Annotated in this window: 51 protein-coding genes, 1 tRNA gene and 1 pseudogene (1 of these 53 running past the window's edge); 32 read left to right on the top strand and 21 right to left on the bottom strand. The window is 45.3% G+C overall.

Going from position 1 to position 57,671, the window contains the following annotated elements:
• A protein-coding gene (locus tag AC5JL3_RS25425) for an LCIB family protein (protein WP_496077128.1) crosses the window boundary here: on the bottom strand, positions 1-313 show its 5' end (the start). It extends 491 nt beyond the left edge of the window; only the first 313 of its 804 coding nucleotides appear in the window; the start codon lies at positions 311-313; the stop codon falls past the left edge of the window.
• Between the two features lie 37 nt (positions 314-350).
• On the opposite strand from AC5JL3_RS25425, the gene AC5JL3_RS25420 reads away from it, so the two are divergent.
• Positions 351-536 (top strand): hypothetical protein, encoded by a 186-nt coding sequence (locus AC5JL3_RS25420; protein ID WP_496077127.1) that lies wholly within the window; start codon positions 351-353, stop codon positions 534-536.
• On the opposite strand, the gene AC5JL3_RS25415 is transcribed toward AC5JL3_RS25420, so the two are convergent.
• Positions 516-1,064, bottom strand: a complete 549-nt coding sequence (locus AC5JL3_RS25415; RefSeq protein WP_496077126.1) for a GAF domain-containing protein — start codon at positions 1,062-1,064, stop codon at positions 516-518. The genes AC5JL3_RS25420 and AC5JL3_RS25415 overlap by 21 nt on opposite strands.
• 438 nt (positions 1,065-1,502) lie before the next feature.
• Here AC5JL3_RS25415 and AC5JL3_RS25410 point away from each other — a divergent pair, with 438 nt between their 5' ends.
• Together AC5JL3_RS25410 and AC5JL3_RS25405 are read left to right on the top strand one after the other, a co-directional pair.
• Positions 1,503-3,038, top strand: coding sequence for a glycosyltransferase (locus AC5JL3_RS25410; RefSeq protein ID WP_496077125.1), 1,536 nt, complete (start codon positions 1,503-1,505; stop codon positions 3,036-3,038).
• Positions 3,039-3,758: 720 nt separating this feature from the next.
• Positions 3,759-4,691: a phytanoyl-CoA dioxygenase family protein gene (locus AC5JL3_RS25405; RefSeq protein ID WP_496077124.1), complete on the top strand. Its 933-nt coding sequence runs from the start codon at positions 3,759-3,761 to the stop codon at positions 4,689-4,691.
• A 208-nt stretch (positions 4,692-4,899) separates the two neighbouring features.
• On the opposite strand, the gene AC5JL3_RS25400 is transcribed toward AC5JL3_RS25405, so the two are convergent.
• The 5 genes from AC5JL3_RS25400 to AC5JL3_RS25380 form a co-directional block, all read right to left on the bottom strand.
• The gene (locus AC5JL3_RS25400; protein WP_496077123.1) at positions 4,900-5,844 is read right to left on the bottom strand and encodes an NAD(+) kinase; all 945 of its coding nucleotides are present in this window, start codon (positions 5,842-5,844) and stop codon (positions 4,900-4,902) included.
• 33 nt (positions 5,845-5,877) lie between these two features.
• Positions 5,878-6,546: a hypothetical protein gene (locus AC5JL3_RS25395; protein WP_496077122.1), complete on the bottom strand. Its 669-nt coding sequence runs from the start codon at positions 6,544-6,546 to the stop codon at positions 5,878-5,880.
• 86 nt (positions 6,547-6,632) lie between these two features.
• Complete coding sequence (locus tag AC5JL3_RS25390) at positions 6,633-6,758, bottom strand: hypothetical protein (protein ID WP_496077121.1); 126 nt, start codon at positions 6,756-6,758, stop codon at positions 6,633-6,635.
• 43 nt (positions 6,759-6,801) lie between these two features.
• Complete coding sequence (locus AC5JL3_RS25385) at positions 6,802-8,004, bottom strand: DUF3095 domain-containing protein (protein ID WP_496077120.1); 1,203 nt, start codon at positions 8,002-8,004, stop codon at positions 6,802-6,804.
• Positions 8,005-8,378: 374 nt separating this feature from the next.
• Positions 8,379-12,398, bottom strand: a complete 4,020-nt coding sequence (locus AC5JL3_RS25380) for a PAS domain-containing protein (protein WP_496077119.1) — start codon at positions 12,396-12,398, stop codon at positions 8,379-8,381.
• Between the two features lie 449 nt (positions 12,399-12,847).
• Between AC5JL3_RS25380 and murJ the strand changes: the two genes are divergently transcribed.
• Together murJ and AC5JL3_RS25370 are read left to right on the top strand one after the other, a co-directional pair.
• Entirely contained in the window at positions 12,848-14,446 is a 1,599-nt protein-coding gene (gene murJ, locus AC5JL3_RS25375; protein WP_496077118.1) for a murein biosynthesis integral membrane protein MurJ, read from the top strand.
• A 214-nt stretch (positions 14,447-14,660) separates the two neighbouring features.
• Positions 14,661-19,157, top strand: coding sequence for a response regulator (locus tag AC5JL3_RS25370; protein ID WP_496077117.1), 4,497 nt, complete (start codon positions 14,661-14,663; stop codon positions 19,155-19,157).
• A 188-nt stretch (positions 19,158-19,345) separates the two neighbouring features.
• Here AC5JL3_RS25370 and AC5JL3_RS25365 read toward each other — a convergent pair whose 3' ends face one another.
• The 4 genes from AC5JL3_RS25365 to moaC all read right to left on the bottom strand — a co-directional run bounded on the left by AC5JL3_RS25365 (position 19,346) and on the right by moaC (position 22,240).
• Positions 19,346-20,662, bottom strand: a complete 1,317-nt coding sequence (locus AC5JL3_RS25365) for a DnaJ domain-containing protein (RefSeq protein ID WP_496077116.1) — start codon at positions 20,660-20,662, stop codon at positions 19,346-19,348.
• Between the two features lie 354 nt (positions 20,663-21,016).
• A complete protein-coding gene (locus AC5JL3_RS25360; protein ID WP_192219180.1) occupies positions 21,017-21,325 on the bottom strand; it encodes a DUF3181 family protein in 309 nt (102 codons plus the stop codon).
• A 55-nt stretch (positions 21,326-21,380) separates the two neighbouring features.
• Positions 21,381-21,653, bottom strand: a complete 273-nt coding sequence (locus AC5JL3_RS25355) for a 2TM domain-containing protein (protein WP_192219179.1) — start codon at positions 21,651-21,653, stop codon at positions 21,381-21,383.
• Between the two features lie 80 nt (positions 21,654-21,733).
• Positions 21,734-22,240 (bottom strand): cyclic pyranopterin monophosphate synthase MoaC, encoded by a 507-nt coding sequence (moaC, locus tag AC5JL3_RS25350; RefSeq protein ID WP_496077115.1) that lies wholly within the window; start codon positions 22,238-22,240, stop codon positions 21,734-21,736.
• 62 nt (positions 22,241-22,302) lie between these two features.
• Here moaC and AC5JL3_RS25345 point away from each other — a divergent pair.
• Positions 22,303-22,376: transfer RNA gene (locus AC5JL3_RS25345), tRNA-Arg, on the top strand.
• A gap of 86 nt (positions 22,377-22,462) precedes the next feature.
• Here the strand turns inward: AC5JL3_RS25345 and AC5JL3_RS25340 are convergent.
• A complete protein-coding gene (locus AC5JL3_RS25340; RefSeq protein WP_496077114.1) occupies positions 22,463-23,095 on the bottom strand; it encodes a Uma2 family endonuclease in 633 nt (210 codons plus the stop codon).
• A gap of 96 nt (positions 23,096-23,191) precedes the next feature.
• Here AC5JL3_RS25340 and AC5JL3_RS25335 point away from each other — a divergent pair, with 96 nt between their 5' ends.
• Both AC5JL3_RS25335 and AC5JL3_RS25330 read left to right on the top strand, forming a co-directional pair.
• Positions 23,192-24,031 (top strand): helix-turn-helix domain-containing protein, encoded by an 840-nt coding sequence (locus AC5JL3_RS25335; RefSeq protein ID WP_496077113.1) that lies wholly within the window; start codon positions 23,192-23,194, stop codon positions 24,029-24,031.
• 52 nt (positions 24,032-24,083) lie between these two features.
• Positions 24,084-24,593, top strand: a complete 510-nt coding sequence (locus tag AC5JL3_RS25330; protein ID WP_496077112.1) for a DUF3291 domain-containing protein — start codon at positions 24,084-24,086, stop codon at positions 24,591-24,593.
• Between the two features lie 36 nt (positions 24,594-24,629).
• Here AC5JL3_RS25330 and AC5JL3_RS25325 read toward each other — a convergent pair whose 3' ends face one another.
• The 3 genes from AC5JL3_RS25325 to AC5JL3_RS25315 all read right to left on the bottom strand — a co-directional run bounded on the left by AC5JL3_RS25325 (position 24,630) and on the right by AC5JL3_RS25315 (position 27,801).
• Positions 24,630-25,880, bottom strand: a complete 1,251-nt coding sequence (locus AC5JL3_RS25325; protein WP_496077111.1) for an MFS transporter — start codon at positions 25,878-25,880, stop codon at positions 24,630-24,632.
• A 24-nt stretch (positions 25,881-25,904) separates the two neighbouring features.
• Positions 25,905-26,936, bottom strand: a complete 1,032-nt coding sequence (locus tag AC5JL3_RS25320) for a glycosyltransferase family 2 protein (RefSeq protein WP_496077110.1) — start codon at positions 26,934-26,936, stop codon at positions 25,905-25,907.
• Positions 26,937-27,096: 160 nt separating this feature from the next.
• Positions 27,097-27,801, bottom strand: a complete 705-nt coding sequence (locus AC5JL3_RS25315; protein ID WP_496077109.1) for a C40 family peptidase — start codon at positions 27,799-27,801, stop codon at positions 27,097-27,099.
• 22 nt (positions 27,802-27,823) lie between these two features.
• On the opposite strand from AC5JL3_RS25315, the gene AC5JL3_RS25310 reads away from it, so the two are divergent.
• The 3 genes from AC5JL3_RS25310 (at position 27,824) to AC5JL3_RS25300 (ending at position 31,028) form a co-directional block, all read left to right on the top strand.
• The gene (locus AC5JL3_RS25310) at positions 27,824-28,762 is read left to right on the top strand and encodes a serine hydrolase (protein ID WP_496077108.1); all 939 of its coding nucleotides are present in this window, start codon (positions 27,824-27,826) and stop codon (positions 28,760-28,762) included.
• Between the two features lie 345 nt (positions 28,763-29,107).
• Entirely contained in the window at positions 29,108-30,130 is a 1,023-nt protein-coding gene (locus AC5JL3_RS25305; protein WP_496077107.1) for an outer membrane protein, read from the top strand.
• Positions 30,131-30,320: 190 nt separating this feature from the next.
• Complete coding sequence (locus AC5JL3_RS25300) at positions 30,321-31,028, top strand: potassium channel family protein (protein ID WP_496077106.1); 708 nt, start codon at positions 30,321-30,323, stop codon at positions 31,026-31,028.
• Here AC5JL3_RS25300 and AC5JL3_RS25295 read toward each other — a convergent pair.
• Complete coding sequence (locus tag AC5JL3_RS25295) at positions 30,994-32,607, bottom strand: Na+/H+ antiporter (protein WP_496077105.1); 1,614 nt, start codon at positions 32,605-32,607, stop codon at positions 30,994-30,996. The genes AC5JL3_RS25300 and AC5JL3_RS25295 overlap by 35 nt on opposite strands.
• A gap of 54 nt (positions 32,608-32,661) precedes the next feature.
• Between AC5JL3_RS25295 and AC5JL3_RS25290 the strand changes: the two genes are divergently transcribed.
• The gene (locus tag AC5JL3_RS25290; RefSeq protein WP_496077104.1) at positions 32,662-33,747 is read left to right on the top strand and encodes a class I SAM-dependent methyltransferase; all 1,086 of its coding nucleotides are present in this window, start codon (positions 32,662-32,664) and stop codon (positions 33,745-33,747) included.
• 76 nt (positions 33,748-33,823) lie between these two features.
• On the top strand, positions 33,824-34,477 hold the full coding sequence (msrA, locus tag AC5JL3_RS25285; RefSeq protein WP_496077103.1) for a peptide-methionine (S)-S-oxide reductase MsrA: 654 nt from the start codon (positions 33,824-33,826) through the stop codon (positions 34,475-34,477).
• 157 nt (positions 34,478-34,634) lie between these two features.
• Here msrA and AC5JL3_RS25280 read toward each other — a convergent pair whose 3' ends face one another.
• Positions 34,635-35,672, bottom strand: coding sequence for a hemerythrin domain-containing protein (locus AC5JL3_RS25280; protein WP_496077102.1), 1,038 nt, complete (start codon positions 35,670-35,672; stop codon positions 34,635-34,637).
• Positions 35,673-36,105: 433 nt separating this feature from the next.
• Between AC5JL3_RS25280 and AC5JL3_RS25275 the strand changes: the two genes are divergently transcribed.
• The 5 genes from AC5JL3_RS25275 (at position 36,106) to ftsE (ending at position 40,051) form a co-directional block, all read left to right on the top strand.
• On the top strand, positions 36,106-36,639 hold the full coding sequence (locus tag AC5JL3_RS25275; RefSeq protein WP_496077101.1) for a vitamin K epoxide reductase family protein: 534 nt from the start codon (positions 36,106-36,108) through the stop codon (positions 36,637-36,639).
• Positions 36,640-36,839: 200 nt separating this feature from the next.
• Complete coding sequence (locus AC5JL3_RS25270) at positions 36,840-37,790, top strand: pentapeptide repeat-containing protein (RefSeq protein ID WP_496077100.1); 951 nt, start codon at positions 36,840-36,842, stop codon at positions 37,788-37,790.
• A 190-nt stretch (positions 37,791-37,980) separates the two neighbouring features.
• Positions 37,981-38,112: a hypothetical protein gene (locus AC5JL3_RS25265; protein ID WP_277927539.1), complete on the top strand. Its 132-nt coding sequence runs from the start codon at positions 37,981-37,983 to the stop codon at positions 38,110-38,112.
• A gap of 367 nt (positions 38,113-38,479) precedes the next feature.
• Positions 38,480-39,214, top strand: a complete 735-nt coding sequence (locus tag AC5JL3_RS25260) for a WecB/TagA/CpsF family glycosyltransferase (RefSeq protein WP_496077099.1) — start codon at positions 38,480-38,482, stop codon at positions 39,212-39,214.
• Between the two features lie 93 nt (positions 39,215-39,307).
• A complete protein-coding gene (gene ftsE / locus AC5JL3_RS25255; RefSeq protein ID WP_496077098.1) occupies positions 39,308-40,051 on the top strand; it encodes a cell division ATP-binding protein FtsE in 744 nt (247 codons plus the stop codon).
• Between the two features lie 137 nt (positions 40,052-40,188).
• On the opposite strand, the gene AC5JL3_RS25250 is transcribed toward ftsE, so the two are convergent.
• The gene (locus tag AC5JL3_RS25250) at positions 40,189-40,395 is read right to left on the bottom strand and encodes a hypothetical protein (protein ID WP_496077097.1); all 207 of its coding nucleotides are present in this window, start codon (positions 40,393-40,395) and stop codon (positions 40,189-40,191) included.
• Between the two features lie 228 nt (positions 40,396-40,623).
• Complete coding sequence (locus AC5JL3_RS25245) at positions 40,624-41,130, bottom strand: peptidoglycan-binding domain-containing protein (protein ID WP_496077096.1); 507 nt, start codon at positions 41,128-41,130, stop codon at positions 40,624-40,626.
• A gap of 574 nt (positions 41,131-41,704) precedes the next feature.
• Here AC5JL3_RS25245 and AC5JL3_RS25240 point away from each other — a divergent pair.
• Both AC5JL3_RS25240 and AC5JL3_RS25235 read left to right on the top strand, forming a co-directional pair.
• A complete protein-coding gene (locus AC5JL3_RS25240) occupies positions 41,705-42,322 on the top strand; it encodes an RNA polymerase sigma factor (protein WP_192219530.1) in 618 nt (205 codons plus the stop codon).
• A gap of 610 nt (positions 42,323-42,932) precedes the next feature.
• Complete coding sequence (locus AC5JL3_RS25235) at positions 42,933-43,637, top strand: hypothetical protein (RefSeq protein WP_496077095.1); 705 nt, start codon at positions 42,933-42,935, stop codon at positions 43,635-43,637.
• Between the two features lie 768 nt (positions 43,638-44,405).
• Here AC5JL3_RS25235 and AC5JL3_RS25230 read toward each other — a convergent pair.
• Positions 44,406-44,558 carry a hypothetical protein gene (locus tag AC5JL3_RS25230; RefSeq protein ID WP_192219528.1) on the bottom strand — a complete coding sequence of 51 codons (153 nt, stop codon included), beginning with the start codon at positions 44,556-44,558 and terminating at the stop codon, positions 44,406-44,408.
• 273 nt (positions 44,559-44,831) lie between these two features.
• Here AC5JL3_RS25230 and AC5JL3_RS25225 point away from each other — a divergent pair, with 273 nt between their 5' ends.
• The 9 genes and pseudogenes from AC5JL3_RS25225 (at position 44,832) to AC5JL3_RS25185 (ending at position 52,315) form a co-directional block, all read left to right on the top strand.
• On the top strand, positions 44,832-44,987 hold the full coding sequence (locus AC5JL3_RS25225; protein ID WP_496077094.1) for a hypothetical protein: 156 nt from the start codon (positions 44,832-44,834) through the stop codon (positions 44,985-44,987).
• A gap of 324 nt (positions 44,988-45,311) precedes the next feature.
• Complete coding sequence (locus AC5JL3_RS25220; RefSeq protein ID WP_496077293.1) at positions 45,312-46,691, top strand: nicotinate phosphoribosyltransferase; 1,380 nt, start codon at positions 45,312-45,314, stop codon at positions 46,689-46,691.
• Between the two features lie 61 nt (positions 46,692-46,752).
• The gene (locus AC5JL3_RS25215; RefSeq protein ID WP_496077093.1) at positions 46,753-47,343 is read left to right on the top strand and encodes a nicotinate-nucleotide adenylyltransferase; all 591 of its coding nucleotides are present in this window, start codon (positions 46,753-46,755) and stop codon (positions 47,341-47,343) included.
• Positions 47,316-48,050: an NUDIX hydrolase gene (locus tag AC5JL3_RS25210; protein WP_496077092.1), complete on the top strand. Its 735-nt coding sequence runs from the start codon at positions 47,316-47,318 to the stop codon at positions 48,048-48,050. The genes AC5JL3_RS25215 and AC5JL3_RS25210 overlap by 28 nt, the downstream gene beginning before the upstream one ends.
• A gap of 217 nt (positions 48,051-48,267) precedes the next feature.
• Entirely contained in the window at positions 48,268-50,013 is a 1,746-nt protein-coding gene (locus AC5JL3_RS25205) for an ABC transporter ATP-binding protein (RefSeq protein WP_496077091.1), read from the top strand.
• Positions 50,014-50,043: 30 nt separating this feature from the next.
• Positions 50,044-50,475, top strand: a complete 432-nt coding sequence (ccmS, locus tag AC5JL3_RS25200) for a beta-carboxysome assembly chaperone CcmS (RefSeq protein ID WP_496077090.1) — start codon at positions 50,044-50,046, stop codon at positions 50,473-50,475.
• 286 nt (positions 50,476-50,761) lie between these two features.
• Entirely contained in the window at positions 50,762-51,127 is a 366-nt protein-coding gene (locus AC5JL3_RS25195) for a response regulator (RefSeq protein ID WP_496077089.1), read from the top strand.
• A 21-nt stretch (positions 51,128-51,148) separates the two neighbouring features.
• A pseudogene (locus tag AC5JL3_RS25190) lies at positions 51,149-51,400 on the top strand (rhomboid family intramembrane serine protease); the annotation flags it as partial.
• Between the two features lie 57 nt (positions 51,401-51,457).
• On the top strand, positions 51,458-52,315 hold the full coding sequence (locus tag AC5JL3_RS25185) for a sulfurtransferase (RefSeq protein ID WP_496077088.1): 858 nt from the start codon (positions 51,458-51,460) through the stop codon (positions 52,313-52,315).
• A gap of 131 nt (positions 52,316-52,446) precedes the next feature.
• On the opposite strand, the gene AC5JL3_RS25180 is transcribed toward AC5JL3_RS25185, so the two are convergent.
• Positions 52,447-53,193 carry a CHAP domain-containing protein gene (locus AC5JL3_RS25180; RefSeq protein ID WP_496077087.1) on the bottom strand — a complete coding sequence of 249 codons (747 nt, stop codon included), beginning with the start codon at positions 53,191-53,193 and terminating at the stop codon, positions 52,447-52,449.
• 95 nt (positions 53,194-53,288) lie between these two features.
• Here AC5JL3_RS25180 and AC5JL3_RS25175 point away from each other — a divergent pair, with 95 nt between their 5' ends.
• From AC5JL3_RS25175 to AC5JL3_RS25165, 3 genes are all read left to right on the top strand, one after another.
• Positions 53,289-54,650, top strand: coding sequence for a DUF2157 domain-containing protein (locus AC5JL3_RS25175; protein WP_496077086.1), 1,362 nt, complete (start codon positions 53,289-53,291; stop codon positions 54,648-54,650).
• Positions 54,651-54,746: 96 nt separating this feature from the next.
• Positions 54,747-55,451, top strand: coding sequence for a GDYXXLXY domain-containing protein (locus tag AC5JL3_RS25170; protein ID WP_496077085.1), 705 nt, complete (start codon positions 54,747-54,749; stop codon positions 55,449-55,451).
• Positions 55,452-55,826: 375 nt separating this feature from the next.
• Positions 55,827-57,470, top strand: coding sequence for an NADP-dependent glyceraldehyde-3-phosphate dehydrogenase (locus tag AC5JL3_RS25165; protein WP_496077084.1), 1,644 nt, complete (start codon positions 55,827-55,829; stop codon positions 57,468-57,470).
• The last annotated feature ends 201 nt before the right edge of the window (positions 57,471-57,671 follow it).

The raw sequence follows: 57,671 nt of genomic DNA, 5'->3' as shown, positions 1-57,671 counted from the left end.
CGGTTTTTCCCATCATGACAAACCCAGCTAAGCTGCAACAATTAAAAGTTTTCCCCCAATATCGAATGACTTCAATGAATAGCGGTTCAGCGATTTCATCCCGACAGATTGCGATCATTCCCATCGTGTTTTCGTCACAAAAACCGTAGGTACTCAAGCTTTGGAAAGTTTTTCTCATGTACTTACTCATCGGTATTGCCCCTGGAAAGTGTGTTTGCAGCGTTTGATGAAATTCTGGAAACACATTGGGAGCATATGCGTTGAGCGTTTGAGGGATAATTTCGCCAAGCTGATTGACGGAACCCTGAGTCATCTCCTAAATCCTCCTAACTAGCTTGCGAAATCCGTTGATGAGTAGTCTAACGTCACACCCGTCCTTGCGGATTAGGGTAATATCATCGGTTTTAACATACTCGATTAGTCAGAATGACCTCCATATTGTCGTAGCGGTTGGTACCAAAGCGATTGGCGATCGCATTCCTTACGCTTTTAAAAACGTTCTACATTTCGTTGCTTCAGTTCAGACTTGGCAGTAATGGTTTAAGTTGCTCGGCGAAAGCCTCGGTGGAGGCAATCACTTGCTTGTTCTCATCCCAAATCTTTGACATGAAAAAAACGAGAACAATTTGTAGGTGTCCCTCAACTACAGGCACACCCAAGGCTGATTTAACCCCAAACGCTTTGGCAATCTGATTCCGTAAAAAGTAGAATTCTGACTGAATCGAGACATCAGCAATCCATTCTGGTTGTTGAGCTGAAAAAACTCGTCCCGGTAATCCCTCACCTGGATATAAGACAAACTCCTCACTACAGCACCGAAACTGCTTCCAGGCAAGGTGGCGATCGCTGTCTACCCGTGTAGTGATATACCAGGCTGGACTCAGTTGTAGGATTGTGTTGTCCGCTTCGGGAATCCAGACTTCACCATATTCCCATTCAGTCTCTTCGCAAACGTGTTTGATCGCATTCGTAAGGATGGCATCAGCCTCCGATGTGTTAGTAACCAATGGAGGGGTAGACAGGGATAGAGAGCTATTTTCTGGAGTTTGTTTGTATTCAGTCATGGGATTGTCTGTGTATAGGTTGAGCGTGTTGAGTTAGTTGTACTTTGCGCTTGCTCAATCCTAATAGCGACTATTGAGCGAACGCCATCCTTGCCAACATGACAACGATTACTGAGGATACTAAGCTGATGTGCATTTTAATCGCTTAATCGTGGTGTAATCATTCAGGAACCTAAGGATTAGCGATCGCTTTATGTCATCCGGTATATGTGAGGACTCTCTAGTAGCGATTAACCTAAGCAATAGGAAAATGCTTGAATCCGGCTGGGTCTCAACCGAAGGGAACCCATAAAAGCTCTCTATCTTAAACTTTTAATGGCACTCATGAAAGCCTTACTGCCAGTACTAATTCTGGATATGTTCGCTTTCATTGTTCCTGTGCGTCTTCAGGCAGAATTCTCTAGCTCACTCACATGAAGCTTTCTTAGGAATCAGACGATGCACATTGGATTTCTTAACCCTCAGGGCAATTTTGATTCAAGTAATAGTCATCTAACGGGACATCCGGATTTTGGTGGTCAGCTAATCTATGTTAGGGAAGTTGCCCTAGCGATGGCTCAAAAGGGTCACAAAGTTGATATTCTCACCCGCCAAATCATCGATCCGGAGTGGCCAGAATTTGCTGATCCGTTTGACGCTTATCCCGGCGTGGACAACGTCCGCATCATCCGCTTGCCAGCAGGACCAAAAGAATTCCTCCCAAAAGAGTTGCTTTGGTCGCATCTAGTCACCGATTGGGTGCCTAACATCCTGAAATTTTATCGAGAGGAGGGTGGTTTACCCGATGCCATGACCGCCCACTATGCCGATGGCGGACTATCCGCTGTTCTAATTGAGGACGAGACAGGCATACCCTTCACATTTACGGGTCATTCTCTCGGCGCACAAAAGCTGGACAAATTGGAACCCACTCCAGAGAATTTGGCTGAAATAGACGAGCAATTTCACTTCAAATACCGCATCGTAGCTGAACGCTTGAGCATGAATCGCTCGGCTGTCAATATCACCAGTACACAACAGGAACGCTTTGAGCAATACTCTCATCCTGTCTATCATGGCGCAGTGGATGTCAATAACGACAACTGCTTTACTGTGATTCCGCCAGGAGCAGACTCTTCCCTCTTCAGTTCAGAAACCCGCTCCGAAGATGAAGAAGCTACCTACCAACTCATTGAGGAGCGATTGGCACGAGATATTGCTGAGGAACGGCGAGATTTACCAGCTATCCTGGCTGCCAGCCGATTAGCTCCCAAGAAAAACATCTTGGGGTTAGTGCAAGCCTATGCAATGAGCCAGACGCTTCAAGAACGAGCCAACTTAGTAATACTTACAGGTGGACTAGACGATCCACTACGCGAGGAGGCTGATAATGAGCTAGCCGAACAAGGCGTCTTAGTCCCCATCCGCGAAGTGGTGCAAGAAAATAACTTATGGGGCAAGATCAGTGCTTTTGGCTTATCTGATCAAGGGCAAGAGGGACTGGCGGCGACCTATCGGTTTATGCGTCAACGCCGCTCGGTATTTGCGCTAACTGCACTCTATGAACCCTTTGGTCTGGCTCCCTTAGAAGCGGCAGCAACGGGTTTACCTGTGGTCGCAACTCAGAATGGTGGCCCCAGCGAGAGCCTGCGAGAGGGAGATGAGGAATATGGTGTACTGGTTGACCCACAAGACCCTGCTGATATTGCACAGGGCTTGGAGCGGTTGATCTGTGATGGTCAGGAATGGGATTATTTTGCCGAAGCTGGAAGGGAGAGGGTGTTGACCTCTTACACCTGGGAGAGTACTGCTGAGAATTACTTGACCCTGATCGAGGAGATTGTGTCCTCGCCGACAGAACGCCGTCCGGCTTCTCTCCTGCCAATCCATCCCTACTTCCGTAATCCGCAAGCCAATAATGATATTTCCCTTGAAGAATTAAGCTGCCTTTACTTTGGTTCTAACCAGGAGGTACTAGCTACGCCTTCTGTTTGAACGAGGTTGAAAATCCTGAACCCTTGAGTCAGCTTGTTAATCCACGTTTTGCAGGGTGAAAGCGATCGCACTTACAAGGGTAGGAATGCTGTTGTTACTCGAAAAGACACACCTTTAAGACCAGCCAGTCATCGTACATAATTTAAGTGATTTTGCGGAGCCAGCAGGGTCAGAAAAAAAGGAAAATTAAAGAGAAGTTTAGATGAGGTTTTATCCAAAATAGGAGAAAAGTCTAGGAATTATAATAAGCCTTACGGCCCTTTTGAGTCTTAGCAAGATGTGGGTACCATGCTTGCCGTATCAAGAACTCAATTTGCTCTTATAAGGCTGGGGTGCTATGGCTGGACTATCCAACCACTTATTCAGCTTTTTTTAATCTTTGATAATAATCAAGCTTCAAAACTTTATCATTTCCTCAAAGAAATAAGATAGCTATAAAGAATAAGTAAAACAAATGCCTATCTATTGGCAGATGCTTCTACATCTAGATTATGATGTACAAGAGGTTCAAAGAGCTTAACAACTAACACGTAAGCCCTACCCGTTTCTTGTCAACGATTGTTTGCACTTGAGTCTAAAAGTATGTAGTAGTCAGTACGGAAAATTAAGGCTTATCGAAAGCAATATTTAGCTATGTAGCAGAAGCGGTTCAAGCGCTTCTGCTGAATTGTGATGAGTTGCTTGCTAACACGTGAATAAATGGAAGAAAGTTCAAAACAAATGACGACTGTAGTTCAAACATATCCCAATTTATTATCGAAGCTCTCTGATTACTGCAAGAAAAATTATCAGTGTCTTGTAGAAAAGCCGGGATTGTTTTGGCTGCGTAAAATTGGTCGGTTTGAGCTAATTCGCAATGCCATTAGTTTACTTTTCCAACGAACAGAGAATACCTATCAACTGAGTCAGGAACAGCCTACCGTATTTCAAAATGTCGATGTGGATGCGGTAGTATCTGGCATCAAAACGGATAGTTATGGTATTGGAGTAAATCTTCCTCCCAGCGTTGTGAAGGAAATTCGGGATTTTGCTGACTCAACACTTTGCTTTGCTAATAGAGACTCAAAACTCGGCTTTTATTACCCTGAGAAAGAAAAAGCCCAAGCAGAGTTGGGTCAACAAATTCGTTTAGGAAGCTATTTGCACAACTTGAAAAAGTGTGAGGTGGTTAAGCGTCTGGAAACTGACCCAACACTATTAGCGATCGCAGCGAAGTTTTTAGGTGCGCCTCCGGTACACATGGCGACAGAGTTGTGGTGGAGTTTTCCGGTAGAAGCCACATTCAATGACCAGCTAAAGGCGGCGCAGGTGTATCACTATGACCTGGATGACTATCGGTTCATCAAGTTTTTCTTTTATTTAACAGATGTCGATCTTTCAGCAGGTCCTCATATCTTGATTCGGGGCACTCACAAGAATAAGAAGTTTTTCCACCAACTGCTAGGTATGCGCTGTGCGAGCAAGGATGACCAAGAGATTGTTTCTTGCTATGGTGCAGATAAGGTGGTAGCGATTTGTGGAGAAGCCGGTTTAGGTTTTGCTGAGGATTCGACCTGCTTCCACAAGGGGACGTTGCCAACGAGTAAAGAACGCTTGCTGTTGCAGATTGAGTATTCCATCAACAGCTATGGCGCAATTAGAGCACTTGATTAGAACGTTCTCAGCTGATGTGCCTTTTGGTTGCATCTTGAATATATAGCAGTTAGCCCTCAGCTATCAGCCATCAGCTTTTTTGTTTTCCTGACTAGTAGTGCTGTTTCACAGCTTTTAACTGTACCTCATTTAACTGGGAACTGCTACAGACGTAGGTTGGGTTGAGGCACGAAACCCAATCTTAAAAAGCGCTGAACTCCTGAACTCCTTAGTTGCGATGATTGTTGCTGTAATGGATTCTTGCACCAGCCCATTGCAGCTTTTCCCGTAATGTTTGGTAATAGGAATAACTTTCTCGCAAGATAATAAACTTTGCGTAGCAATTCGCCATCCGAACATCTACTCGTTGTCCGGGCCAGATGGAGGTTGCCAGGACACCATCCATCCAGAGTTTTGTATTCAACTCATAGTCAGCCAACGGCCAGACACTAACGACGGAACCAGCAGGTAGGACAATTGGACGGCTAGAGAGGCTCAAGGGGCAAATCGGCGTTACGATGAGGGCTTCCATCCCATCGTGCAAAATTGGTCCGTTGGCAGAAATGGTGTAGCACGTTGATCCAGTAGGGGTAGCGATAATTAGCCCATCTCCCTGATACTGATCGACAACTTCCCCATCGATTTCCATCTCAAGAAAAGAGGTAATCATGCGATCAGCGGAGGCGGGTTTGATGCACATTTCATTGAGTGCGAGGAAGCGATCGCTTACAGGTTCCAGATTGGTGGGTGAAGTAGATCTTGCACTACGTGGATCGCCCTCAAATACAGTTGCTTGCACCATCATCCGCCGTTGGAGTGCATAACGGTCTTCCTGGAGTCGATCCCAAACAAGTTCAGTGTCTGTAAATTTCTCTAGCGGTTCTGTCAAAAATCCCAGATGTCCCCCGACATTCACGGCTAAGATTGGGATTCTTTCTGGCGCAAGATGTCTTGCGGCAGCTAGTGCCGTGCCGTCACCACCCAGAACAATCGCCAAATCAATCTGATCCATGGCGGAGGCTAAAAAAACTGGGTAAGGATTATCCTTTGCGCCACTCGGTCCGATTAAAACGTGGCAATGACGTTTTTCTAGTTGCCGAGCGCATTTTTCTGCCCAAGCGCGACCTTGGGAATCTCCGGCTTTGTGAACAATGATGACCTGCTTTAGCTGCACGTTGACCTCATCCCTAACCCCCTGTTTTCTATCCTATTGAGAAACTTTAAAGGTACGAATGCTTTGTTCAAAATTGGGCAAACGCTGGTCAAATTCAGCGCTAGTGGTGGAATACATTACCAACCAAAACTTCTTATCATTTTTTACAGCATAGAATAGCTGTTTAATGGTTATTTCTCCAGCCTTTGCTTCTGCCGTAATTCGTCCAGCTTGATACTGATCGAGAGGCACGACCTTTTGCTCTAGAACCTTATACTGATTAGCAATCTGTTGGCTAGCCGCTTTCAGGTATTGTTCAACCGTCACGTCCTGAGGAACGTCTTCCTTGGTAATGTTGACGTTCGTCAGAAATCCCGATTTACCACTTTGCGGGTCAAAGGCGAGTAACGCGATCGCCTCCGGGTTTTGTTTAATCACCTCCATACTCTGAGCATAACTAGGTGCGATCGCTTTTAACTTTTGAGTAATTTCATCAATGTCAGTACTAGGGTTGCCGCCCTCATAGTTAGCGGGTAGCGACAACGTAACTCCTTGTCCAGCAATTTCTTTCCAGCCGTCTTGAGGGGCTGTCTGTGATTGAGATGTTGTCCTCCCTTGATTGCTTTGAGGTGTTGTGGTCGCCTCAGGCGTTGTCTTCCCGCAGCCAACAATGGTACTCAACAGTAACAGACAGACAAACATTCCCCGGATTTGCTGGGTCATTAGTAAGGAGTCCTTTTGGTTTAAGCCCTTTTAGGCTATCTGGGTTATATCACACCCAAATTTTTAAGGTTTTCGTCCTTGTGACACTATCGTTGAAGCAAATTGGCTAACTCAGGAAATCGCTTTTGCTCCAAGGCTAACTTGATAATTCGATTTGGAAGCGCGGTGTTGATACCAACCCAAAGGGGTTCCGGGTTATTGACCTGAATCATCTCTCAGGTGTAAGGTAGCTTAAACGATAAATCTAATTCTCAATCACAAGAATACACCCGTAGATGGTTGCTTGCTGTTAATGCGTTGCTTCATCGACTTAGCCGCTGTGGCATAGCCACCATCTGCACCATCAACAAAATGTACTTGGCGTCCATTACGCTCAAATACGAGACAGGTCATTAGTACCCGATCTGAAGAGTGTAGCCCATACACCAAATTGCCATTTCTGTATTTTTTCTCCAAATAGCTGACCAATTTTTCTCGTTGCTCCTGGTTTCCAGAAATAATCATTCGTAACATATCATCAAACTTTTTATAATCCGTTGCAGCAAGAACACCTTCCTTATAAAATCCCCAATCAACATCTTGTAACTGAACTTTAAACGTCATCAAAATCCAACCCAAGATGTTCTCTAATCTTATTTTTTGAAAGTAAATTAGTTGATGCCAGAAATTATTACTTTTCGCCCTTAGTCTAGTTTCTGCTTGTAAGGAATTATAACTAAAAGCAAGCTTAAGGTATTTTTTTGCAATTGGATGTAAAGTCTCTTCTCTGCCATATATGGCTTGAATTTTTTTGATAACTTCTCGATAAACTTTATTGTTGACTTCGTTATCTTCAGATATGGCTTTAACAATTAAACTCACAGTTTCTGCGTGTTTGCTGGGAATATCCTGCCAACGACATTCTAAACCAGAGAAATCTACTTTTATATTCGGATTGGGAGGTTCATAGTAGTTGTAAAGACTAGCTGTTTCTGGGTGTTTGATCAATTGAGTAGCGTAGCTCAAACCGTCGCCCGTAAAAGCAGCTTGGTAATAGTTTTCAGAAACTCTCAGTTTAGCGACTTTGATTTCATAGTTTGCTTTGAGCAAATCTACAACAGGAACTGCTCCTACCCGCAAATCCATATTAAATTCTAGTTTTGCCCGATGACGTGTTGCTAAAAGAGCATATTTGCTTTTAATAAATAGGGAAGGTGGAATCAAGATTGCTGCACCATCACCACCGAATACAAAGGGGATTTTTAGGTTTTCAGCTATATTTAAGACCGCAACGATAGAACAAGCTCCAATCAGGTTGACAGCTTTATATTTCCCTGATTCTATTGCTTTAGTAGAACCAATAATGTCAGTAATTATTACATACCAATCGTTGGGTACAGATTTAAAGTTTTTGGAAGTAGTAATATCCAGGAAGTTATCTAAAACAGGTAGCTCTGCGTAGAAAGATTCAGTATCCATTCTTTTAGGGATAATTCTACGTGAATAGCTTTTATCATTACTGGACACCCTTTGATAAATAGAAACAGGAATAAGCAATAAACCCATTCAACTTGTAGATTTAGGCTAACTGTTTTTCGCCTAAGATTCCCTTTGAAGCGCTCAATTGATAATTCTCACAGCCATTACCCTAGCGTTTGTCACAACGAAGTGTCTACTCTAGTTTTCGACAAGGGCTAGGCTAGCGCTACGCTATAGCGCCTTCAAGGTGAAGCACTCTTACTGAAATGAATTTAGCATCACTACCAACTATCTAATGTTAAGTTACCTTATCCGGAGAAGTCACTAATTTTCTTTTACTAAGTTTTAATTCAGAAAACAACATATATTGATGTTTAGTGATTTAAAGGTAGTCTTACCGTGAATGTAGTACCTTGATTCACTTCACTCTCAACAGTGATTTCTCCTCCGTGCAAGTTCACGCACTGTTTGACAATCGCTAAACCTAACCCTGTACCTTGAATTGTTCCAACATTGGTAGCCCGATGGAACGATTCAAATAAGCGAGATAGGTCTTCCTGCGGAATCCCAATCCCTTGGTCTTCAATTCGGAAGATTGCTTTGTTGTGCAGGAATGAAAGATTAAACTGAACAGTGCTATCAGCAGGAGAATATTTCAGGGCATTTGAAAGTAGATTGCTAAGAATCTGTCGTAGCAATTTTTCATCTAGTCGATATTCACGAGAAGGCAGAGGAAGGGAGGCAGAGGGCTTTATGTTCTGTTCAGAAGGGCATTGAACCCCTTGGCTACAATCCGTCGCTCCTATGCTCGTGAAGAATGCATTGGGATAAATCCCTTCTGCCGTTTGCCCTCTGCCTTCTGCCTTTTCGTGTTGAACGTTATCCAAGTCTTTACTTTCTGGAGAAGCTGCGTCTTGTTCTTGACAGTCGCCTTGATGAGTGAAGATGATTAGCTGTTGTTTTTTGGCTGAAAGTTGTAGGTCTTCTACCAGATCACGACAAAATTTTACTAAGTTCAGCGGTTGTGGGTTGAATTCCAGTTTCCCCGCTTCGACCTCTGAGATGATCAGAATGTCATTCAACATCTGAGTCATGCGTTCAACACCCATTTGAATACGTTTGAGATGTATTACTTGTTTGTCTGCTGACAACTTTTGTTGATAGCGTTCTAATAGTTCAGCCGAGGATTGAATGGTTGCTAGAGGAGTACGAAACTCATGACTTGTCATTGCAACAAAGCTTGATTTGAGTTCACTGAGTTCCCGTTCTTTTTGGAGGGCGTTGTTAATTTCTACTGCCCTCTGTTTTTGCTCTGTAATGTCTTCGGCAATGCCAGCTAAGCGGTACACTAACCCTTGTTCGTCACGGATAGAAGTTACGCGATCGCGTATCCATCGAATTGACCCATCAGACCTTATAATTCGATACTCAATGTCATAATTTCCTTCAGCCTGTTTCTGAACAGCCGCAAAAACGTAATCGTAATCCTGTGGATGAACAGCATCTAACCAAGACGTTGGATTTTGATACAAGCTTTCGCAAGTACGCTCCCAAATTACTTCGTAAGCTGGGCTGACGTAAACGATTTTCAACGGTTGAAGAGAACCCATCCAGAAGACTTGATTAATATTTTCTGCTAGTTGACGGAACCGCTGTTCACTCTCTCGCAAAGCATCATCTGCCTGTTTACGCTCTGTAATATCTCGCCAGACAGCGGCAAAACCGTCACCAAGTTTAGCAATCCGGACATCGTAAGCTCTACTTAGTTTCGCTTCTCCATAAGTGTCTTCATAAATTAGGTCTTCCTTGATTAACGGGTTGCCTGTTTCTACCACTGTTGCGTACTCGTCAAACAATCCTGATTCGCGGTGATTGGGAAGCAACTCACAAAGCCTTTTGCCAATTACCTCTTCCATCACTACCCTGTCACTTTCACAAGCAGCGGGATTGAGATATTCGGTTCGGAAATCTTGGATTTGTCCTGATTCGTCACGAATGCTTGTATAAATCCCAAAACAATCAAGCATCGTCTCGACGGCAGTACGAAAGCGTTCTTCGCTAATCGAGAGAGCTTCATCAACTTGCTTACGCTCAGTGATATCCTCAGCAAACCCGACAAGTCGTTGAATTTTCCCTGTCTCATCCCAAACTGGAAAACCGCGATCGCGTACCCAACGAATTGCACCATTCGGTTGTACAATTCGATACTGGATGTCGTATGCTTCCCGAAGTTGTCTACTAAGACTATTTCTTAAATACTCCCGATCCTCTGGATAGACGCTGGCTGTCCAATCTCTAGGATTTTCATACAGCGAAGCGCAGCTTTTACCCCAAATTTTTTCATAAGCAGGACTCACGTAGAGTGTCTGGCTCAAATCTGGAGTAATGATCCAGAAAACTTGATTAATATTTTCTGTAATCTGGTGGAAGCGCTCCTCACTCTGACGTAACGCCGCTTCAATGTGCTTGCGCTCAGTAATATCCATCAGCAAGCCATCCCAAAGAATATCTCCGTTCGCTTGTTGCTGGGGACGAGAAGCACCAGATAGCCAGATGACTTTTCCTGAAGCTGTAAGAAACCGTCCTTCCCACTTCCAAGGCTGCAAGGTTGTAATGGATGTAACAACAGATTCCTCAAAACTTACACTGTCATCTGGGTGAATCAATTTAATTAGAGCCATTGCATCGTCCTGAATCAATTCCGGCTCTAATTCAAAAATTTCACGGCATCCAGAACTGATGTATGGGAAAGACATGGAGCCATCAGTTTGCCGGAGGAATTGGTAGATTATTCCTGGCACATTAGCGACAAGTTGTGAGAACCGTTGTTTACTCTGCCCTAATGCCTCAAGGGTTTGTTGATGTTCAGCAATCTTACTTAGAAGTTGCTGATTTCTCTGTTCTAGAGATTCAGTTCGTTCTTTGACTCGCTCTTCTAGCTCTTGATTGAGTTGTTGTAGAGCTTGTTCTGCTTTTTTGCGATCGCTAATATCAGTGGACATCCCACAAATTGCATAAGGAACACCAGCCGTATCAAGCAGTGGAAATTTCACACTGATAAAGGTTTGGATGCCATCCCCCCCAGGTAGTATTTCCTCTCGTGTTAGAGGGGTTAGGGTTCTAAGTACCTCTTGATCATTAGTGACTAAAGGCTGAGCGATCGCTTCTGGTAAAAATTCGTAGTCCGTTTTGCCAATTACCTGCTCTCGCTTGAGGCGTAGTGTTTTTTCGCATTCCTGGTTAAACAGCAGGTATTTTCCTTGCAAATCTTTTAAATAAACGTTGGTGGGTGAGCTATCTAAAATCGTTAGAAGGCGCTGTTCACTCTCACGTAGTAATAGTTCTGAATGTTTTCGCTCTGTAATATCGAGTGTTACGCCATCTGCAACCACATCACCATTCTCTCGTTGGAAATAGCAAGCACTATCTTGAATCCATTTCACTTCACCCGATGTCGTGATGAGGCGAAACTCATGCTGAACTGACTGAAGCGTTTCGTAACCCAATTTCATGACTTGATCGCAGTGAGATCGATCATCCGGGTGAATTGTGGCGAATAATCGCTCCGGTGCTTCTATCAGATCATCTGGCGCTAACCCTGTAAGTTTCTGCACTCCAGCGCTGATATAGGGTAAAGACATCCTCCCGTCAGGATGCTGCACAGCGCGATAAACCGAACCGGGGATATTGGCAGCAATAGCAGATAAACGCTCTTCACTCTCGGACTGGGCGATTTGTGCTTGCTTACGAGGAGTAATATTCAGTGTGTTGCCAACGACGCGCACCGCCTGTCCCGCTGCATCTCTAAGAATTTTGCCTCTATCCCAGACATACAGGTACTGATTATCTTTGTTCAAAATCCGATATTCAGTACTAAAATCTCTGCTACCCGCCAAAGCCTGAGAAATTTCCTGATTCACCCGTTGTCGATCATCTGGATGGATGCGACTTGTCCACCAACCGAGGCTAGGTTCCGCTTCTTCAGGACGATAGCCTAAAACATTTACAAGTCCCTGTGTTCTGTGTACTAGACAGTTCTTGATATCCCAGTCGAAGATAATGCAATTGATGGCATTAGTTGCCAAGTGAAAGCGCTCATTGGCTTGCTGTAGCTCTAAGTTTGAGGAGGAGAGTTCTTCGTTAGTGGTTTGCAGTTCTTCAAGGGTGGCATTTAGTTCCTGGAATGCTGCCACCATTATTTCTAGCTGTTGCTGTGTCAAAGTTAGCGTTTGCCCTGGATTATCAACACTTGCAGCTTGAAAGTTAGTAGCCTTAGGGGGGATTTGCTGTTGCGTCGGTGCTTCATTCGTGCGTCCTCGAATTTGAGCAAGACGCTGTTGTATATCCTGTATTTGCCTGATAAAGGTATCCACGTTCAAGCTAGTTCTCCTCATGTAGTGCTTTTCCAAACACTTGTGTCGCTTTCTTGGTCGGGACTTACGCAGAAACTCTACCTGTAGGATGGACACTGCCACCTGAGTACGAATAGTGTCTAAACGAGCAATTCGGGTAAGTCCTATCGGTATTACAGCTTTATCTTATTTTTAGGGTACTATCTCAGCTATTTCGGCTTGCCGATATGATCGCGATCGCAAAGTGCTAAGCTGCCGCGTCTCCCAATTGCATAGTTTCTACAATGGCTAGATAGCCGTTAAACCATCTGCCCTTCTCCACATCTCCCCGTCACAGGCTTGTGTCAGTCTACTGGTTGCACTAGAGAACCCAAATTTAACGTATCTTTGGCAGGATAGGAAAACAATTTAGCGCATCTTACCTGAAGGGTAACACCCAACTCAGGATTAAATGAATATGATGTGTTACTGAAGTAAAGTACTAACAATTTGTGTCGAATCCGCAGAAGCCTTCTCGCTCCTTGGCTGGCATTGCCGGGATTGTGGCAGTTGCCACGCTGATTAGTAAAGTATTTGGATTAGTGCGTCAACAGGTAATCGCGGCTGCCTTTGGGGTTGGGCCGGCTTTTGATGCTTACAGTTTTGCCTATGTCATTCCTGGCTTTTTGTTGATTTTACTGGGTGGCATTAATGGCCCGTTTCACAGTGCGATTGTTAGTGTACTTGCCAAGCGCGACAAATCAGAAGCCGCTCCGATTGTCGAAACGATTACTACGCTTGTGGGCGCGATACTACTTGTTGTCTCGATCTTTCTAATTCTGGGTGCAGGATTTTTTATCGACTTGGTAGGGCCAGAATTAAGTCAGCAAGCCCGTGCGATCGCAATTTCACAGCTTCAGATTATGGCTCCAATGGCGATGCTTGCTGGCTTTATCGGTATCGGCTTTGGTACGCTCAATGCTGCTGATATGTACTGGCTTCCCTCGGTTAGTCCTTTATTTTCTAGTATTACCGTCATTGGCGGCATTGCAATTTTAGCGTTGGGACTTGGTGAGAGTATTACTGCCCCTGAAAACGTTTTACTAGGTGGAAAGGTGTTGGCGTGGGGAACATTGAGTGGCGCAATCTTGCAGTGGTTAGTGCAGCTTGGTGTCCAGTGGCGAGCGGGTTTGGGCAAGTTACGTCTGCGATTCAACTGGAAATTGCCGGGAGTCGATGAAGTTCTCAGAGTGATGGGGCCGGCGAGTCTCTCATCCGGGATGTTGCAAATTAACCTCTACACCGATTTATATTTTGCCTCTTCCATTCAAGGTGCGGCGGCGGCGATCAACTATGCAGGGTTGTTAGTACAAACGCCACTGGGAATTATTTCCAATGTCATTTTAGTGCCGCTGTTCCCCTTATTTTCTCGCTTAGCGGCTCCTGAAAATTGGACTGAACTCAAGGCGCGGATTCGTCAAGGATTATTCTTGACGGCGCTTACCATGCTGCCTCTCGGTGCTTTAGCGATCGCGTTGGCTGTACCAATTGTCAGGGTGATTTACGAACGCGGAGCCTTTAAGTCTGAAGCGTCCCAACTGGTTGCCTCATTACTCGTTGCTTACGGCATCGGGATGTTTTTCTACTTAGGGCGCGATGTCTTGGTACGAGTATTTTACGCTTTGGGAGATGGCAATACACCCTTTCGGATCAGTATTGTGAATATCTTCCTGAATGCTTTACTGGATTATTTACTTGTCAGTCGTTTTGGCGCACCCGGTTTAGTATTAGCAACGGTAGGAGTGAACGTTACTTCAACGATCGCACTGCTTTGGTTTTTGGATCGGAAGTTACATGGATTACCTTGGCGAGAGTGGGGTTTGCCGTTTTTGGGTTTAACGGCTGGAAGTGTACTTGCTGGGTTAGCCAGTTGGGGTGTCAGTTGGGGCTTCCAACACCTTTGGAATACTCAGACTTTATTGCTACAACTATTACAGTTGAGTTCAGCCGCGCTAGTCGGTTTGAGCGTCTTTGCCCTATTTGCTGCCCAGCTAAAATTACCAGAGGTAGATATTATTGTCTCCCGTATCCGCCAGAAGTTTGTTCGTTGATTCTTGGCGACAACCAAGCTGATGTGCATTCAAATTACATCTATCTAGAAAATAGGTGGTAGGTGGTAGAAGAGAGGAATTTTCATTCTTTGATAAGGGTGATAGGCAACAGCCTATCGCCTGTTGCTTTTTTGATTAAAGTAGTACGTTAGGAAGCAACTCCCTATGAGCATTTGTAAATTGTTGCCAATTTGTTTCTCTCTGTAGGCGAAAAATGACCAACCAGCCTGACTCAAGAATCGTTCAGCCATCTTCAAGTGATACATCAGGGCTTCGATCTAGTCCCTTAGGCTGGCTTAAACAGCTAACTCAGCGTCTCAGTATTGGTACCAAGATTAGCTGTGGGTATGCGCTTGTTCTTAGTGTTGCTTTGGGAGGAACCTCTGCCGGATTTGTGTTTGGAGGTTACTACCAGCAACAGGCTACCCAGCAAAAAGAAATTGCCGAAAAAGAACTGATTCTTCTCCATCGTTTGGAAGCTGGTGTGCTAAAGGCGCGATCTCATCAACAACAATTCATTCCTTTGACACAAAATCCCGCACTATTGCGAGCAGAATACTCTCATTTTTTGGAACATTCCCGTGAAATTGAGCGAGTTTTCTTTGAAATTAAATCTTATATCAAGAGTCAGGATTACTCTCAACTAGCAAACCATCGTCATGACATACCAAGCTTTATCCAAACTTATGAAGATGTACCCAAAGTATATTTTCAACAGGTAAATGAACTATTAAGAAAAATCGATCCGCTTTATGTAAATTTAGAAAAGCGTGAGGAAGCGAGAAACCTACTTCTAAATTTCACCAATAGTTCTGTTGCGCTCAAGTTTGATGCTCTCGGAGATGACCTAGCGGTAGTCATTGATGGCGCTTATGAAGAAAGTAAAGAGGCACAAGCCAACTTAATAGCGGCTGAGGCGCTGCGATTTGAAATTATTGTCGCAAGCTTACTCTTATCCGTTGTGACGGCTATTCTTTTAGGCATCTACACCAGTCGTGCGATCGCTCAACCGATTAAAGTCATAACTAATGTCGCCCAAAAAGCATCTACGGAAGCTAATTTTGAATTGCAAGCACTTGTGACTACTAAAGGTGAAGTGGGTGTCTTAGCAACGTCCTTTAACCAACTTATTCTTAAGGTCAAGAACCTTTTAGTAGAACAAAAAGTAGCGACAGAAGCACTGCAAGAGAGTGAGCGGAAACTGCGTCAAGTGATCGATCTCGTCCCTCATCTGATTTTTGCCAAGAACAAAGACGGACAGTTTATTCTCGCCAATAAAGCAATGGCAAGGGCTTACGGCACCTCAGTCGAAGAGTTACTGACTCACAAGGATGAAGATTTTGCACAATCGCCTGAGGAAGTTCGCCAATTTCGGGAAGCTGACTTGCAAGTTATCAACAGCGGACAGCCCAAACATATTCCTGAAGAATCTTTAACAGACCCTCAAGGGAATGTCTACGTCCTTCAAACCATAAAAATTCCTTTCCTTGTCGCTGATTCAGATGTGCCAGCCGTCTTAGGTGTTGCCACTAACATCACCGATCGCAAGCAGATAGAGAAGGAACTCCGAGAAGGAGAAGCCGCAATCCGAGCGCTCTATAAAGTCGCTTCATCTCCCAAGCTCAGCTTTGACCAGCGTTTGCAGGGACTTTTAGCAATGGGACGACGGCAGTTTCGTCTTGATATCGGTCTTTTAGGTCGTGTCCAAGGCGATCGCTACGAGGTGATTGCAGCACAACTGCCTTCCAAGTCTGTTCTTCAAATTAAGCATGGAGATGTTTTTGAGTTAAAGCAACTCTTATGCAACGAAACATTCCATTCAACTGAACCGATTAGTTTTGAGCCAGCGATAGATACTCAGTGCTGCAACCATCCTAGCCATGAAAGGTTCAAGATAGAAGCCTACGTGGGTATCCGCGTGATGGTAGGAGGGCAGGCTTACGGTATTCTCTGCTTTTACAGCCTCAATCAACGCTCCATACCATTTAAGGCAAGCGATCGCCAAGTTTTGAAATTAATGGCTCAGTGGATTGGCAATGAGATTGAACGTCGGCAATCTAAGGCTGCCCTAGAACGACAATTCCAGCGAACTTTACTACTCAAACAAATCACTCAAGAGATTCGTCAAAGCTTAGATACCGAGCAAATTTTTCAAACGACAGCAACGCAAATTGGTCAAGCCTTTGGCGTCAATCGCTGTGTGATTCAGACCTATATTGCCGACTCAACTCCGAAAATTCTCTTTGTTGCTGAGTATTTGGAGCCTGGATATAAATCCGTTCGTAACTTTCAAGCCCCAATTGCTAACAACCTCTACCTTGAGGCGTTACTGGCACAAGATCGGGCGATCGCTTCTCCTAATGTTGATGCCGAACCCTTGCTGCAAGAGGTCTTACATCTGTGCCGCCAGATTGGACTCAAATCAATGTTGACCATTCGTACCTCCTATCAAGGGCAACCGAATGGAATTATTGCCCTCCAACAGTGTGACTCATACCGTCACTGGCTTGATGCTGAAATCGAGCTACTCGAAGCCGTTGCCGACCAAGTAGGGATTGCGGTAGCCCAAGCTCGCCTCCTAGAGCAAGAAACCGACCAACGAGAGCAACTAACTAAGCAAAACCTCGCCCTAGAGCAAGCAAGACACGCCGCCGAATCCGCCACTCAAGCAAAAAGTGAATTTCTGGCAACCATGAGCCACGAAATTCGCACACCGATGAATGGCGTGATTGGCATGACGGGACTCTTGCTCGACACCGAGTTGACCTCCCAGCAACGAGACTTTACTGAAACGATTCGCAGTAGCGGTGAGGCACTACTGACCATCATCAACGATATTCTGGACTTCTCCAAAATTGAGTCCGGCAAGCTGGAATTGGAGGAACAATCCTTTGAGTTGCGAACCTGTATTGAAGAATCCCTAGACCTATTAGCGACCAAGGCAGTCGAGAAGAAACTGGAATTAGCCTACCTGATCCAGCCGAGTACCCCAAACTGGATTGTGGGAGATGTCACCCGGCTACGGCAAATTCTGGTCAATTTAATTGGGAATGCTGTTAAATTTACCCCATCTGGGGAAGTCTTGGTTTCCATTTCGGCAGTTGCAACGGATAACGAGCAAAAATACGAAATCTGCTTTGCTGTCAAAGATACGGGAATTGGCATTGCACCAGACCGCCTCGACCGTCTGTTCAAGTCTTTTAGCCAAGTTGATGCCTCAACGACTCGCCAGTATGGAGGTACAGGTCTAGGTTTAGTAATAAGCCAACGCCTTAGCGAAATGATGGGTGGCAGGATGTGGGTTGAGAGTCGGGGAGTGTTAGGTGGAAATCCGCCAACAGATTTTAGATTGAGGAAGGCTGGCGAACATCCAGAGTTTATTAGTCCTAACGAGCAATCTCATCATCTAAGCTCTCAAATCCAAAATCCCAAATCGGAAGGCTCTACCTTTTATTTCACAATCGTTGCTGAGTCAGTTCCCAGTTCACTACAGGTTAAGCAACCACTACAACCGCCTCACTTAGCTGGAAAGCGACTGCTGATTGTGGATGATAACGCTACTAACCGACAAATTCTGACCCTGCAAGCGCAATCTTGGGGCATGGTTACCCAAGCGGCTCAGTCAGGTTCTGAAGCTCTAGAATGCCTCTCTCAAGGAGAAAAATATGATATTGCGATTCTGGATATGCAGATGCCTGAAATGGATGGTCTGACTTTAGCTACTCAAATCCGCAAGCAGTCCAGCTGTCAGCAATTGCCCCTAGTCATGTTGACCTCAATGGGGAAGCCAGAGGCACAGTCTCAGCTCGTCGAGGCAGAATTTGCGGCGTTCTTAAACAAGCCAATCAAGCAATCTCAGCTTTACAATGTGTTAACTCAAAGCCTGAACGGACAGCCGATTAAGGTGAATCAGTCTTACCCTCAACGCCAGAAACTTGACACCACAATGGCTCAACGCTTACCAAGAAAGATTTTGGTTGCCGAGGATAACAAGGTGAACCAACAGCTAGCCCTACAGTTGTTGGGACGGATGGGATATCGCGCTGATGTCGCTGCTAATGGACTAGAAGCGATCGCGGCTTTGCGTCGTCAGCCCTATGACGTTGTGTTCATGGATGTTCATATGCCAGAAATGGACGGATTGATTGCCACACAACGCATCTGTGAGGAATGGTCACGCGAGCGTCGCCCTTGGATTATCGCGATGACGGCGAATGCGATGCAAGGCGATCGTGACAAGTGTATCGCTGTCGGGATGAATGACTATATTAGCAAGCCAATCCGGGTAGACGAGCTAATCCGAGCCTTAAGCGAGTCAGAGCCTCGTGTGAAGAATCCAGAACCCGTCCCTGTACTAGAGGAGGCAATTGACACTTCGGTACTACGAGATTTTCGGGCAACCATGGGTTCGGAGGCAAATCAATTTCTGGTGCAATTAATCGAGCTTTACCTAGAAGAGACACCATCACTACTTGCAGAGATGGACAAGGCTGTGATCCAAACCAATGCAGCACAACTGCAAAGCGCCGCTCACACCCTCAAGTCAAGCAGTGCTTCCTTGGGTGCAATGAGCCTCTCAAAACTTTGTGAGCAATTGGAAAGCTTGGGACACGCTGGAACGACAGTAGGGGTACGAGAAATCGTAGCACAGCTTGAGTCAGAGTACGAACGAGTCAAGAGTGCTTTGCAACTAGAGTGTCAGGGAGCTTAGAAATGATTGCCTTTGGTCAGAGAAATACTCCGCTTATTCTGATTCCAGACGACTGATTCTCACTGGAGGAAAGCCTTGGTAGGTCTAGCTGTAGCCATAAAGGTTAGGACAGATTTAACAGCCCAAACAACCCCTACTAGTAATAAACATAAAAGCCTTCTGCCTTTTTCCTTTTGCTATAAGTCCACTCACCGCTGCTGAAACTGCTCATAAGCGCGATTAATCGCTACCGCTCTTTCGTGAGCATTTATGCTCTTGTTGACATCCGGATGATATAGTCCCACTAAGCGGCGGTAAGCTTTTTTGACCTCATCTTTGTCTGCGCTTGGTTTAACGCCTAAAACTTCCCACCATTCTCCAGAGTTAGGAATCAGGATTTCCTGGATTAACTCCCAAGACACACCATAGACAACCCGATAGATGAGCTTGAGGCGATTGATACCCAACCTTGATTGAGCCGCCTCATGCCACTCAATAAAAGCCTGCCGAAGCCTATATTTATCATCTCGATCAGCAAGCCGACCTCTTTTAGAGAATTCACCAAAAGTCAATGTTGGGACTCTCGATTTTCGTTCTGGCATGAAGAATGGGTTTTTACCATCTGGTAGTGCTTGTAGCACTAAACGTGCGAATTCATCGGGTTCTGGTAAGGTCAAAAGCAGACTCAGTTCAGGACAAACCTGCTGTGATTCAGGATGATCTGACCATGACCAGTAGTGAATATTTGGCTTTGCTAGCAAACTTGCATAAGTTTCCAGCAACGTCATTTTCCGATCAATGGTCGGCGGCTCCACACCTAGATCAGACAAGCTTAAGATTTTGTAGAAGTAATTGACGCGAATATAAAATCCTGCTCCTGAATCTTGCATCCGGATAAAGCCACCACCCCATTGACGCAGGTACTCATGGAAATTGTCTCGATCTAAGGTCTGATTGGGGATACCATTTTGCAAGAGCTGATCAACAAAGTTCTTAGTGATTTGAACTGCTTCGAGATGAGTCGGTAAGCTTAGATTCGTTTCCAGATCGATCGCACTAAATTCACCCGGAAGATCGCCGACTCGTGCCCTACCTCTAAACCCAATAAACTTGTTCCGCACCAGTGGAATCGCTTCAATCGCTACATTTCGGTGAACTTGGGTATAAATCTCTCCCGCTTCCCAGAGTCGCTTGGCAACAGATGCGATCGCTCTGTCTTGTGTTAACGATTCTGTCGTTGTCGTAGTACGCTTGTGCTTGGGGACAGCCTGCCGTTGGTCATAAAGCCAATAACGCGGCTGCTTATCGTTTTTCGTTTGAAAACACCCATCTGGATCGCCTGTATCCCTTGGTTTCAATCCTGCCTGGAAAAGTTGCCCGACTGTCTTTAAGGGGTCTGGTATATCCCGCCACCGACCGAAGCGAGGAACGCCTGGACAAGGGCTGGTGGGAGGTTCACGCCATTGCCAGCGGCAAATTGTACAGCGGCAACCGTATTCATTCTTTGTCAGATAGTGTTTTTTCATCACAACCCCCCAGGCACTTCCACATCGGCTTAGACTACCTTCATAGAGAAACCCCGCTTAGTATTGACTAGCGGGGCATACAAGAGAGTAGAATACCGAATTGATTTCGAGCAAGGATATCAAAGGGCTTTAACAACGTTTTCACAGCGAATGTAGGTAAAGAAGCTGCAACCTAAGCAGTGTCTCAAGTGAGCAAGAGCCTAATTTTATCTTTACAGAAGTTCACCAGCGTTGTCCACCTCAGGAGAGCTTCCGTTCAATCGAGTTCTTGCTCCAAATCAGGGGAAAGATGAAAGGGGAAGATTAGGCAACAGTGAGGAAGACAAAATTAAACGAACACAATCTCTCTAAAACTTATAGAGAATCTTGATACTCTTCGAGCAAATCCATCAAATTCACCTGGCACTGCATGGGTAGCAAATCGGCTAAGGGAACTTCCCGTTTACCACCCCCTAATTTGACAGGAATACGTTGGAGGATTTGTTGCACTTGATCTTCTGACAAATTCTTGTTAGTCAGCAGAGGATAAATTTGTTCAGCCAAAGTGGTATGGAGATGAGCATCGCGCAAGTAGAGGTGCCACTTGGCGACATCAATGTAAATGTTTTCGCCAATTTCCGCCGCGAGGGCTTCAATTGCTTCAGTGGTGTTTGAACTAGCCATAGCGATTTATAAATGTTTAGTTGAGTCGCTGGCGTTAGGTTACGCCAGTTTGTGATTAAGAGGATTTTGTGGAAGGATCTTTGGCAGCCAAGGGAGAATAATCTGCGATCGCAAAGATATAAATGGCGTGTCCGATCAAAATCCCTGCCCAAAGTCCAGTGATTAAGTACGCCCAACGCCAGTCGGCATACTGTAGAGTTCTAAAGAACCAAATACCCGAATTACAAGCCGCAAACAGGGCAACATGTACGGCAAAGTTCATCCGGTCATCTAGACGGCGGTAGCTGGGATCACTCCGATCAGGTTTGCGGGGCCAACGAGGAGGCATAGATAGATGGTTGTCAGTTGTCAGTTGTCAGTTGTCAGTTGTTAGTTATTGGGTCTAATAACTAGCTTAATTCTACGCCTCTAGCTGTCATCCTCCGTCAGATGGTAGTCACCTGACTTACCGCCAGTTTTGCTCAACAGGTGAATCGATTCAATCTGAATGGACTTTTCTAAGGCTTTTGCCATGTCGTAGAGAGTGAGCGCAGCGACAGAAACGGCTGTCAAGGCTTCCATTTCTACACCTGTTTCAGCTTTAGTCGTGACAGACGCTTGAATCTGATATCCCGGTAACTGGGAGTCAGGCATCACTTGCACTTCTACTTTGTGCAGTGGCAAGGGATGGCACAAGGGAATGAGTTGGGAAGTCTGCTTAGCTGCCATAATCCCGGCTAGTCTTGCTGTTCCCAAAACATCACCTTTGGGCGCATTGCCAGCTTGAATTGCCTCAAATGTGGCAGCTTGCATCCGCACTTGCGCCACTGCAACAGCCTCCCGCTTAGTTGGCACCTTGGCAGAGACATCAACCATCTGAGCCTGACCCTGAGTATCTAAATGAGTCAGCGGTTTTTTCGGAGATTCTTGCTTCATTGAATAAAGGTATGATATTATTAATAATCGGTGACTGAATTGAAAGTACACCATAAAAGCAAGGGCTTGTAGCTCAGTGGACTAGAGCACGTGGCTACGGACCACGGTGTCGGGGGTTCGAATCCCTCCTAGCCCGTCCCAGAAGAAGGCGAAAGATGTAATATCTTTTGCCTTTTTTATTATGTACACAAGGAGGCGATCGCATCCTTCAACACTTACGAACTATAACTGCTGCCTGACCCAGTTGCGGAAATTCCGGGTAGAGGTCAATTCACCAACCTTTCGGCTCTCTTTAATAAACCTGGGAATCTCTTTGACTGGCATAGGGGCAAAGGCAAGACTGGAGCCGGACTCTGTATACTGCCCTGATTCGAGTTTGTAGATTCGCAACACACTCCCGTTGTAGCGCCAAAATTCGGGAATTCCCATTGCTGCATAGAGGGAAAGCTTATCTATCTTTGACTTAGAGTATTCCACTTCTAATACCAAGTCAGGGGGTGGGTCAGATTCTAGATCGATCTTTTCTTTATCTCGAACCAAAGGCTCATTCTGGATATAGTAACTGCTATCCGGTTCAGCTCCACGCTCTAAGTCATCTCGCGTTAAGGTTAATGAACCCGTTCGTTTAATCTCCAAGCCTAATTCTTCACACAGTACACCAACAAACACTTCAATGAGTCGGTTGGAGTTTTCGTGAGGCATCAGTGGGGTCATAACTTCAACAAATCCTTGGTCATAGGCTAATCGGGTGACTCGTTCAGACCCCATCTCAGCCAACATGGTTTTAAACGTCTGCCAACTGATGTTCGGAAGTAAGGTTCGGTGTTCGGAGGAAGGCGTTGTTGTTGTCACCATAGAATAAAACCCGTTTTCTACCAACATACCCCAGAGTTTGGTCAGACTTACTCCACAATGTGGAAAACTGAAGTAGTTGCAACCTCTTCTTCTAACATGAGTAATTGCACTCGTCAAAATACAAAGTTTTGGTTAATTCCGGAGTTCGATAACTTAGAGTTGTTTCGGGCGAAAGTAATCCACTACAACTATGCTCGTCACTCTCATTCAAGCTATTCAATTGGCATCATTGAGGCTGGAGTAGGAGGCAACCATTATCAAGGGACTACTTATTTAGCTCCTCCCAAAAGTGTTATTTTCATGAATCCGGAGGAAGCTCACACGGGTTACTCTGCTGAGGAACTACCACTTACCTATCGAATGCTGTATCCCAGTATTGACTTGATTCATCAAATAGCCAGTGAAGTTGAGATAAGTGGATCTCCCTATTTTAAGGATGCTGTTGTGCAAAACGAGAGTCTGGCTAGAAATGTCTTGTCTCTACACACAGTGCTTGAACAGTCACAGGATCGGCTAGAACAACAATCCCTGTTAGTTGAAGTTTTGTCAGCGATCCTGCTCCATTATGCTGATACTGAAATTCGATCTATTCGACTTAATAAAGAACACTATGCCGTTCGTTTAATTAAGGAGTATCTCCACGATAATTTCAGAGCCAATATTTCATTAGAACAACTGGTAGAGATCACGAACCTAAATCGTTCCTACTTAATTCGGGTATTTCGTCAAGCTGTGGGAATGCCGCCCTACACCTATTTAAACCAAATTCGCGTGGAAAAAGCAAAGCAGTTTCTGGGGCAAGGGATATCTGTTGCAGATGTTGCGATCGCTGTTGGGATGTCAGATCAAAGCCACCTTACTCGTCATTTCAAGCGAATCTTGGGCATTACACCAGGTCACTATCGCAACATGTCAATATCATTCAAGACAGATTAGCATCAGTTCTTAGATACTTCAGGTCATAGGTTTTGAAGCGAGACTAAGAACTATGACCATAGAAGAAGTGAACTTACTGCATCAGCAGGACTATTATCTTGCCCAAATAAACATTGCTCTGATGAAAGCTCCTTTAGAAGATCCAGTCATGGCTGAGTTTGCTGCTGCACTCAACGAGGTAAATGCCGTTGCGGATCAAAGTCCGGGTTTTGTTTGGCGATTACAAACTTCGTCTGGCAATGCAACCAATATCCGAGCCTATCCTGATCCGAGAATGCTTGTTAATTTATCAGTTTGGCGGAGTCTAGAGCAGCTAAAAGTCTATGTTTACAAGAGTTTACATGGTGATTTCTTTGTCCGTCGTCGTAAATGGTTTGAGAAATATCAAGGTGAGCATTTTGCAATGTGGTGGATTCCTACTGACTATTTGCCCACTGTAGAGGAGGGTAAGGCGAAACTGGAGTATCTTGCATTGCACGGAGATTCACCTGAATGTTTCACCTTTGCAAAGCCTTATCTACCACCCGTAGTTGCACGGCATAACAACCCCCCGTTGACTTAAACTGCCACTCCAGCCGATGACAATACACCTTAAACCTTATCCACGCTTCGCATAGACATCTCGTCCACGACCTGTAGCAAACCGCAGGGAATGCGCTAAATCTTTACTATTCTGGGTAACGAAGATGACAAGAGCGAGTAAGGCAATACCCGTGGAGAGTGAAAAGATGCCTTGGTAGCCCAACTGTTGTGCAAACGTACCGAGAACTGGCCCTGCGATCGCAATTCCGACATCAAAACCACCAATACACACAGAAAAAATTCGTCCGCGTTCATGGGCGTAAGAGCGATCGGAAAGTAAAGCAATCATCATCGGAATTAACGTTCCACCGCCAGCCCCCTCTAAAAGCCCTGCTAGCAAAAAGTAAACAGCACTGTGCGCCTGAGACAGCAACAACATCCCTAAGCCATAGCAGACGAGACTTGCCGTGATAAACAATCCTCGACCATAACGGTCAGAAGCACGACCCGTAACCAAGCGAATCCCAAAACTCGACATCGCCGCAGCCGTGTAAAACCAGCCAGCATTCAAGTCAACTTGCGCTTCTCTGATATACAGTGCCACAAACGTCGCTACTGACCCGAAGACCAATCCTGTTAGCAGCAAAACCAATGATGGAATCCGGAAAGCGGGTTTACCTAGTAGCTGCCAGAATTTATCACTTTCTGGCTGAACTGATACTTGGTCTGAATTGCTGTTCAAGTTAGGAATAACACGAGGTTCTTTCACCTGAGACGCAAAGAAGAACCCCAACAGTCCCAGTCCAGAGGCAAGAAGAAACAACGGGGGATAACCTGCTTGTTCTTGGAGAAAGCCACCCATTGCAGGTCCAATCGCAATCCCAATCGGATTCGTTAAACTCATGTAGCCAATCAACTCACCTCGCTTCTCGGCTGGTGATAAATCGACAATCAAAGCACTGTTACCAGTGGTATAAGCCGCAATACTAATGCCGTGGAACGCCCGAATCAGCAGCAGCAAAGGAATTGAGTTGACAAAGAGGTAACCTAAAGGAGCGATCGCAACCACTCCCATGCCAATCAGAACTACTAGTTTACGACTGCGTTGGTCTGCAAGCTTTCCTAGCCGCGCACGACACAGTAGCAGTCCTACAGCAAAAGCCCCCATAACAACGCCAACCTGTTGCGTTGTACCGCCCACATCTTCCACATAGAGCGGTAGGGTTGGCAATAAAGAACCTAAACTAGCCCAGAATAATAGACCGGCCGCAAACAAAGCCAATAGGTTCTTGCGTTGTTGCGGCTCTAGCGAACGAAAAACTTTCACTCTATCGCTGCATTCTTGCCACACTCAAGGCAAGTTTCCTCTCTCTTTACCATTCTTAACACCAGGCTCAATCACTTGCCTCACCCGATAGATTGGTCTTCCTTGAGATTCGTGGTAGGTTCGCATCATGAGTTCTGCCAGCAAGCCAAAGCTAAACAACTGAACACCTGCTAGCAGTAGCACGACAGTCAAAATCAATAAGGGACGATTACCAATCGACTCTCCTAGTGCCAGTTTGACAAAGGTGAGATAGCTTCCCAACAATAGCCCCAGAAGCATTGAGAGCAAGCCAAATAAACCAAAAACGTGCATCGGACGGGTTAGGAACTTCTTCATAAACCAGATGGTTAATAAGTCCATCAACACCCGAAAAGTCCGTGCCAATCCATATTTACTGCGCCCAAATCGACGTGCATGGTGACGTACTGGTAACTCAGTAATCCTTGCCCCCTCAATAAAAGCCAATGCCGGAAGGAAGCGGTGTAACTCCCCGTAGAGGTTCATATCAGCGAGGAGTTCTGAGCGATAGGCTTTGAGAGAACAGCCGTAGTCATGAATTTTCACACCCGTGACTCGTCCAATAATCCAGTTAGCAATTTTTGAGGGAAGCAATCGAGTTAACGCCGCATCCTGACGATGCAAGCGCCAACCGCTAACTAGGTCGTAACCTTCTTCTAGCTTGGCTAATAATAGGGGAATGTCGGCTGGATCATTTTGTAAATCACTATCCAAAGAGACGATCGCACGACCCTGTGCATGTTTAAATCCTGCTGCCATGGCGGCGGTTTGACCATAGTTACGACGCAGTAAGACAGCACGGATGTCGCTGCGAGTTTCTGCTAGTTCCTTGAGCAGTTGTACCGAACCGTCTGTTGAGCCATCATCTACACAGATAATTTCGTAACTCAACTCTTGGGCAAGCATTGTGGTTGCGATCGCTTCTATCAAGTGAGGCAAACTCTCCACCTCGTTATAGACTGGCACCACAACAGACACATCAGGGATACTCCCAGGGGCAGCAGTATCCTCGCTTAATAACCTTTGAGAAATTAACATATTTACCTCACACCCACAAAGAAGAAGTTTAGGAGTTCAGGAGTTGCAGTAGTTGCAGGAGAATTCTTTGTAGAAACGCCCATTTCCTGTCCGGGGTACAGTCATTCTGAACTTCTGAACCCCTGTATTCTGAACTCCTTTTATGCACTTACTGATCTATCTAAAACTTGACTGGCTGATAACTCTCTACGACTCGTCCGCAAGAGCGCAGTCGTTGATAATACGACTGAGCAATTGTATCCCCCCGATCTGAGAGCGGGTCAATACCAATGCCATTTCGACCCATTTCTTTACCAGAACTATGGATATAACGTCCGTCTCCTACATAAAGTGCGACATGATTTACTTTCTCATGAGTTCCAAAAAAGATTAGATCTCCGGGTAAAAGTTCCTCAATAGCGATCGCATGAGTAAATGCTTCCTGCTGGTAGGAGTCTCTGGGTAACCAAATCCCCGATGCTCTAAACGCCGCTTGCATTAGTCCGGAACAATCATAGTTGGGTCCAACAGTACCTCCCCAGAGATAATAGTTGGGTTGTTTCATCGCCTCTAGGGTGAAGGCAATAACTTGGGGTAGACGATTTTGAATTTCGAGTCGTGAAAGTGCGATCGCCTGATAGGGTGTATCAACAGGTTCTAGATAGTCAAAATCTTCTAGTGGCAACCAACCTGGATAGTCATCCTCACACAGGCGAACCTCAAGGACGTTCTCATCAGTTTGTGACAATACCCTCAAATAACGCCCTGCAGCGGCTTGAGTTGCCAGACTCCTAGAAGTGGGAGAATCATAGAGATTCAGAGGCGCTTTGCAGCGGTACTCGTTGAATTGTTGACTTGGGATTTGGGTTTTTGGATAGGACGGCATTCTTTAAAGCCGATAGCTAAAAATGACTTTTTTTCGGAAAGACGAACAATTAGAAAAGCTAGGATTAGAAATCCTGGAAGCCACCTGGGCGGAATTTCCTGGACTGGCTCGCAATCAAATTGCTCTCACCTGGATAGTCTACGATCCACCTGTCCCCGTGAATACTGGTGGCGCACTTTCGGCAGAAGAATTTTGGAAGCATCAAGTCCGAGGCTTTAGCTATCGCGGTGTAGAGCGGATTTACCCTGCCAGTGTTGTGAAACTGTTCTACCTCGTTGCGATCGAGGAGTGGCTGGAAACGACGATGACTCCCCCCTCCGCTGAGTTGGACAGAGCCATACGGGATATGATTGTCGATTCTAGTAATGATGCCACAGGTTTGGTTGTCGATATTTTAAGTGGCACTACCAGTGGCCCAGAATTATCATCTGGACCCTTTGAAACCTGGAAGTTTCAGCGCAATATTGTCAATCGTTACTTTCAATCCTTGGGTTGGCAAGAGTTGGAAACTGTCAACATCAATCAAAAAACCTGGGGGGATGGCCCTTATGGTCGGGAACGGGTTTTTTTGGGACAGTTAATGGAGAACCGCAATATGCTGACGACGAATGCAACAGCGCGGTTGCTACACAGCATTGTTGGAGGTGTGGCGGTGTCATCAACGCGATCGCAAGCGATGATGGCGTTGATGAAACGAAGTTTAGAACCTGCTAACTTGGCGCAGGATGAGGAAAATCAGGTGACAGGTTTCTTCGGCGCTGGGTTGCCCCAAGAGGCTCAGTTGTGGTCAAAGGCAGGTTGGACGAGCCAGGTTCGCCACGATGCCGCCTATATTGAGCTACCACACGTACCACCCTATCTTTTAGTCGTGTTTACGGAAGGCAAAGCTCACAGCAAAAACCAAGCCCTTCTCCCCTTTGTTTCTGCACAGGTTGTCGCCGCGATGAATCAATTAATGTAGCGTGTGTTACATACATATCGCTGGGATGGGTATCTTGCCTGTCCCAGTGTTTCTAGGACAGACAGAAAGCTCAGTCTCAGTCTACAAGAGTAAGCCTTGTGGTTATGCGATCGCATCGAGAGCAGGGTAAGGTTTCAAACTTTATCTTGCGGCGTATACAAAAATCCTCCAATTGGGAGAGGCTTTTAAAATCTAAAATCTTCCTGCAAAGGTAGCAATAATTCCTCAGAATCTTTTAAATTAACCTCAGGATTTTAGTTGCTTAAACTCGAAAATCCGAGAAAATGAGCTGATAGATTTGGCTTTTTCGATTTTTAATGTGATTTCTGAGGGGTGACCGTAAAGATGATGTTTTTTAGACAAGTTTCCTTCCTTCTTGGCTTTGTTGCTTTGACGGTTCTTAGCAGTGCGATCTCCGCTAATGCGGAAACGCTGATCAATGATTCACACTCGTTGGAAGCGGATACCACACTGATTGAGGAGGTTGAGTCTGCTGAGATCGCTATTTCGCCCATTAACTCACTTCCCATAGACTCAACTTCATCTCAGGGAAGCTTAGAAGCAACTGCTGCACTGACTGAGGATGTTGAGTCTACCGAGACAGCCACCTCGACTGTCAAGCCACAACTCGCAAGTAATCCTTCTGTTACAGAAATTCCAGAAGATACAACTCAACAGCATCATGTGCAACCAGCCAATGATGCTGCCATTAAACAGAATCAAGCTGATTCCCAGGAACAACCACTAGATGTAGCGCTAAACGACGAGCAAGGTTCTGCTAGTTCGGCGGATCGTGCAATCGAAGCACCGACGCCAGGAACCGTAGAAACCTCTGCGGATCTTCTGTCGGCACAACCAGAGTTTGCACCTGTGCCAGAAGCCTCTTCTGATGCAGCAGCTAGCGAAGCCGATACCACAGTGGCTCAAACTGAGATTGACCCCGGTCGTCCTACCCGTGGTGGTGCTAGCTATGTCGGGATTGGCGGCAATATTGGCATTGACGGTGATACCGCTCTAGGTCGGGGTAGCTTTGTGATCAATGGCAAGATTGGTCTGACTCGAAGCCTCTCCTTCCGCCCTGCGGCTATTATCGGAGACGATACCGTTTTCCTCTTCCCGCTGACTTACGACTTTAGGATTCAGTCAACTGACCCGTTTGAACCCGTGCGGTTTGCACCGTTTGTAGGTGGTGGACTCGCTCTTTCTACGGATGAGGATGACAACCTGGGTTTCATGGTCACTGGTGGTGTTGATTTCCCCTTATCACCCCAATTTGTCGCCAATGCTGCCCTCAATATTGGTTTTCTTGAAGATACAACCGATTTCGGGCTTATGGTAGGCATCGGTTATACCTTCGTTAGCTTCTAAAGATAGACCAACATTCACACTCAGCGAGTTACTTTGACAATTAGCCTCCTAGACTGATACTTCGGTTTAGGGGGCTGATGTTTTTCTGTATTCCGCTTTCGGATGTAGTCAAGCGTAGAACTGGCAACTAGCCGCTTTCAGTCACAATAGAAAAGCTTGCAACAGCAATTACAAGAGCGGGGGACGAGCGATGTATATATTGATTGGCGGCGCAGGACTAGTCGGGCTGAACTTGGCTAAAGAACTAATGGACTTGGGGCATACAATCGCCGTTATTGAAATTGACCCTGCTGCCTGCCGATATGCACGCGAACAGGTCGGGGTGATGGTGTTTGAAGGCACTGCAGTAAATATCCAATTGCTGCAGGAAGCCGGAATTCGTAAGGCAGATGCACTTGTTGCTGCTCTCCGGGATGATGCGCTAAACCTAGCAATGATTACCCTTGCCAAGCACTATGGCGTCCCCCATATTGTGACGCGGATGCGTAACCGCGATTTTGCCGAACCCTATCGTCTTGCCGGAGCGCATCATGTAATCAGCACCATTGACCTACCTGTGAATACAATGGTGACGGCAATTGAATATCCCCAAGTCGAGTCGATGATGCACTTCGAGCAGGGACAGGTCGAAGTCTTCAAGTTGGCAATTCCCGCAGATTCCCATGTTGCTGGTTGTAGCCTTGGCCTCATTGCTAAGGATTCCCGTTTTCCAGTGGGTTCTTTGATTATTGGCTATCAACCCCATCCCTCTGCCGACCTAGTGATTCCCAATGGCAATACGATGCTGGAGGCAGGGTCAACCATTCTAGTCGTGACTAAATCTGAACTCTTGCATCAGGTGGTTGATTATTTGGATCTACGTTCTAATCATCCTCCAGCTTCAGAAGTTGCTCATTAAGGGTTTTAATTCGCTCTTTTACCACTTCCTCTGAGAGGATACGTCGGCGCAGCGCGTCATTGAGTGCCCCTTTTTCTGCCAAGAGTAATTGCCGACGGATTGCATCTAGTTTAGTGCGATCGCTAACATTCAAAGGCGATCGCTCTGGCCGTTGGTTATAGATATCCCGCAACGTTCTCTCAGACGCGGCGACTTTTACCTGATAAGCTGCACGCATCTCTTCATAGATGGCTTTAGGTAAAACTCCCGATTTTAGGAGATTATCTAATTCATCCTGAGCCGCTTTCGCTGTCATCAGTTGGGCTTGTAACTCCTCAATCTGCTGACGAGATTCTGAGTGATGAGATAACTTTAAACGTCGCAAAAACCAGGGCAGACTCAACCCTTGTCCTACCAGAGATAACAGAACAATACCAAGCACGATCGCAATCAACCTTTCTCGTCCTGGAAACGATGCTGGCAAGCTTAAAACCAAAGCTGTCGAGAGTGAGCCTTTAATATTGCCCAAAAAGAGAACGTGTCGCCAACGCAGAGGAATCGGTTTATCAATAAATCGAACTAAGGATAAGAGGGGATAAACCGTCAGCGCACGCCCAACTTGATAGGCAATAAGTGCTAAAAGAACAGCAGGTAAATTTTGCCAAAGGGTGATGAGATTAATCTCTAAACCAATCAGCAAAAAGATAAAGGTATTGACTCCAAATCCCGCAAATTCCCAGAAGCTAAACAAGGTTACTTGAGTTGAAGCAGAGGTGCTTTTGGAAACCCCAAGGTTGCCGACAATTAATCCCGCGACAACAACAGCAACCACACCGGATACATGGAAAAACTCACCCGTTTGGAAGGCTCCCAAGGCAACGGCTACGGTGAGTAGAATCACACTTAATGGGTCATCCGCTTGGCTAAATAAACCGACACTCAGGTAGCCCAAGGCTAATCCAACTAATACTCCTCCAATGATGACAAATAAAAATTCTTGTACTGCATCTAGAGGCGATAAAGACCCGGTAGAATATACGGTCAAAATTAGGCTAAATAAAACCAGAGCAACATCATCATTAAGTAAGCTTTCACCCTCAACCAAGGTAACCAGTCGGTGAGGCACGGATACTTCTTTAAAAACAGCAATCACCAAGGCTGTATCCGTAATCGACAAAATTACAGCGACTAGCAATGCCGGCACCCAAGCTAAACCCAGTTCTAGTTTGAGCAAAACTGAAGTGATACCAGTACAAAGTAAAACCCCTGGCCCTGCAAGGATGGCAATCGGTTTAATCGTACTCCGTAGACGACTAATGTCTGTGTTGATTGCCGATTCAAACAGCAGGATGGGCAGAAATAGGTTGAAAATCAGAGCAGAGTTTAGACCAATACGATGTGGTATCAGCTCAGTGATTGCTAGACCCGCTAGTACTAAACCTGTAATGTAGGGAATTCGTAATCGTCGCGAGATTAGGGCAACCCCTGTAGCGACCAACAACAAGATGATGAGAACGATGACTACTTCGGAAAGATTACCCTGATTCTCACTGCCTGCGACGGGAATTGCTAAGAGCGATCGCTCACTTAGCCACTGCATAAGGCGTACTCACTCAATTTGTTGGTAGTTTAAACTCCAGTTAAACATCATTACATGCAAAGCGAAGTAAGAGCGAGGTTCAGGGTTGGCAATGCCTTTTATCGTCCCCTTAGCCAAGTGGCGAGAGATTTAGGCGTTTTATCCGCTGCAATTTACCGCTGTGATACGGGTTACTTGAGAGTGTTGGATGCAATGAGTGGTTGTGGTGTGCGCTCTTTGCGCTATTGGTTGGAGAGTCAAGCCGATTGGGTTTGGGCGAATGAGGGGAACCCAGAACTTAGTACCGTATTGCACCAAAATTTAGAAGAAGCGATCGCATCGGGTTGTTGTCAGGTAACTCATCTTGATGCAAACCGAGTATTTTTTGAGTGCTACAACCACAAAGACTACTACGATTTTGTCGATGTCGATTGCTTTGGTTCGCCAGCACCGTATCTGAACACCAGCCTCTGGGCAACAAAAATCGGTGGCTTACTTTATCTAACTAGCACGGATGGGCGCACCGCAACGGGTCATGCGCCACAGAGTAGTTTGAGTACTTATGGTGCTTATGCACGAAACCATCCTGCTGCTCATGAGCAAGGGTTACGGCTGTTGATTGGGAGTGTGCAACAACAAGCGGCAGCAAAGGGACTAGGCGTTGAGCCAATTTTTTCTCTGCAAGTCGGTCAAACCTATCGGGTAATGCTGCGTTTGATCGCAACTCAAGCATTGACAGCCGAAAATTACGGGTTCTTAGGCTACTGTCACCATTGCGGTGACTATCAAACCGTTGCTTGGCGCAAGCTAGGACGGGTTGTTTGCCCTCATGACTCTCATCCCCTAACTCTAAGTGGTCCAATGTGGTTGGGAGTATTGCATGAACAACTCTATCTCAGGCGTATGGAATTACTAGCAAAGGAGTGGAATTGGCTCAAGCGGGTACAGTTACTTCAAACTATGCAAGCTGAAGCAGATTTACCACCTTATTTCTACACTCTCTCGGAAATAGGGCATCGAGGTCGGATGGATATTCCAAAGCGATCGCATTTAATTCAAGCCTTGCAAGCGCAGGGTTATCGCGCCAGTCCAACTCATATCAATGCCCAAGCGATTAAAACAGATGCCTCACTACTCACCTGTATTGCTGTTGCCCGGTAAAGTTTTTAGACCAAAGCTAAGATATTAAGTAAGGTAAAGACAAAGACGTTCATTAACAAATATAGGGTCAGAAGTAATGGTGCTATTTGGATTTGGCAAGAAACTAACCGTGCCCTCTCCTGAGGAAGCATTGCCAGGACGCGCAGAACCCATGCCAGTGCCCGCTCGTCACTATGTAAACGGAAATCCGCTCAAACCTCCCTATCCTGCTGGGCTAGAGATGGCGATGTTCGGACTGGGCTGTTTTTGGGGAGCTGAACGGCTATTCTGGAAGCTTGAGGGAGTATTTACGACGGCCGTAGGGTATGCGGCTGGAATAACCAAAAATCCCACTTATAATGAGGTCTGTTCCGGTAAAACAGGTCATAATGAAGTGGTGCGTGTGGTGTTTGACCCGAACGTTATTAGTTACGAAGCACTCTTGAAAGTTTTCTGGGAAAGCCATGATCCGACGCAAGGGATGCGCCAGGGTAACGACATGGGCACACAATACCGTTCAGGTGTTTACGTCTATTCCGATAGTCAAAAGCAGATAGCTCAAGCCTCACGAGACACTTATCAGCAAGCTTTGAGTGACGTTGGTTACGGGACAATTACAACGGAGATTCTTGAAGCGCCAGAGTTTTACTTTGCTGAAGACTACCATCAGCAGTACTTAGCCAAAAATCCAAATGGGTATTGTGGGTTAGGGGGGACAAAAGTCGCTTGCCCTATGCCTACCAACGCCTAGAATCCTGACAAGATTTGATGAGAAAGTCCGGCAACTAGAGCTATTTGACAAAATACGCAGAATATGAGTTCAGCGGGGGCGAAGCATTTAGGGAGCAATTGATAGTAATCGCCTAAGATTTTCCTGGATGCTTCGCCCTTCTCCACTCATATCGGAGTTAGGCTGTCATTTCTTGCTGAAGTTTGCTCTTAGCAGCTTTGAATTCAGTTGCCATTTGCTCTTTTTGATCAGCGCTGCAATTCTTGTCAATTGCAGTGAACATCGTGAATTCCTCTTGACGAATGTGATCGCCAAGCATTTCCATCAGGTCTTTAATTTTTGATCTGAACTCATCGGCTGAATTTGGATCTATAGCCTTAATTTCATCGAGCATCTGCTTCATTTGGGCTTGCTCATCGTATAGCTCTTGAGTGTTGTCATCACCGTAGAATGAGCGAACTCTTGGGTAGACGACTTCTTCTTCAGCTTGAGCGTGTACTAATAAATCTTTGTAGAGTTGCCCAAAATACTCTTGGAGCTTTTGAGGATCTTTCGTCGCTCCGATTTCGGTGAAAATGGTATTCACCTTGTTGTGATCCAGCCGGATGATGGTCTGGATGTTCATATCTTGTTTATCGGTGTTTTGGGTAGTTACGCTACCAACTACACCTGAGAATGCAGCGATCGCATCTTGCACTCGTCCCCAAAGTCCCTGATCGGCATCTTTACCAGTCATTTCACGGACACCCACCTGTTCGAGCATCCCCTTGAGCTGTTCCTGGTGGGCGCGACCCTCGAAGTTAACGGTATTCAAAGGCCCAATGGCTACTTCAATATCAGCCCCCACTACCTGAGCGGCTTTGTGGATCATGATTCCACTCATGGCTTGACCATGCTTCATCAGTTCATGGTGAATGAGTTTCTGATAATAGGTAAACTCATCCCCTGACATCATCTGCTCAAACTGCGGAATAAATATCTTGGTCGCAGCACTAGGCTCAGATTGAATGCCGTATTGAACGATCACCGTCTCTATAATGCCCAGGTTCTTCTGGTCATCCTCAAGCATATTCTGGAGACGTTTGCGAACATCTTCATCAGGGCAGGCATCTATTAGCTTTTGATCGTTAGAGATAATTAAATCTTGAAATGCTTTCAAGTCTGCTAATCTTTCACCGATCGCAAGCCGTTTTGTATCGTCTAGTGTTGTTACCATGCTTAGTTCTCCTATAGCAAAATAATGGCATTGGTACCCTCTTCACCGCACAGGAATAACCCCTAGATTGAAGCTAGGGACTAGGGAAGAAAGATTTTCAGTGTTGTTTGTGAGCTTCGCACATCGAGTCTCTCTTGCAATCTAATCCTTCTATTTTGTCTAAATCGCCTATCTAGAGAGAGAAATAACAAAATATTAAGTTAGCCTGTGTTTTTAAATACGAAAGCCTCAAATATAAGACTTGAGAAGTACCTCTTGCGTGGGTGGTACGCATCAAATCGGCTCCGTAAAAATGTAGTGAATCTATCTGCTCTCAGCGTCCGGCGTTGCCTTCGCCGAATTGGATGCATATTGCGTATTCTTCCGTCGTTGGTGGAACGCTGTGCATAGCTGATGTAACCATCAACTCAACCGTTATAGAGGATTGCGCTATATGGAGCCAACACAACTAAGTCAAGAACTGCGCCAAGGAAAGAACCCCCACATGAGCCGTCGGCGAGCAATCATCGGCTTGTCTATGCTCGGCGGTTCCATGGGACAACTCGTCACACTCTACCAAACTGGAATTGTTAGTCACCTGCCCGATCCTCCGGGACAGAAGATTTTCGATGCAGACCGCGTTGACGCTTCTAACTACGCTTACAACAAATTCAACTCACCCGATGGGCCGATAATGGTGTTTACTTATGCCATCACGGCTTGGCTGGCGGCGGCTGGTGGTTTGGATCGCGCACAGCGCAACCCTCTCCTACCGATTGCAATGGGCATCAAGATCCTAATCGACGCGGTGACAAATGTTGAGCTAGCTCGTGAGGAGTGGAGCGAGAACAAAGCGTTTTGTGAGTACTGCCAGGTGGCGACGCTTTGCTCGTTTGCGTCCTTAGCACTCGCAGCGCCTGAAGTTATTGCCGCTACTCGCACCCTGCTCGGACGCCGCGATAAGAACACCACCGCAGGCGACGCCTAGACTCCTGTTGCTCTGCCTCCTGGTCAGGTTGAGACGGGAGGCAATACACATCAAATAAGTGATGCCACGAAAACCTGTGATCGCTCCTAATCTTTGAATTGGCTATTTGCCGACACTCTTGCTGTCTTAGTTTTCCTGTTTTACTAAGCGATCGCTAGTATTCATTACTAATCCATGATGAGCTAGCGGACAAGCGTGAGATGGTAAATGAGCAACATCTTGCTGTGCTTAGGCAAGGCATCCCTATTTGGAACAATTGGCGAGAAAACAATCCAGACATTAGACCAAACCTGAGCGAGGCAGACTTTACTAGCGTAGACCTCAGAGAGGCAGACCTCAGTGGTGTAGACCTTAGACAAGCCGTTTTTTATCGAGCAAACCTTAGTGGCACGGTTTTCTATCGGGCAGACTTAAGGGAAGCCAATCTTAGTCGAGCCAATCTGGCTAGGGCATATCTTCCCTTAGCCAATCTCACAGACGCAAACCTCAGTGGGGCAAACCTTACAATGGCGAACCTCATTGAGGCAAACTTGCGTAGGGCAAATCTGAGTGATGCAGACCTCAGTCTGGCAGATTTCAGTGAAGCAGACTTGAGTGAGGCAGGTTTAGAAAGAACCCAAGTCTGGAATGTTAATTTCAATAAGGCAATATTTACAGGAGCTTGCTTAGAAGACTGGCAGCTAAATATTGCTACAACCTTCCAAGACATAACGTGCGACTATGTTTATCTGCAAGCTCATCAACAGGCACGTCGTCCCTTGACTGGCAACTTTGCACCAGGAGAGTGTGCCAAGTTATTTGAAACAGCATTAGAAACGATAGAGCTGGCTTTCCGCCATGGTATTGATTGGAAAGCCTTCTTCATTTCATTCCAAAAATTAAAAATTGAGAATGATAGACCAGAGCTATCCATTCAAGGGATTGAAAACAAATCTAATGGTACGCTGTTTGTCAAAATAAACCTTTCTCCTGAAGCCAATCAAACAGAGATTAAGAACTACCTAAAGCTAGAGTATGAAGCTGCTCTTAAAGCTATAGATGCACAACCCCAAAATGCATTGGCTGCTCAAGAAGACAAGTTGATGATTTATCGTCAGCACAGTGCAGACCTCACCGAGGTTGTTAAGTGGTTGGCTAACAGAACTGAATAAGGAAACGGTGCTAATGTCAAGCACCTCTTGAACTTTCAGGAAGTATTATTGAAAGCTTTATAGTAAATCGTGTCAGCTTTACTGTTTCTTCACAATATTTCTTGTATCACAGAAGTAGGCAGTTAAGGAAGTTAAATAGCTGCCTGATTGAAAAGTTTTTTAAACCTTTGAATTATACGGGGTGAGTACAATGTCTCGTCGTTATAACCAAAACAATTCTCCCTTGGAACGTATCGTTTACAGCAAAGTCAACGTTAAAGGGAAAGTTCAGCTAGTACCACTGGAGTTGTACGCTGATGGCTCTGTTAAACGAGTTATCTGAATTAAACCAGGATTAACTACACACTCTTTAAGTGTTTTTTTAGAGCAAGTAGTGTTCCAGTAGAGATAGTAGAGACGTGAGGAGGGTTTGCACCACGAAGTCTTGAGACAGCAAACTTCCCCTATCCTTCAGGATTCTCCTGAACTCCTGAACTCCTGTATTCTTCTTGTTCAGTGAACCCCTGTAGGCAATGGGTTGAACGGGCTAGCTGTGTTTTGTACAGTAGCTGATTAGAAGCCGGTGGTTGCGATCGCTCACGTCTCTAGTTTTTTTGGTGAGTAATATTAACAAGCCGCTAGATTTAAATGTCCGGATCGGCTAGCCTTCATAGTGTTAGTGTGATGTGAGGCTATGCGAACACTAGGCTATGCTTGAGGCACCTGAAAAATTCCCGATCCTGGGGCTACCGGTTCACCTATTAGAGGACTATGACTACTGGCTTGGAACTCGTCTTCATCAGAAGCTGGGTAGCCATGTCGTGACACTGAATGCAGAAATGGCGATCCAAGCAGAGCAAAATGATGCTCTGGCCAGCATTATTCGCGATGCCGAACTGGTGATTCCAGATGGTGCTGGAGTCATCTTTTACTTACGTCTCCAAGGGCAACGGCAACGGCGTTGTCCAGGAATTGAACTTGCTGAATCTTTAATCCGACAGGCTGGGCAATTGGGAGAGTCTTGCCCGGTTTTTTTCTATGGAGGGGCACCTAGTGTTGCACAGAACGCGGCTAAGGTTTGGCAACAACAACTTCCAGAATTAGCGATCGCAGGAGTTGAAGACGGCTACCTCTCACCGGAAGCAGAACAAGAATTAAAGAAAACCCTGGAAGCTAAGCAACCTCGGCTAATTTTGGTAGGATTGGGAGTCCCTCGTCAGGAGTTTTGGATTGCTAAACACCGCCACTTGTGCCCTCAAGCCACCTGGATTGGCGTTGGTGGGAGCTTTGATATCTGGGCAGGGCTTAAAACTCGTGCGCCACTCTGGTTACGGGAAAATAATCTGGAATGGCTTTACCGACTTTATCAGGAACCCTGGCGTTGGCGGCGGATGATGGCTTTGCCACAGTTTGCTCTAAAAGCGATCGGCCAGCGCTTGGTTTGAAGTAAATTTAGAGTTTCGTTGGGCACCTGCCCAATGAGAAGAGAAAAGTCTTGAATTCGCTTATACTCACCAATCATTGTTGATTGCTTGTCTATGACCACAGCATTTGCTCCTCCTGGTAATCCTAAAACTCAGCAGCAAGTGGCTTCCAACGCGGGAACCACTCAAATGCCTGTGATAATCAAGTTACAAGGGGTGACAAAAACCTATCCCAATGGCAGTCGGGGATTACTTGATGTCAATCTGGAAGTGAATCGAGGAGACTTTTTGTTTGTCACCGGCCCTTCTGGTGCTGGGAAGTCAACGTTGTTGAAGCTGCTTTATGGTGCGGAACGTCCAACACAGGGAGATGTGATTCTTGAGCAGTTTAATGTGGGGAAGTTGAGGGGCGATCGCTTATCATTACTCCGTCGCCGCATTGGTATTGTTTTTCAAGACTACAAACTAATTCCCCGTCGTACTGTCTCAGAAAATATTGCCTTTGTCCTGTGGGCACAAGGCTTCACCCGCAAGGAAATTCAGCGTCGTCTGCTGCCAACCCTGAAGTTAGTAGGTTTGCAACATAAAGCTGACTGTTTTCCTGAAGAACTCTCTGGAGGAGAACAACAACGGGTAAGCCTTGCGCGTGCCATCATTGGCACTCCTCCAGTGCTGCTAGCAGATGAACCAACGGGTAACCTCGATCCCGATAATTCTCGGCAGGTGTTGCGGATTCTCAAAAAGCTGAACGCAATGGGTGCAACAGTGATTGTTACGACTCATGATGAACATCTAGTGCAAATGTCTAATCAACCCGTCGTGCAACTGCGGGATGGGCATTTGCATCGAGAGTTTTGAGAAGTGCCTCTGGAAGAAGCTTACTGTTGCTTACAAGTCGTCCGCCACTTTGTTGTTTGTCCAGGAGATAAATAACCAATAACCAACAACAAATAACAGGAAATCCCACGTCTAAAGGACGTGGGATGAGCTAATCTTCATCCTTGGCTAAAGAAGACAAGGGCAAAAAATCCAATGAGTCCGCCAATAAGAATAACACCTGTCCATTCAGGTTCAGAAAGATCTCGATTAAATCCGCACCACAAGCACTGATACTTATTGCGGCTAAGTTGAGCTAGTGAGCTTTTCCCGCATCTTGGGCATTCTGGCAAGGTGTTTCTGATTTCTAAAAATTCTTGGTTCATTGTTAGTAATTGATTTAGATGAATTACTAATAAGTGAAACCTTAAGATACTGTGTGACAAGCTTTAAGCAAAAATATTCTTATTCCAATAAAACCTATCGCCGCAAACAATCATTTTTTTACTATTACTTCTATTCAAAAGATAAAGGGAAGAGATTTACTTTCACCTCATCCCTTTTCCTTGAACCATTCGGCGCAAAAAGCAACTTGAATGCCAATTAGCTTAGACTTAGCATATAGACCAAGTTTCTACATCAAAAAATTCAAGCCGCTCAAATTTTAGATTAGCTTCCTTCTTGAGTAGGGCAATCGCTTCCTGTGTACGTGGACCAATTTGACCATCTATTGCACCCGTGTAGAATCCTTTGCCTTTCAAGTACTTTTGAATAGCTTTTGAGCGATTTCGTATCTCTAAAAGCACTTGTTCACACCAAGCCTGATCTATGGCTTTTCTCAACTCATCTTGTTGATGTTTAATGAATTGTTCATCGAGTAACCCTAATTCATGTGCCAAAATATGGTCAATTTCATCGAGTAAAAACTCAAGTAACGGCTCAGACTGAGCTTTGTGCAGTATTTCCTCTAAGCGATCGGCTTCTGATTCTGTAAGTGTTGGACGGGATGCCAATGTCCAATAGTCGTGAATAATGTTTCTATATTCCAGAGAGTGCTCAACCATTATCTCCATATTGTTCATATTTCCTTCGCTTGGCGTTCCCATGATCTTTGTTGTCACCTCTCGACTCAGCTAAGCCCACTGGTTGGATAGTTGCCAGCAGGTAGTGCTAATCGACTCATCCAATAATCAAGCTGACACCTAGATAGAGTAAAAACTACAACTATCTAGAGTTTCAGTGTATGAAACCTTTGCTATACAAAAGTTTCAGCGCTTTTAGAAATACATTCTTGAACAAGTCTAATGATTAGTGATGAAGTGCCACCACTCGTGACATCTTTTTCTTAAAGATTCCATAAAGAGTGAAGCTCATACACTACAGATAGCGTAAGACCATCAGGTTATTTTTGAGGCAGCGTTCATCAGGGCTTGAATATTCTCAATTAAGAGAGCTTATTAAGTTTTAGCCTCAGCCGACTTAAGTAGAATGTCATTGACTTAAGCGAAAAGTAATCGTTCGTAGAAAAACCCTGCTTGGGGGGCTTTCTCCCCCAACCCCAGAGGGGACATTCAGCAAGTGCCAAGTCTATCTCTATCAAGCTTGTAGGCTACTAAGAAGAAACTGGCACTATGGAGGTGTCACATTGAGCATCGATGTTTCACTAGTTTCTGAGGGTGATTTATGGAATAACTTATGACGAACTCAGAGGCAATCAAGTCTACGCCCCCACCAGAAGATTTACCAGAAGACTCGTTAGATACAGCAATCAAGGAGATATTAGGTAAGGGCAATCCTCATTCCTATTCTACAATCACGACAATCAAGAGATTTCTTTTGCAATTTCATCTGGCTTCTCGATTTGAAGCCTATGACATCCTTAACGAAGCCTATATACGCGGGAGAGAATATATTCGTTCTGGAGGAGTTATTAGTAACCCTCACTCATGGCTAAAAGGAACCTGTTTCAACATCATTCGAGAAATAAGCCGGAAACAGAATAAAGAACAGCTCCTCGCTCCTGAGTTTGTGGAATTTGTCCCGGCATTGAGAGCCATAGAAGACTATTTAGTCGCCGAGCGAGATATGGACAGCAACCTTAGAATACTATTCAAGTCCCTTGAAACCCTTAAAAAATCTGACCCAGGCGGTTTCAAGCTTGTATATTTACAAGGGATTGAAGGTTTGTCTTGGAAGGAGATTCGCGATCGCTTAATTCAAGAAGGCGAGAAAGCTCAAAGCGAGCTAGTCTTACGACAAAAAGGATGTCGGGCAAAGAAGAACCTCCGAAAAATTTATCATTCAATGGTGTAAAGCGCGGCTAGGGTTTGCAGGCTGACTTTTTTAACCAATTGTCTGTAAGAAACTCAACCCTTGAGGAGTGAAGATTAGTGCATAGGGAATAGGGATTGGGAAGTTGGTGAGAGACTTCCATTCAATGTTCGTGTGCGAAGCTCAGTGTTTGTAGTGGTGTTCCCGTCGTTAGCATGGCATACATCTAGGCTCTAGGATTTTCTCCATACGAGTGAACAGAGCATGAATTTCAGCGGCGATGGGCAGCAATTCTTGCTATGGCTGACTCGGTTTATTGTCTTTAGTGTTAACTCAGCAGAATAGCGTAGGCACTTAATTTTATATTCGGCAATTTTGCGGAAGTTTTACAGCCGCGATCGCATTATCTTTAAGCTACGAGTGTTAAACGCCCTCGGATTAATTATGTATTTGTGATAAATGAACAATTTTCCTAGTTTGTCACAATAACTAACCCAAAATAAGTGGGTGCCAATCAACATCACGAGAAAAAGTCTGTTAAGACTAAGTATCTTTCTTACTCTTTTGTTACGATAAGTTAAGGTATTTTACAAAAACAGACCTTCGGTTATAGCTACTTATTCCTTACTTAATTCCTAACGATAGAGACCTGATGACTTTTTTCAATCCCGTAGAGCCAATTATCCGCCGCAAGCAGGAAGCACTAGACTTTCAAGATCGTCAAGGGCTGTTAAGCCTTGAAATGAAAATTGGACAGAAGACCGTAATTTCCGTGTTTTATACACGGATTGACCAGGTTTTTGTACTTTGGGGTTTGATTTGTGCCGCGATCTTTGTAACAGCTCAATTCGCTCCAATTAGCTGGGTTATCCAAGCTGGATTGTGGTCAGTCCTCACTTTACTGGGAACAGTCGGTATGGTGGTGTTAACTCACTTTTGGGTAAAGGTAGAAGGACTCAGGTGGGTACTTTTCTGTTGGGTTGCCCTCATGCTTTCTGGTGTTGCCTTAACAGACCTTAGTATCTTTCTAAGCTGGGGACAAATCTTGATGAATCTATGTCCAATGTGGTTAGGGTTGAGTGCTATTGGCTACATCTGTACAGGAATTGGAATGCGATCGCGTGCTTTTACCCTCGCTAGCCTTGTTCACCTTCTAGGCATTGCCGTTCTCCCTTATCTAGGTAGCTGGCAGTTTCTTTCCACCGGAATTGTAATAGCAGCAAGCTTGTTGGTCTTTGCTGGTGTTCAGTGGGATATGCGTCCCCCAATTCAGTATGAGTTCTTAACACCTGAACAAAAGCGGTTTAATGAACAACAGTATCGCCTGCGTCAGGTTCCCATGTATGTAAAAGCCTAAGTAGAAAAACCTAAGTACAAAAGCTTAAGTACAAAGGTTCATTAGGTTCATTAGGATATTCAACAGAGCAATGTTACGCCACCTTTCATTGCTCTGTTTTTCTCATAAAAAGCTTTATAACTTTTAAAAATTAAACACTTAATTTCATGGCATGATTCTTTTTGTCAGTGGAGCGGGCTTGTTTCTATCGAATGACAACCAGTTATTATTCTTTCTGCCTGTAGAATGAGCTGATTAACTTGGTGAGTTATTCGTCTACTAGACGAATAGCAGTTGTACCGGACGGGAGTTATACCGCAGTGACCCATAGCTGTACATCGAAGGAGAGCGATGTCAGATGTACAGACGGTGCAAATAAAAAAAAACAGAAGACTGACTAAAGCGGTGTGAAGTTTTTATCGCTTCCTTCACCTTGTTACTACCAACGGGGGACTAAACTCCCTATCAGAGCGGTCAGAGGTAGTAGACGCTATTGAAGTCTGTCTGGACATGTCATTTTTGAAATCCTTGACATCCTAACTCTTTTTGAGTTAGGGTTTTAGGCTTTGTAAATGTACCTAAGAAATCGGGTATCAATTGAAAAATCTTAGTTCAGAGAATATAGCAGAAAATAGATAAATACTAAGTAAAAGTCAGTGAAAATTTATTTTCTCCCCACTGACTTGTTAAGCTTTAACCTATGAGAAGAAAACCGCCAGTAGTCAGTTGCCGCCGAGAATGAACTGCTTATACCTGACGGTTTTGCTCTACACTTCTTTCATCGACTATTTACCAATCTGCTCTTTTCGCTTCCTGGAATGGCTCACCGCTAAAGGGTTGTACCCCAATAATTGGATAAGCATCATCATTCGGGCTAAAAATTCTGCCTACAGCTTCAGAAATATACTGAGCCATGCTTTCAAAGACTTTGTAGATACTCATAAAACTACTCTCCTGATAAGTTCGAGTGAGCTTCTAAATCTAGACGAATGTAATTCTATTCGGCTGTACTTTAATTATGAGTAAATCTAGATGGTTTGCGGTGAATTGCAATATTTGTTTGATTATGTTTGCAATACTTCTTTGGGAATTGAGTCAAGACTAAGATTATTCTTCAAACTAACAAAGTATTTTAAACCTACTTTATCTTCTACAAAGATTTTAGTATCGAGCCAGTGTCTGGGCATATTACATCGCGAACTGGTGTCAAACCTCATGAGTCAGCGAACAATCGACTGGGCTAACGCGATCGCACACCCAGTAAGTTATCACAATCTCCTCTCCCTACGTCGTATTTCCCTAAGAGTACCCTTCATACAAAAGCCGATACCAAGTTCTGCTACTCTTGTCCTAAGCGTCACGTCTTTTTAGGTAAAATTACTATTAAGAACTTTATACAATATGTGAAAGTAGGCATAAATTCTTAATGAGTTGACCAACTATCTTTGATTCTTCCCTATCAAGCTAGAACCGATGATTCTGGAGTAGTTATAGATCAAGTTGACGACATAACCCTTTTTCTCTCACTCCTTACCTAGAGGGAGACTCAGGAGAAAGTGTGTTTAGTCGTTAGTTGAGAGAAGTTAATTTTGGTATTTACTACTATAATTTAGGACAATAAACCCCAACCCTAACTGGGCAATGAAAACTCTTCCCGATAGAGACTACCTGCACTTGGACAATCCTGCCCTAACAATGAAACTTGAAGACCAGGAACTATCACTAGGTGCCGAAGACTATAGCCTCTTGACTGACCTTTATCAGCTAACGATGGCGGCGTGTTATGCAGGCGAGGGCTTGGCACAACAACCAGCCTCTTTTGAACTATTTGTGCGCCATTTACCCAATAACTTTGGCTACCTGATTGCGATGGGGCTGGCACAGGTACTCGATTACCTAGAAAAGTTTCGCTTTACTCCAGCAGGGATAGAGGCTTTGCAAGCGACGGGAATTTTTGAGGATGCGCCAGCACAATTCTGGGAAATCCTGACCAATGGGCGGTTTACGGGTGGCCTTTGGGCAGTGCCAGAAGGAACGGCAATTTTTGCCAATGAGCCATTTCTGCGGGTAGAGGCTCCACTTTGGCAAGCGCAGTTAGTAGAGACTTATCTTTTAAATACGATTAACTACCAAACGTTGGTGGCGACACGGGCGGCACGGATGCGGGATGTGGCAGGAGACAAGGCTACATTACTGGAGTTTGGTACAAGGCGGGCATTTAGTCCCCAAGCTTCGCTTTGGGCAGCACGGGCATCTATGGCGGCGGGATTGGATGCAACATCAAATGTACTAGCAGCGCTGAAGTTGGGGCGGAAACCCACAGGGACGATGGCTCACGCTTTGGTAATGGCGATCGCAGCCGTATCTGGAAGTGAGCAAGATGCCTTTACTGCCTTCTATCGCTATTTTCCGAATTCTCCTCTGTTAATTGATACCTACGATACTCTCAGTGCAGCAGAGGGTTTGGCAAAACGGGTAAATGCTGGAGAAATCCAAGTGACAGGTGTGCGTTTGGATTCAGGGGATTTAGTAGCGTTGTCTCAAAAAGTGCGATCGCTCCTCCCGGATGCCACCATCTTTGCTAGTGGTGATTTGGATGAGCATGAAATTGCCAGACTCAAGAGTGCTGGGGCGTGCATTGATGGATACGGATTGGGAACACGGCTAGTTACTGGAACACCTGTGAATGGAATCTACAAGCTTGTTGAAATTGATGGCATTCCCACGATGAAGCAGGCAAGTAATAAAGCCACGTATCCTGGACGCAAGCAAATCTATCGCCAAACGATAGAAGGGAAATTCACTAAAGACCGATTGAGCTTAGCCTCTGAATCACCCTTAGATTCGGAACAACCCCTACTACAACTTGTGATGAAACAAGGTCAACGGCTACAGCGCCCAGAAGCCTTGGAAGACATCAAAAAACGCACAGCAGCAAGCGTTGCAAGTCTCTCCGAGTCAACCCGCCAACTCAATAACCCAACCCCACTCCCAGTAGAAATTTCTGATCCCCTACAACAGCTAACGCAAGCTACGCAGCAAAGACATAAGCTCGAAGCCTCCTCAAAACGTTGAAGGCTAGAACTTTCAGCCTTCAATTCCACTAACAACCAACAACCAACAACGAACAACCAACATGGTCAACATTGCGTTATTTGGTACCAGCGCTGATCCACCAACTTCAGCTCATCAAGCCATTCTCAACTGGTTATCCTATCACTATGATCATGTAGCGGTTTGGGCATCGGATAATCCGTTTAAGACTCACCAGACACCGTTAGAACATCGGTCAACAATGTTACGGTTACTGATTGAGGATATTTCACCGCCTCGACGGAACATTAGTCTCTACCAAGCCCTCAGCAGTCCGAGGACGTTGGAAACTGTTGAAAAAGCCCGTCAGCATTGGGGAACACAAGTAGACTTCACCTTAGTAATTGGTGCTGACTTAGTGAGCCAAATGCCACGCTGGTATCAAATTGAAAAGCTGTTACAGCAAGTGAAGTTGCTAGTAGTGCCACGTCCAGGCTATGAAATAGACGAGGGGGGTATAGAAGAGTTGAGGAAGTTAGGAGCAGAAGTTGCGATCGCTGATCTTCAAGCACCAGCCGTTTCTTCTACAGCGTATCGTGAGAAGGGTGATCCAGAAGTTTTGACACCTCCCGTTGAGGACTACATCCACAAAGAGCAATTGTACGCATGCCAGGACGCGGCACCAAGCAGGTAAAAAAGCAAGCACTAGCCGACTTTAAAGTTGGAGTTGATAACGTAATCTTTTCCGTCGATACCCAGCAAAACCGACTGCTGGTGCTGTTGGTGATGCGTCAGGATGAACCGTTCTTTAGTCAGTGGAGTCTGCCAGGGACATTAGTCCGTAAGGGAGAATCCTTAGAAGATGCCGCGCATCGGATTCTTGCAGAAAAAATCCGGGTGAACAACTTATACCTGGAGCAACTGTACACCTTTGGCGGGCCATGTCGTGACCCACGAGAATCGCCTACCAGTTTTGGTGTGCGTTATTTATCTGTCAGTTACTTTGCGTTGGTACGGTTCGAGGAAGCAGAACTGATTGCCGATGGTGTTAGTGGTATTGCTTGGTATCCAATTGAGCAGTTACCAAAGCTTGCCTTCGACCATAATCAAATTCTGGAATATGGCTATCGGCGTCTCCGCAACAAGTTGGAATATAGCCCTGTTGCCTTCGACGTACTACCAGAACTCTTCACCCTCAGCGACCTCTATCAGCTTTACACTACTGTTTTAGGAGAAAACTTCTCAGACTATTCCAACTTCCGGACTCGTCTATTGAAGCTCGGTTTTCTATCTGATACGGGGCTTAAGGTATCACGAGGCGCAGGGCGTCCTGCCAGTTTGTACCGTTTTGATGCTGAGGCATTTGCTCCCTTAAAGGATAAGCCACTCGTATTTATTTAACGAACTCGTTTATGTGAGATTGGGAATTGGGAATTGGGAATTGGGAATTGGGCAGCGATTAATGCGTTCGCTCCTCAAGATATTCTCACCTGGTTTCGCCACTGCGGTTACTATATTCCCTGCAACTGAGAACCGCTATAAACGAGCGGCGAAGACAATCAAACAATCACATCGTCTTAGAACCAGGAAGCACCTATCAAAATCAGGGCCTCCCCTGATGCGTCTGATTAATTACGGGCACAACTATCGCACCCAAATCTGGCAGGCGATCGCGTGTTCCATTCTCAATAAAATCTTTGACTTAGCACCCCCCGCTTTAATTGGTGCAGCGGTGGATGTAGTAATCAAGAAAGAGGATTCACTCATTGCACAGTGGGGAGTCAAAGATGTCTTCGGGCAACTCTTAATACTCACGGTTCTAAGCATCATCATTTGGGGGCTAGAGTCCGTTTTTGAATATGCTTATGCAACACTATGGCGTAATTTGTCGCAATTAATTGAACATGACTTACGCTTAGATGCTTATGAGCATTTGCAATCCCTAGAACTCGCTTATTTTGAGGACAGGAGTACTGGGGGGTTAATGTCGATTTTGAGTGATGACATTAATCAATTGGAGCGTTTCTTGGATGTGGGAGCGAATGACATCATTCAAGTAACGACGACTTCTATCGTTATTGGCACTGCCTTTGCGATTCTTGCTCCTAGTGTTGCTTGGATGACTATTTTGCCAATCCCCTTTATTCTCTGGGGTTCAGTTGCCTTTCAGCGTCGCCTTGCGCCCCGTTATGCAGAGGTTAGGGAAAAGGTGAGTTTGATTAATGGACAGTTAGCGAATAATCTTACAGGCATCACGACGATTAAAAGCTTTACAGCCGAAGAGTATGAGATAGGGCGGATTGAACGAGAAAGTCAAGCCTATCGACAAAGTAACAGACGTGCGATCGCACTTTCGGCGGCATTCATCCCCTTAATCCGGATGATCATCTTGTTTGGCTTTTCAGGAATTCTGCTTTATGGCGGGATGGATGTTGTTGCTGGGAGGATGGCAGTAGGAACTTACAGTGTGTTGGTGTTCCTGACGCAGCGCTTACTTTGGCCGTTGACGCGATTGGGAGAAACACTCGATCAGTATCAACGGGCGATGGCTTCGACAACACGGGTGATGAATCTGCTGGATACTCCGATAGAAATGCACTCAGGCGACATCCCATTGCCAGTTGAGCAGGTGCGGGGTGAGTTGGTGCTAAACAATGTTACCTTCACTTACCGCGATCGCCATCCAGTTATTCAAAATCTTTCGCTTCACATCCCCGCAGGTAAAACAATCGCCATTGTCGGTTCTACAGGTTCTGGTAAGAGTACGTTAGTAAAACTACTGTTGCGGTTGTATGAAGTGCAATCGGGATCAATCACCCTTGATGGCATTGAATTGCAAAAGTTGCAGTTGAGGGATTTGCGTCGAGCAATTGGGCTAGTGAGTCAGGATGTGTTCTTATTTCATGGCACAGTGCGGGAGAATATCGCCTACGGCACGTTTGATGCTACCCCAGCCGAGGTAATAGCGGCGGCTGAAATTGCCGAAGCTCATGACTTTATCAGCAAACTACCTCAAGGCTATGACACACTGGTTGGGGAACGGGGGCAGAAATTATCGGGAGGACAACAGCAGCGGATTGCGATCGCACGCGCTATTTTAAAGAATCCCCCGGTTCTGATTCTCGATGAAGCAACCTCTGCTGTCGATAACGAGACAGAAGCGGCAATTCAGCGATCGCTAGAGAAGATTACCGCAAACCGGACGACAATTGCGATCGCGCATCGTCTCTCCACTGTCCGCAATGCTGATTGTATCTACGTTATGGAGTACGGGAAATTAATCGAGCAAGGGCGACATGAAGAACTGCTGGAACATCAAGGGATTTATTCGAGTCTCTGGCGTGTCCAGTCGGGTATAAAATGAAATGCGCTTGACCATCACACAACGCAAATCATGACATTCTTTGGTAGTCCCCAACCGGAAACACCAGAAAACAAGTGGCGACAGCAACTCAATCAATTCGCCAAAGACAATCAACAAGAACTGGCTGCACTCGCTTGGGGGCTATTTCTGGAACGGGGAGAAAGCGATGAGACGTTAGGAATTGACCTTAACCCGACACCGCATTTTGTCTATTGTCCTAAAACAGCGGTCGAAGAATTAAATCGTAAAGCCAACAACCAGCTTCAGGAAATTTTGGGAGTTGTGGATGCTCATCAACCTGAAAAGGAAGTTCTGATCATTGGGATTGGTAACGAGCAACTCAAGCTGATTCAGTTTGAACCCGAACCCCCACCTCCTACTTGTTTTGAGCAAGTTGCTAAGGATGTCGATACATTACTAGAACAGTTACAGCAGCGCCTGACTCAGCAACTAGAAAGCTGAACAATTAACTTATAGCAAAAGGCAGAGGGCATCAGGCAGAGGGCAGAAGAAATAAGGATTTTCATTCATTCGTTGTGAGCCACAGCGCATGGTGTCTATCTTGAAAGTAGACTTTCAAGATAGGTCTATTTGTCTTTTCTCAGAACAAGATGGGTAAAGGTCAGGAAGCCTCCTACATGGGTATGCAAGAAAGCGATCGCAATCTACTCCAGTTACACTGAAAAACTTTCGGAATTTAACCTGAGCCAGTTGTAGTTCACCCTAAAGACACTAGAGGTAAAGGGTTGTGACTACAGTTCTAGTGGTAGAGGATGACCAGACCCAACAGTTGATAATCTCCAAACACCTGACAAAGATTGGGCTAAATTTGATTTTTGCTGAAGATGGCTTTGAAGCCCTGTCCCTAGCAGAAATTCATTGTCCCAAGCTGGTTATTCTGGATATTATCATGCCTCGAATGAACGGCTACGAAGTCTGTCGGCGTCTAAAGTCGAAGAACACAACTCCTAAGCCTGCTGTGCTGATGTATTCCAATAAGACAGAAGAATGTGACTTCTATTGGGGAAGCAAGCAAGGCGCTGATGCTTATGTTTCCAAGCTTTGCCATCCTCAAGAACTCATCAATACCGTTAAGTATTTGTTACGAGAATAGCAACTACAAAGCCATTTTGGTGCCAGTGACATTATTTTCGGTTACATAAATTTCTTGCTGCTATACAGCTACGTTGAGAGTGACTCGCTGTCGATTGTCCTCTCAGCCATTGTTGGCTTCCTCTATGGAAGGACACTCTGGGGTATTTTTCCACTGTATGAGGGCGTGTCTTGGGAAGGACATTTATTTGGCTTATTGGGTGGTGTGCTAGCAGCCGGTTATATGGATATACTCAAGCCGATGTTCAGCTTCATGAGCCAACTGCTATCGTAATTAGTGGCTGGAATTAGGCTAAGTAAGTGAAATGCGATCGCCAATCAGAGTAATGATTTGAACAGCCCAGCTCAAGATAGTCGAAATCAGCAGTGGGTAGTCAGTGCAGCACAAGCCAAGCAACGTATTGAGCAAGGAGCAACTATTCTTGATTCTCGCACTTACTTGGAATGGCTAATGGGTCATGTCCCGGCGGCAGTTCACGTTAATTGGAAGCACTTTTCCCAACAGCAATCACCTGATAAAGGCAAACTACTTGAGAACCTGGAAATTCTGGAACAAAAGCTTCGTAACCTTAGTGTTACTAACACCAAGCCAGTCGTTGTAATTGGTAATCCGACTCACCCTTGGCATTTTGGTGAGGAGGGACGAATCGTTTGGATGTTACGCACCCTCGGACATCCATCAGCCGCCTTTGTGGATGGAGGCTATACAGCTCTTACCCAAGCTGGTGTTCCTACTACATTAGGTTTGAACCAACCCATTGCTGGAGACTTTGTTGTTAAGCCAACTGCCTTGTGGTCAATCCAGCGTGATGAACTTCAAGCTCATCTTTCTGTTCAAAGTGCCTCTAAGAAGTTGATTGTAATTGATACCCGTTCTCCCCGTGAATTTGCTGGCTCTACTCCCTATGGGGAACAACGTGGAGGACATATACCTGGTGCTGTACATTTCTACTTTAAAGATTTAATAGATACTAAGGGATACTTACTTCCCCGTAATCAGATTATTGATAAACTCAATCGCTTCGAGATAAAGCTTGATACTCCAATTGCTACTTACTGTACAGGTGGAGTCCGCTCAGCATTCTTTGCTGCTGTATTGGCTGATTTAGGTTTTACTAATGTCAAAAATTATCCAGGTTCTATGTGGGAATGGTCAGCCGCAGCACCATCCAGTTGTCCTTTAGAGTGAACATCTATCCTGCTGATAAAGCCTAAGTCAAAATTGCATCAGTCTATACAAATTCACAGAAAGCGACGAGAAAACCTTTATTTTCCTGTCAATTCCCAGTTCCCAATTCCCGAACAACCCAGAACATTACCTCAGGTAATCGGTGTCTCCCAGGCAGCATTCCATGTCATCGGACCTAACAATCCATCAGGCTTTAGCCCTTTTTCCCCTTGAAATTTGATCAGGACTTCGTGGCAACGTTCTGTGAAAATGCCATCGTCTCCTTTTCCCGTTGAGCCAGTATCACCAAAATTCCAGCCTCTGGAAATCATTCGCAACTGCCATGTCAAAACATCATTCCCACTCATCAGAGGACTTGTTAATGTAATATAACGCCCTTGCCATACAGGGTAGCCAAGCTCAGGTTGAGGGCGAGATGTATCTGTATATAGGGGTCTACCAAAGCCTAAGATATTCTTGATAGAACGCTTACGGCGCATGACCTGTCCGCCATTGGAGTTGTTATTGCTGCCTGTGTTCCCTTCAATGCAGGTCACATTCGCCTTATCATGAACAACCTCAACGATGCCAACATGGTCAGTGGTTCCGTCATCATCCCAATCAAAGAAGGCAAGGTCACCGACTTGCGGTGTTTTAAAGAATTGACCTTGCTCTTTAAACCATTTGACACCAGACGGACAATATGAGAAGCCTTTTGGTGTAGTGATTTCTAATGGCAACTGAGCATCGTAGAAGCAGTATGAGACAAAAATGGCACACCACGGTACATCATTCATTCCATACCAGGCACCGAATTTGTTACGGTTGCTGTTAGGCGGCGACTCGGTGTAACCAATTTCTCGTGCTGCTCTTCCCAGTACATCTACAGCCGTCGTCATTGTTCTCCTCTAGGGCTGATTCCGGTAGATTTTTTCCTAGTGTCTCACAAACGACAAGTCCTTCTACTGATACGGACTCAAGTATTGAGGTGGTTATGCTTTCTGATAAGTTTCGTCGCCAGTTGCGTCAAGAAGCAGAACAATGGCGAACCGAGGGAATAATTGATGATTCTGTGTATGAACAATTATGCGATCGCTATCAATTTAATGACCTTGAAGCGTCTGCCCGTAGCCGATTCATCGTGATTTTGCTGGGGCTAGGTAGTGTCCTGTTGGGCTTAGCCATTATCACTTTCGTCGCGGCGAACTGGCAAGCGTGGTCACGGGGGTTGAAGGTGACATTGCTCCTGAGTGGCTTTATTGGTGTCAATACAGCAGGTTTCTACCTCTGGCGGCATCCAACTGAGCGATGGCAACGCCGTTTTGGACAGGGGTTATTACTCTTAGGTGCGCTGATTTTAGGGGCAAATATGGCTCTGATGTCTCAGATGTTTCATCAGAGTGGGCTACTTTATCAGTTGTATCTGGTTTGGGGATTCGGCGTTTTGACAATGGCGTACAGCCTACGGCTGACGATGTTGGGAATTTTGGCAATTCTTTTAATTGCACTTGGGTATGTGCAGGGACAGCCAGAATTTGTTGCAATTGGTGAGTTTCCCTGGCTACGGTTTGTAGTGCAATATATGCCAGTGTTAGCCGCTTTAATGTTTATCCCATTGGCTTACTGGTGCCGTTCTCGCTGGATTTTTCGCCTTGGTGCGATCGCAACTATATATTTTCTAGAAGCGAATTTAATCCGATTGAATCTATTAGGTTCTCCACCTTGGACAGCTGCAGTTGCCTGTGCGCTACCACCTGCACTTTTATGGGGATACAGGGATTCTCTATGGGGTCAGCGTTCACCGAAGGCTCAATCATTCGACAGTACAGCCCGTAGTCTTGCTATCACCTTCCTCAGCCTTCTGTTCTTTCTCGCATCGTTCTATGGATTATGGAGTACCTCATTGGTGCCTTCAGCCAATGACACTTCACTAACCCTTCCTCCTCCAGTCGATATACTGCTCTTAGCGGGTTGGACAGTTTGGGAATGGGTACAACTATTGCGTCGAGTCGATTTAACCAACCTTCTTGTCGCGAGTATGATTACCGTCAGTGCTTTAATTCCCTTTTGGCATCTGAGTAGCGGTAGGCTTGCAATTATAGCTACGCTAATCTTCAACTTGCTCTCATTCCTGCTCTCCACTGGTTTAATCCGTGAAGGATTAGCACAGAGTCAGCGCCGCTTTTTCTGGGGGGGTATGGTATTGCTAACTCTACAAATTCTTAGCCGGATGCTGGAGTACAACACTGACTTACTCTTCAAATCCTTAGTCCTGTTCCTCTGCGGACTTGGTGTCATTGCTGCTGGACTATGGTTTGAGCGTTACCGAACCAGGCATTCACAAGTAGATGGGTGAAAATAAATATTGCTAGTGCAGCGCGGCGAAAATAACTATCCAGTTAGACATTGGCTAAATAGTCCACCTCGAAATCAATCCGAAGTCCCAACTCGAATGACCTTAAATTCTGAATCTCCTAAGCCCACACCTAGATGGCGATTTTGGGTACCTATTGTCTTTCAAACAGCATTGATTCTTGCTGTTCCAGCCCAAGCCGTTTACACCCAGCTAACTGGTAAAACCGTTATCCTCCAGACTGTACCAGTAGACCCTTACGAACTGTTGCGAGGCTACTCCCAGACACTAAGGTATGATATTTCCCGCCAAAACAGCTTAAGCAAGCTCCCAGGTTGGGAGAAATTGCCCAAGCAACAGCCTAACGGAAATAACTTTGCTTTGATTGAACCGGGTACTCGTTTTTATGTAATTTTGGCAGCACCAACCAAGCCAACCCTAGGTAAACTCCCACAAGCTTGGAAACCTGTCGCAGTTAGTACCCAGCGCCCCTCGCAACTACCAGCAAATCAGGTTGCCCTTAAAGGGCTGGCTGAAAAAGGTTTTATTCAGTATGGGCTGGAAACTTACTACATCCCTGAAGACCAGCGACAGCAGATTAACGCTGACTTAGGGGCAACCCGGCAAGCCAACTTAACACAGTCTCCACAGACGGAACCCCAAACCAACCCAAGTCAGTCATCACAGACACCACCAGTTGTTATGGAAATCAAGGTGAATGCTCAAGGCAATGCTGTGCCAGTAAGCCTTTGGGCACAGGTTGGCGAAGCGTCGAACCAGAAGATTCGTAACTATCGGTTTTAGTAAATACACCCCCCGCTCCTTGCGCTGACTCCACAAAAGGCGATCGCGTTCATCCCTTTAGACAAGCCTTCTTCAAAGGATAGTTTGTTTGCAAGCAACTCGTAGGGTGGGAAATGTCCACCTTACGTTTAATTTTGTCTACCTACTTAATATTTGTTTGTCTTCTGTGTTACTAACTTTTATCCTAGATTTTAGATAAACAAATAGCAGTTTTTTCTACCTTCTAAAGTATGTTTATTAAAAGATTAAAAACCTCTCTTAGGACATAGCGAGTTGCAATATTTAGGTTAATTTCAGTACAGAATTATCTAGAACAATGGTTTATCTTGGTGGCAAAGGAAGTTGATGCTTAAGCAAATTAGGAGAGCTAATGCTATGCAACTACAAGAAAAACCCCAACTCCAACCCAAGATTGACTCAATTTTTCCGGACGAATCTAGTATTCCAACAGAATTCCAGCTACCCGACCCGATTCATCAAACTGAATATCTGATCGATGGATTGCTACGACAGTGGGAGGGGTCAAGGCAAGAAGTCTCGTCATCAATTTATGTGAAAACGGCAGATGGGTTTTCCCAAAAAGTGATTGGCAGCGTTCCAATATTGTCAGAAAAAGAAGCCCTCGAAGCGCTTGATGCTGCTGTGGTAGCCTATAACAACGGCAGAGGCCATTGGCCGACAATGTCTGTCAGTGGCAGGATTGAACATATTCAAGACTTCGCCTATCGGATGAAGGAGAAGAAGCAGGAAGTTGTCAATCTCTTGATGTGGGAAATTGGCAAGTCCTATCCAGATTCCGAGAAAGAATTTGACCGCACGATTGCTTATATCGAAGACACGATTGATGCCCTCAAGAACCTGGATCGAACCAATTCTCGGTTTGTACTCGAACAGGGAATTATTGGTCAAATCCGTCGTGCGCCTCTGGGGGTAACGCTTTGTTTAGGCCCAACAAATTATCCGTTGAATGAAACCTTTACTACACTGATTCCTGCCCTGATTATGGGCAATACAGTGATTTTAAAACCACCAAGGTTAGGAGTTTTGCTCAATCGTCCACTGCTAGAAGCGTTCCGAGACGCATTTCCTCCAGGTGTGGTCAATGTCATTTATGGAAAGGGTCGGGACATCACTCCTCCCCTAATGGCTTCTGGAAAGGTTGATGCATTGGCGTTTATTGGCTCAAGTAAAGCAGCCAGTTCCCTGAAAAAACTGCATCCTAAGCCGCATCGGTTGCGGAGTGTCCTAGGTTTAGAGGCGAAAAATCCAGGCATTATTCTGCCTTACGCCGATTTGGACTTAGCTGTTAAAGAATGCGTTTTGGGAACGCTTTCTTATAATGGACAGCGTTGCACAGCTTTGAAAATACTATTTGTCCATTCTCAAATTATCGATGTCTTTCTTGAGCGTTTTTGTGATGCGATCGCTAATCTGAAATTTGGTATGCCTTGGGAAAAAGGTGTCACGCTCACGCCGCTACCAGATATAGAGAAGCCCAAGTATCTCACCGAACTTGTTGAAGATGCTAAAAGCTTGGGTGCGAAGGTTGTCAATGAAGCAGGCGGCACCGTCAACAAAACTTTCTTCTATCCCGCTGTCCTGTATCCTATTACTTCACAAATGCGGGTGTATCACGAGGAGCAATTTGGTCCTGTAATCCCCATAGTTCCCTTCGATGATATTGAAGTTCCAATTCAATATATGGTTGAGTCTGATTATGGGCAGCAGGTCAGCATTTTTGGAAACAATGCCGATACAATCTCCAAACTTGTTGACCCATTAGTTAATCAAGTCTCTCGTGTAAACCTGAATAGCCAATGCCAGCGTGGTCCTGATACCTTTCCCTTTACCGCAAGAAAAGACTCTGCTGAAGGTACACTTTCTGTTACTGATGCATTGTATGCCTTTTCTCTGCCTACCTTAGTAGCCGCGAAACAGACAGACATTAATAAAGGAATGCTGACTCAAATTGTCAGAGAACATAAATCAAACTTTCTCTCAACCGATTTCATTCTTTAGACAGTAAAAAACAATATAGCAGTTAGCTCTCAGCTATCAGCCATCAGCTTTTTTGTTTTCCTGTCAAGTAGCACTTGTTTCGCAGCCTTTAGCAATACCTCTTGCAAAAATCCATGAATGACCCCTCCCCAGCCCTCCCCGACCTCAAGGGGAGGGGGCAAGATTTGAAGTTTTTCCCCCCTTGATAAGCTATGCATTAGT

The sequence above is a fragment of the Symplocastrum torsivum genome (assembly GCF_059505465.1).
This window is presented reverse-complemented; position numbering and strand designations above follow the sequence as displayed.

Coding starts and splice junctions, on each gene's coding strand:
- AC5JL3_RS25420 (WP_496077127.1), top strand. CDS start 351: ATGAGTAGTCTAACGTCACACCCGTCCTTGCGGATTAGGGTAATATCA.
- AC5JL3_RS25415 (WP_496077126.1), bottom strand. CDS start 1,064: ATGACTGAATACAAACAAACTCCAGAAAATAGCTCTCTATCCCTGTCT.
- AC5JL3_RS25410 (WP_496077125.1), top strand. CDS start 1,503: ATGCACATTGGATTTCTTAACCCTCAGGGCAATTTTGATTCAAGTAAT.
- AC5JL3_RS25405 (WP_496077124.1), top strand. CDS start 3,759: ATGACGACTGTAGTTCAAACATATCCCAATTTATTATCGAAGCTCTCT.
- AC5JL3_RS25395 (WP_496077122.1), bottom strand. CDS start 6,546: ATGACCCAGCAAATCCGGGGAATGTTTGTCTGTCTGTTACTGTTGAGT.
- AC5JL3_RS25390 (WP_496077121.1), bottom strand. CDS start 6,758: ATGATTCAGGTCAATAACCCGGAACCCCTTTGGGTTGGTATCAACACC.
- AC5JL3_RS25385 (WP_496077120.1), bottom strand. CDS start 8,004: ATGGATACTGAATCTTTCTACGCAGAGCTACCTGTTTTAGATAACTTC.
- AC5JL3_RS25380 (WP_496077119.1), bottom strand. CDS start 12,398: ATGAGGAGAACTAGCTTGAACGTGGATACCTTTATCAGGCAAATACAG.
- AC5JL3_RS25370 (WP_496077117.1), top strand. CDS start 14,661: ATGACCAACCAGCCTGACTCAAGAATCGTTCAGCCATCTTCAAGTGAT.
- AC5JL3_RS25365 (WP_496077116.1), bottom strand. CDS start 20,662: ATGAAAAAACACTATCTGACAAAGAATGAATACGGTTGCCGCTGTACA.
- AC5JL3_RS25360 (WP_192219180.1), bottom strand. CDS start 21,325: ATGGCTAGTTCAAACACCACTGAAGCAATTGAAGCCCTCGCGGCGGAA.
- AC5JL3_RS25355 (WP_192219179.1), bottom strand. CDS start 21,653: ATGCCTCCTCGTTGGCCCCGCAAACCTGATCGGAGTGATCCCAGCTAC.
- moaC (WP_496077115.1), bottom strand. CDS start 22,240: ATGAAGCAAGAATCTCCGAAAAAACCGCTGACTCATTTAGATACTCAG.
- AC5JL3_RS25340 (WP_496077114.1), bottom strand. CDS start 23,095: ATGGTGACAACAACAACGCCTTCCTCCGAACACCGAACCTTACTTCCG.
- AC5JL3_RS25335 (WP_496077113.1), top strand. CDS start 23,192: ATGAGTAATTGCACTCGTCAAAATACAAAGTTTTGGTTAATTCCGGAG.
- AC5JL3_RS25330 (WP_496077112.1), top strand. CDS start 24,084: ATGACCATAGAAGAAGTGAACTTACTGCATCAGCAGGACTATTATCTT.
- AC5JL3_RS25320 (WP_496077110.1), bottom strand. CDS start 26,936: ATGTTAATTTCTCAAAGGTTATTAAGCGAGGATACTGCTGCCCCTGGG.
- AC5JL3_RS25315 (WP_496077109.1), bottom strand. CDS start 27,801: ATGCCGTCCTATCCAAAAACCCAAATCCCAAGTCAACAATTCAACGAG.
- AC5JL3_RS25310 (WP_496077108.1), top strand. CDS start 27,824: ATGACTTTTTTTCGGAAAGACGAACAATTAGAAAAGCTAGGATTAGAA.
- AC5JL3_RS25305 (WP_496077107.1), top strand. CDS start 29,108: ATGATGTTTTTTAGACAAGTTTCCTTCCTTCTTGGCTTTGTTGCTTTG.
- AC5JL3_RS25300 (WP_496077106.1), top strand. CDS start 30,321: ATGTATATATTGATTGGCGGCGCAGGACTAGTCGGGCTGAACTTGGCT.
- AC5JL3_RS25295 (WP_496077105.1), bottom strand. CDS start 32,607: ATGCAGTGGCTAAGTGAGCGATCGCTCTTAGCAATTCCCGTCGCAGGC.
- AC5JL3_RS25290 (WP_496077104.1), top strand. CDS start 32,662: ATGCAAAGCGAAGTAAGAGCGAGGTTCAGGGTTGGCAATGCCTTTTAT.
- msrA (WP_496077103.1), top strand. CDS start 33,824: ATGGTGCTATTTGGATTTGGCAAGAAACTAACCGTGCCCTCTCCTGAG.
- AC5JL3_RS25280 (WP_496077102.1), bottom strand. CDS start 35,672: ATGGTAACAACACTAGACGATACAAAACGGCTTGCGATCGGTGAAAGA.
- AC5JL3_RS25275 (WP_496077101.1), top strand. CDS start 36,106: ATGGAGCCAACACAACTAAGTCAAGAACTGCGCCAAGGAAAGAACCCC.
- AC5JL3_RS25270 (WP_496077100.1), top strand. CDS start 36,840: ATGGTAAATGAGCAACATCTTGCTGTGCTTAGGCAAGGCATCCCTATT.
- AC5JL3_RS25265 (WP_277927539.1), top strand. CDS start 37,981: ATGTCTCGTCGTTATAACCAAAACAATTCTCCCTTGGAACGTATCGTT.
- AC5JL3_RS25260 (WP_496077099.1), top strand. CDS start 38,480: ATGCTTGAGGCACCTGAAAAATTCCCGATCCTGGGGCTACCGGTTCAC.
- ftsE (WP_496077098.1), top strand. CDS start 39,308: ATGACCACAGCATTTGCTCCTCCTGGTAATCCTAAAACTCAGCAGCAA.
- AC5JL3_RS25250 (WP_496077097.1), bottom strand. CDS start 40,395: ATGAACCAAGAATTTTTAGAAATCAGAAACACCTTGCCAGAATGCCCA.
- AC5JL3_RS25240 (WP_192219530.1), top strand. CDS start 41,705: ATGACGAACTCAGAGGCAATCAAGTCTACGCCCCCACCAGAAGATTTA.
- AC5JL3_RS25235 (WP_496077095.1), top strand. CDS start 42,933: ATGACTTTTTTCAATCCCGTAGAGCCAATTATCCGCCGCAAGCAGGAA.
- AC5JL3_RS25230 (WP_192219528.1), bottom strand. CDS start 44,558: ATGAGTATCTACAAAGTCTTTGAAAGCATGGCTCAGTATATTTCTGAA.
- AC5JL3_RS25225 (WP_496077094.1), top strand. CDS start 44,832: ATGAGTCAGCGAACAATCGACTGGGCTAACGCGATCGCACACCCAGTA.
- AC5JL3_RS25220 (WP_496077293.1), top strand. CDS start 45,312: ATGAAACTTGAAGACCAGGAACTATCACTAGGTGCCGAAGACTATAGC.
- AC5JL3_RS25215 (WP_496077093.1), top strand. CDS start 46,753: ATGGTCAACATTGCGTTATTTGGTACCAGCGCTGATCCACCAACTTCA.
- AC5JL3_RS25210 (WP_496077092.1), top strand. CDS start 47,316: ATGCCAGGACGCGGCACCAAGCAGGTAAAAAAGCAAGCACTAGCCGAC.
- AC5JL3_RS25205 (WP_496077091.1), top strand. CDS start 48,268: ATGCGTCTGATTAATTACGGGCACAACTATCGCACCCAAATCTGGCAG.
- ccmS (WP_496077090.1), top strand. CDS start 50,044: ATGACATTCTTTGGTAGTCCCCAACCGGAAACACCAGAAAACAAGTGG.
- AC5JL3_RS25180 (WP_496077087.1), bottom strand. CDS start 53,193: ATGACGACGGCTGTAGATGTACTGGGAAGAGCAGCACGAGAAATTGGT.
- AC5JL3_RS25175 (WP_496077086.1), top strand. CDS start 53,289: ATGCTTTCTGATAAGTTTCGTCGCCAGTTGCGTCAAGAAGCAGAACAA.
- AC5JL3_RS25170 (WP_496077085.1), top strand. CDS start 54,747: ATGACCTTAAATTCTGAATCTCCTAAGCCCACACCTAGATGGCGATTT.
- AC5JL3_RS25165 (WP_496077084.1), top strand. CDS start 55,827: ATGCAACTACAAGAAAAACCCCAACTCCAACCCAAGATTGACTCAATT.